Raw genomic sequence first — 49,710 nt, 5'->3', positions numbered from 1 at the left:
CTGGACCGTGGAAACGCCTCAACGTCACGAAATGGATTCTATGGTCTGCGCCGCGTCGCTTCGCTCCTTGCTCCGCCCGTGGATGACGAAGTTCGGGCGCTTCGGCTAATCTCTGAGGTCCGCGATCCGCTTCGTTGGGCAAAGTGTCGATCACGTTCGTGATTATCCGGAACGCCCATCAGGTCGTCATTCTATGGCGTCGCTCCGCCTGTGAATGACGAAGCCTACGCTTGCAAAATCCGCGTGACAAAGTTTGACGTTTACGTAAAAAGAAGGTGCGAGATCGACGGATGGTTTCGCTTCGGCCATGCACTAGGATTGGCTGGAACGCAGGAGGAACAGATATGTATCGCGCGCCGGTCGAGGACATCGCCTTCACGCTGAAGCAGGTGGCCGGGCTGAAGCCGGCGCTGGACGCCGGCACCTTCGGCGATCTCGGCGAGGATATTGTCGATGCGATCCTGGCCGAGGCCGGGCGCTTCGCCAGCGAGGAGGTCGCTCCCCTCTACAAGATCGGCGACGAGCAAGGTGCTGTGCTCAAGGACGCTGCCGTCACCACGCCGCCCGGCTGGAAGGAACTCTACCGGCGCTGGATCGACGGCGGCTGGAACGCGCTGTCCGGGCCGGAAGAATTCGGCGGCCAAGGCCTGCCGACCATGCTCGGCGTCGCCGCGCTCGAAATGTGGAATTCCGGCGCCATGGCCTTCGGCATCGGCCCAACGCTGACCATGGGCGCTGTCGAGGCGCTCGACAAACACGCCTCGGAGGAACTCAAGGCCAAATACCTCGCAAAACTCGTCTCCGGCGAGTGGATGGGCACGATGAACCTGACCGAGCCGCAGGCGGGCTCGGATCTCGCAGCCTTGCGCAGCCGTGCCGAGCCCGTCGGCGACGGCACCTACCGCATCTTCGGCCAGAAGATATTCATCACCTATGGCGAGCACGATTTCACCGACAACATCGTGCATCTGGTGCTGGCTAGGTTGCCCGACGTGCCGGCCGGAACGCGCGGCATATCGCTGTTTTTGGTGCCGAAGTTCTTCGTCAACGACGACGGCTCGCTCGGCGCCCGCAACGACGTCTTCTGTTCCGGTCTCGAGCACAAGCTCGGCATCCATGCCTCGCCGACCTGCACCATGATCTATGGCGACGGTTTCCAGGGCGCCAAGCCCGGCGCCATTGGCTGGCTGATCGGCGAGGAGAACAAGGGCCTGGCCTGCATGTTCACGATGATGAACAACGCCCGCCTTGCCGTCGGCATGCAGGGCGTGGCCGTCGCCGAGACAGCCACGCAGAAGGCGATCGCTTATGCCAATGAGCGCCGCCAGGGCAAGGCCTCGAACTATTCCGGCTCCGGCATGGCGCCGATCGTCCATCATCCCGATGTGCAGCGCAGTTTGCTCACCATGCGGGCGCTGACCCAGATCGCCCGCTCGGTCAGCTATTCCTGCGCGCATGCGCTCGATCGCGCGCGCGTCGGCGAGGGCGAGGCCGCCGCCAATTGGCGCGACCGCGCCAACCTGCTGACGCCGCTTGCCAAAGCCTTCTCGACCGATGTCGGCGTCGAGGTCGCCTCGCTTGGCGTCCAGGTGCATGGCGGCATGGGCTTCATTGAGGATACCGGTGCGGCGGCGCTTTATCGCGACGCCCGCATCGCGCCGATCTATGAAGGCACTAACGGCATCCAGGCGATCGACCTTGTGGCGCGCAAACTGCCGCTTGGCGGCGGTGAGCATGTGCATTCCTATATCGGCGAGTTGAAAGCGATGGCCGATGCGGTGCGCACCTCCAACATCGAAGGCTTCGGCCGCACCGCCGACAACCTCGACCGTGCGCTGTCCGATCTCGACGAAGCGACGCGCTTCTTGCAGAAGCAGCTTGCCGGCGGCAAGGCGGACGCCGCCATGGCCGGCGCCACGCCCTATCTGCGGCTCATCTCGTTTGCCGCCGGCGGCGCCTATCTGGCGCAGGGCGGGCTCGCCGACCGCGACCGCATCCCGCTTTGCCGCTTCTTTGCCGAAAACCTGCTTGGCGAGACGCACGCGCTGAAGGAGCGCGTCATCGACGGCGCCGAAAGCCTCGCTGCAGCCAGCGAGGCACTGATCTCCGCCTGAATAGCCCGACATTCTAAGGAACCGATAGTGACCGACCATATCCTCGTCGAGCGCCAGGGCGCCGTGCAGACCATCCGCATCAACCGCCCTGACAAGAAGAACGCGCTGACGCGCGCCATGTACGCGAAGATGTCGACCGCGCTTGCCGAAGGCGATGCCGATCCGGCGGTCCGCGTGCATGTCTTCCTCGGCGTTCCGGGCGCCTTCTCCGCCGGCAACGACCTCGCCGATTTCCTGGCCATCGCCACCGGCGGTGAGGGCGGCAACGAGGTCTGGGATTTCCTGATGGCGCTGGCCAGGTCCGAGAAGCCGATGGTGTCGGGCGTCGACGGTATTGCGGTGGGCATCGGCACCACGCTCAACCTGCATTGCGATCTGACCTTCGCTACGCCGCGCACGCTGTTCCGCACGCCCTTCGTCGATCTCGGCCTTGTGCCTGAGGCCGGCTCCAGCCTGATCGCGCCACAACTCCTCGGCCGGCAGGGCGCCTTCGCGCTGCTCGGCCTCGGCGAAGGCTTTTCGGCCGAGCGCGCCAAGGCGGCCGGTCTGATCTACGACGTCGTCGCGGAAGACGCGCTGGAAGGCGCGGTGCTGGCCGCCGCCGGCGACATCGCCGCCAAGCCGCCGCAGGCGCTGAAGATCGCGCGCGACCTGATGCGCGAGCCGCGCGAGGAATTGATCGCCCGCATCAAGGTCGAGAGCGAGCATTTCCGCGAGCGGCTGACATCCGAGGAGGCGCGCGCCGCGCTGACTGCCTTCATGACCCGCAAGAAGGGATAGGCGCGAAGCCCATCCGGAAAGGGGCGCCCTCTGTGGCGGACGCCCGCGGACTTGTCACGTTAGCTTTTTGGCCGCCTGTTCGTCCAGCGCCTTGCCGAAAGCCTCCGGTGTCCAGCCGGCCTCGAGCGCGCGGTGGAACAGCGCTTGCTGCGTTTCCGGCGCCAGCCCACCGATCGGCGGATCGCGATCGAGATTGGTCGGGAAGGAATAGCCCTCCGCCGTCGAGGCGATCGCGTTGGCGGCCGCTGCCTTCGAGATCGCGCCTTCTGCCAGCATCGTCTGGATCTCGGGATAGAGCGCGCGGCTCATCCTGGTGCGGTCCACGCTCTCCATCGCGCGGCCGTAACCCGAAGACACCTGCAGCAGATTGGCCATGCGCCGGATGTCGGCGGAGCGGTTGTTGCCGGCGGCATGGAACAGCGCCGGGTTGAAGAAAGCGGCATCGCCCTTTTCCAACGCAAGCTGCACGTGATGCTCGGCGAAATACGCCTTGAACTCCGGCAGGCCGGTGGCGAGATATCCGGGCAGATAGGCCTGCGAGTAGGGGAGGTAGAGCGTTGGGCCGCTCTCCAGCGGCATATCGCAATGGGCGACGGCCCCCTGCAGCGTCAGCACCGGCGAGATGGAGTGCACATGCACCGGATAGCGCTCGATCACTTCGGGGGTCTGGAAGCCCAGATGATAGTCGCGATGCGCCGATTGCGCGGCGCCTCCGAGATTAACGCAGTTGATCTGCGAGGTCATCTGATAGGCCGGCCCGAGCCAGGCTTCCGAGATCAATGCGATGATGTCGTTGCCGTAATAGGCGGCGAAGGCTTGCGGATCGCGCAGGCAGAATTTCTCCAGCGCATTCCAGATGCGATCATTGGCGCCCGGCTTGGCGAAATGGTCGCCGCCGCCGGTCCCGATGGCGTGCTGCTCGGCGATCATCTCGTTGAAAAGCCTGGTCGCCCTATCGATCGGCGCTGTGTCGGCGAACGCTTTCTTGAAAGCCACGACGCCAGGCCCGCTAGTCATCGCCTCGACCCACTCCGCCAGCAGCGCCTTGCGTGTCTCGGGCTCGGCCGCCGCCTTGCGGACAGCATCGCCGTCATAGACGAGCACGTTCTTTTCGACGCCGGCGGCGAAGGGGTAGTCGGCGAGGTTGGTCGCTTGCTCGACGATCGCCCGGAAGCCTTCGATGTCGCACTGGTCTTTGGTCAGCCAGACCCGTTCGGACCTGACCTTGGCTGGGTTGTCGGCCTTCATGACGCATCCTCCTGTTGCGATCCCGGTTGTCGTTGCCGTATACCGCAATCTGCGGCGCCGGTTGCCTCCAAAACACCTCAAAAACACCTCAGAAGATGTCTCGTCCCTTTCTCGTCAAGGATATCGCTCTCCAGGCCGGGCTCAGCCTGGCGACGGTCGACCGCGTCCTCAACGAGAGGCCGGGCGTGCGCGAGCACACCGTACGGCGGGTCAGGCAGGCTATCGGCGAGCTTGAAAAGCAGCGCGCCCAGATCGGCCTTTCTGGCCGCAAGCTTGTCCTGGACGTCGTCATGGAGGCGCCGTCGCGCTTCAGCGAGGCGGTGCGCCAGGGGCTGGAGCAGGCGATGCCGTCGCTGCAGCCGGTGATCTTTCGCGCCCGCTACCATGTCGCCGAGACGCGCGGCGTCGGCGACACGGTCGCCATCATCGAGACCTTGCGGCGGCGCGGCAGCAACGGCGTGTTCCTCAAGGCGCCCGACGTCGCGGAGGTCAGGAGCGCGACGGCCGGGCTCATCGCCGCCGGCATCCCCGTCGTAACGCTGGTAACGGATCTTCCCGACACGGGTCGGCAGGCCTATGTCGGCATGGACAACCGGGCGGCCGGCGAGACCGCAGCCTATCTTCTCGGCGAGTGGCTTGGCGGCGGACCGGCGCGCATCCTCGTCACCATCAGCAGCAACCGGTTTCGCGGCGAGGAGGAGCGCGAGATAGGCTTCCGGCAAGCGCTTCGCGAGCGCTATCCGGCGCTCGGCATCGTCGAGGTCAGCGAGGGCCATGGCCTCGACCGCAACACCGGCATGCTCGCGCTCGCGGCCTTGCGGGCTAACCCCGACATTGCCGGCGTCTATTCGATCGGCGGCGGCAACCGTGCGATCGTCGAAGCCTTCGCCTCGCTCGGCCGCACGTGCCGCGCCTTTGTCGGGCATGACCTCGACGCCGACAATCTTGCGCTCCTACGCGCCGGACGTGTCAGCGCCGTGCTGCATCACGATCTCGGCCACGACATGCGAAACGCCTGCCTGCATGTCATGCGCGCGCATGGTTTGCTGCCGAAATCGCCGGTCTCGGGCATGGCCAACATCCAGATCATCACGCCCTTCAATGTGCCGCAGGCGGCTGGCAACACATAGGGGCAATGCCACAGTGCTTCAGGGATAAAGCCTGACCTTGTCCCAACCGCCTTGCGCGTTGCGCGAAAAGACGACGCGGTCATGCAGGCGGAACGGGCGGTCGTGCCAGAATTCGATCGTTTGCGGCAGGATGCGGAAGCCCGACCAGTGCTTCGGCCGCGGGATCTCGCCGATCGCGTAGCGCGCCGTGTATTCGGCCACCGCCTTCTCCAGCGCGAAGCGGCCCTCCAGCGGCCGCGACTGTTTCGAGGCCCAGGCGCCGATGCGGCTGCCGCGCGGTCTGGTCGCATAATAGGCGTCGGCCTCGGCGTCGCTGACGATCTCCACCGGCCCGCGCACCCGCACCTGGCGGCGCAGCGATTTCCAGTGGAAGCACATCGCCGCCTTCATGCTGCCAAGAATCTCGCGGCCCTTGGCGCTCTCGAAATTCGTGTAGAAGACAAATCCCTTTTCGTCGAACCCCTTGAGCAGCACCATCCGCACATCCGGCATGCCGTCGGCATCGACGGTTGCCAGGGCGACGCCGTTGGCGTCGTTGATCTCGCTTTTGGTTGCGTCCTCCAGCCATGCGGCAAAGAGCCGGAACGGCTCCGCAGCCTCTGTGAAGTCACTGCTTGTTAACTCGGTTTCGTTCATAGTTTTCCAAATTTTTAATATTGCGGGAGGAGTTCGCCGATTGTCGCGTATCGCGCAAGCTTTTGACAGCGGGCAATGGAGCGTTATCGCTTCGGCCAATGCCAAGGCTGCGCTGTTGACGTTGGCGCTTCCTCTTGCCGCCTGCGGCGCCGGCGGCTTCAGCCTGGAAAAGGCGGAGGTCGATCGCTCGATCATCACCTCCAGCGCGCCGTCCTCGCCCGAGGCTCCTGCGGCGGCCGACAAGGACTCCGACCAGACCACCATCGGCAACGCCGTTTCCTCCGCCGACATCAAGGAACTGGGCGGCCAGTCCGTGCCATGGGCCAATGCCGACACCGGCTCGCGCGGCGCAATAACCGAATTGGTGGAACTGAAGGATGGCGGCCTGACCTGTCGCCGTTTCAGCGCCACGCGCGAGAGCTTCGACGGCGTTGCCCTCTACAAGGGCGAGCTGTGCCTGGCCGGCGCCGGCGGCTGGCGCATGCAGGAATTCAAGGCGCTCTGATTTCGGGCACTCTGATTTTCGGGCGCCAATTCCCCTTGCGCCACTGGAATTTCTTCCTATGCGAGCGCATATAGGGGGCGACCCGTGAATTCAATCTCTCTTGCAGGCAGGAAGCATGCGCGACCCCTATGAGGTGCTGGGCGTTGCCAAGAACGCATCGGCCAAGGACATAAAATCGGCTTACCGCAAGCTCGCCAAGAAGCATCATCCGGACCAGAATCCGAATGATCCCAAGGCGAAGGACCGTTTTGCGGCCGCCAACCAGGCTTACGAGATCGTCGGCGACGAGAAGACGCGCGCCGCCTACGATCGCGGCGAGATCGACGCCGACGGCAAGCCGAAATTCCAGGGTTTTGAAGGCGCGGCCGGCGGCGACCCGTTCGCCGGTTTCCGCCGTCAGCAGGGCCCGGGCGGCGCGCATTTCGAGTTCCGTAGCGGACGTCCGGGCGGCGATCCGTTCGACGGCAACAGCGACATCTTCAGCCAGATCTTCGGCGATGCCTTTTCCGGCGCCCGCGGCGCCGGCCGGGGCGATCGCCGCCAGCCGGTCCAGGCGGCCGACCTCAACGTCACCATGGACATCAGCATCGAGGAGGCAGCCAGCGCCGATAAGGTGACGGCGGTGTTTCCGGACGGCCGCAAGGTGGCGGTCAAGCTGCCGGCCTATGTCGAGGACGGCCAGACGATTCGTCTGAAGGGCCAGGGCGAGCAGGGTCCGGGCCAGCCGGGCGACGCGCTGGTCAAGATCCACATCCGCCGCCACGCCCGCTACCGCATCGAAGGGCGCGACCTGCATGTCGATCTGCCTGTCGATCTGGCCGACGCCGTGCTCGGCGCCAAGGTGGCGGTCGAGACGCCGACCGGCAAGCTCGCGGTCAACGTTCCGGCATGGTCGAGTTCCGACAAGGTGCTGCGCCTCAAGGGCAGAGGTCTGCCGGAAAAGGCCGGCGGCCATGGCGATCTTTATGCCCATGTGCGGCTGATGCTGCCGGAAGGCGGCGATGCCGAGCTTGAGGCCCTTATGCGCCGCCAAAAAGGCTGATCGGCGGAATTTTGTTCCTGGTGCAGTATCTTTTGGGCGCTTGAAGGGGCTTTGTGCCTGTGCGATAGGGCTCTCCACAAAGCAGATATTCTTGCGGAGAGCTTGCACATGGCAGGTGGACAGGGCCTGATGGCCGGTAAGCGGGGCCTGATCCTGGGCGTCGCCAACAATCGGTCGATCGCTTTCGGCATCGCCAAGGCGTGCGTCGATCATGGCGCCGAGATTGCGCTGACCTATCAGGGCGAGGCCTTCAAGAAGCGCGTCGAGCCGCTCGCGGCCGAGCTCAACGCGCATGTCGCGGGCCATTGCGACGTGACCGACCCGGAAAGCCTCGACGCCGTCTTTGCCGACATCGCCGGGCATTGGGGCAAGCTCGACTTCCTCGTCCATGCCATCGCCTTCTCCGACAAGGACGAGCTGACCGGCCGCTATGTCGAGACGACGCGCGACAATTTCCTGCGCACCATGGACATTTCGGTCTATTCCTTCACCACCATCGCCAAGCGCGCCGAGCCGCTGATGACCGATGGCGGTTCGCTGCTGACGCTGACCTATTACGGCGCCGAGAAGGTGATGCCGCACTACAACGTCATGGGCGTCGCCAAGGCGGCGCTCGAAGCGAGCGTGCGCTATCTCGCCGTCGACCTCGGCGCCAAGAAGATCCGCGTCAACGCGATCTCGGCCGGTCCGATCAAGACGCTGGCCGCCTCCGGCATCGGCGATTTCCGCTATATCCTGAAGTGGAACGAGTACAATTCGCCGCTCAAGCAGACGGTCACGCAGGAGGAGGTAGGCGATTCCGGCGTCTACTTCCTGTCGGATCTGTCGCGCGGCGTGACCGGTGAGGTCCATCATGTCGATTCCGGCTACCATGTCGTCGGCATGAAGGCGGTCGACGCGCCGGATATCTCGACCGTCAAGGACTGATCGCCTCCGCTTATCATCCGTCCAGGCCCTGGCCCGACCTACGGAAGACCTGATGTACCCGCTCGTCTACATCGCGCGCCACGGCCAGACCGAGTGGAATGCCGAGCACCGCCTGCAGGGCCAGGCCGACACCGACATCAACGACTTTGGCCGCGAGCAGGCGAGGCTCAACGGCCAGCGGCTGGCGGAGCTCGTCAGAAATCCTGCGGATTTCGACTTCGTCGCCAGCCCGATGCGGCGCACCCGCGAGACGATGGAGCTGATGCGCGAAGCGATGGGGCTCGATCCCTCCGCCTACCGCACCGATGCGCGCCTGGTGGAGATAAGCTTCGGCGACTGGCAAGGTTTTACCTTCGCCGAGCTCGAGGAACGCGCCCCCGGTTCAACCGACGGCCGTCGCCACGCCAAATGGGATTTCCAGCCGCCCGGCGAGGGCGCGGAAAGCTACGAGATGCTGCTCGAGCGGATCAAGCCGTGGCTCGACGCGCTGCGTCAGCCGACCGTCTGCGTCACCCACGGCGGCGTCATCCGCTGCTTCTTCCGCTTCGTCGCGGGCTTTTCCAAGCAGGAAGCCGCCGGCCTCGAGGTGCCGCAGGACCGACTGCTGCGACTGGAAGGCCGGAGCTTGGAGTGGCTTTAACAAATCGCGCCCTGGCAAATTCAGGTCAGGCCGAGTCGAGAAGGGTGGATTCCGAGAACCGGAGCGGAGCGTACTTTCAGTACGTGAGCACCGGAAGCGCAGGAAGCCGCCCTTCGCAGGCCGGCCTCACCTGAATTCAGTTCTGGTCGCTGTCCGGCAACTGCATGTCCGTCACGACATTCTCGCCATTGGTCACGTCATAGGCGATGACGATGTCCATGCCGGGCTTCAGCGAGTCGATATCGGTCTCGGCGTTGAGCTTGTAGGCTTTGCCGTCGTCAAGCGTCAGCGTCAGCGTGTCCTTGTCGACCTTCTTGATCAGGCCTTCGGTCTGGCCGGCGAACGCGGCGGCGGTGGAAATCAGCAACATGGCGCAGGCGGCGCCAATCAGGGTACGCATTGTCGTCCTCTTTGGTCATTGCGCCGGCTGGTCAGCGGCGGATCCTCAACGGCGGATGGGAAGAGAGCAGAAACCAACCGAATGTGTCAAAACTAAATCCGCCAGATCACAGTTTGATGCAGCCGTTTGACCACTGTGGAAAACGCCAATAGAAGGCAAGCCGGCAGCGCCGCGCGTGCTTTTGGATGCGCAGGGATGCTGCACCACTTCAGGTTGCCGGCTCCGCCGCCGGGCAGGGCGTTTTCCATGTCACACAACACATTCGGCCATCTCTTCCGCGTCACCACCTGGGGTGAAAGCCACGGCGCCGCGCTCGGCTGCGTTGTCGATGGCTGCCCGCCAGGCATTCGCTTCAGGCGCGAGGATATCCAGGCCGAGCTCGACCGCCGCCGCCCTGGACAGTCGCGCTTCGTCACCCAGCGCCGCGAGCCGGACGAGGTCAAGATCCTGTCCGGCTTCATCCTCGACGAGGACGGCGAGACGATGATCACCACCGGCACGCCGGTTTCGATGCTTATCGAGAATGTCGACCAGCGTTCCAAGGACTATGGCGAGATCGCCCGCCAGTACCGGCCGGGCCATGCCGACTATACCTACGACGTCAAATACGGGCTGCGCGACCACCGCGGCGGCGGCCGCTCCTCGGCGCGCGAGACGGCAGCCAGAGTGGCGGCGGGCGCCTTGGCGCGCAGGATAGTTCCCGGCATGATGGTGCGCGGCGCGCTAGTTTCGATGGGTGAGAAATCGATCGATCGCGCCAACTGGAACTGGAATTTCATTGGTGATCCCGAAAACCCCTTCTTCACGCCCGACCCTGCCTCGGTGCCTGTCTTCACCCGGTATCTCGACGGCATCCGCAAGGCCGGCTCCTCGGTCGGCGCGGTGATCGAGATCGTCGCCGACGGCGTGCCCCCGGGCCTCGGCGCGCCGATCTACGCCAAGCTCGACCAGGACATCGCGTCCGGCCTGATGTCGATCAACGCCGTCAAGGGCGTCGAGATCGGCAACGGCTTCGAGGCGGCCCGCATCACCGGCGAACAGAACGCCGACGAGATGCGCATGGGCAATGACGGCAAGCCGGTGTTTTTATCCAACAATGCTGGCGGCATCCTGGGCGGCATTTCGACCGGACAGGCGATCGTCGCCCGCTTCGCCGTCAAGCCGACCTCGTCGATCCTGACCCCGCGCCAGTCGATCGACAAGGACGGCAAGGATGTCGAGGTGATGACCAAGGGCCGCCACGACCCTTGCGTCGGCATCCGCGCCGTGCCGATCGGCGAGGCCATGGTTGCCTGCGCGGTCGCCGATCATTATCTGCGGCACAGAGGACAAACGGGGAAGGGAGGGGAGTAAGGCAGTAGGGTAGTAGGTTAACGCTGCCGCCCGCAGGTCGCCAAACTTTTTCCTTTCCCCTACTCCCTTACTGCCCTATTCCCCTACTCCCTTGCGAGCGAAGCGAGCGCGCCATGCCATACGACCAGAAGAAGATCGTCGAAGCGATCCGCGCCTTCGAGCGCGGCGAGATCGTCGTCGTCATGGACGATGACGGGCGCGAGAACGAGGGCGATCTGATCGTCGCCGCCGTCCACTGCACGCCGGAGAAGATGGCCTTCATCGTCCGCAACACCTCCGGCATTGTCTGCACGCCGATGCTGCGTGACGATGCCAGGCGGCTGAACCTCGCGCCGATGGTGGCGGACAACGACTCCGCCCACACCACCGCATTCACGGTCAGCGTCGATTTCAAGCACGGCACCACGACCGGCATTTCCGCCGACGACCGCACGCTCACCGTGCGCAACCTTGCCAACGGCAATGTCGGCCCGTCCGATTTCGTGCGTCCCGGCCACATCTTCCCGCTGATCGCGCGCGAAGGCGGTGTCTTGATGCGCTCCGGCCACACCGAGGCCGCGGTCGACCTCTGCAAGCTTGCCGGCCTGCCCCTGGTCGGTGTCATCTCCGAACTGGTCAACGACGACGGCACGGTCAAGCGCGGCCCTGAAGTGCAGGCCTTCGCGGAACAGCATGGCCTGAAGCAGGTCTCGGTCGCAGACCTCATCGCCTACCGCCAGCGCAAGGAAACGCTGGTCGAGCGCGTCGCCTGCTCCGACATCGACACGCCCGGCGGCAAGGCGCAGGTCTTCACCTACACGCTGCCCTGGGATTCCATGCACCATGTCGCGGTCGTCTTCGGCGATATCCGTGACGGCGAGGACGTGCCGGTGCGCCTGCATTCGGAAGATGTCGTCACCGACGTCTTCGGCACCAGCCATCGCCTCGACGGCATCATGAAGGCGATGGGCGAGCGCAGGCGCGGCGTCATCGTCTATCTGCGCGAAGGCTCGGTCGGCGTCGCCCACCAGGAGCGCAAGCGGCCCGCGAGTGGCGAGCGCGAGGACCATGAGGAAGCCCGCCGCCGCGAGAACGAATGGCGCGAGATCGGCCTCGGCGCCCAGATCCTCAAGGATCTCGGCATCTCCTCGATCAACCTGATCGCCTCGCGCGAGCGTCACTATGTCGGCCTCGAAGGCTTTGGCATCCATATCGCCAAGACCGAGATTCTTTAGGCTGCCGGGGCGCCGAAGGTCCTGGCGGCAGCCCGCCGGCGTTGCTGATTGACCGAAGCCTCCGCGACGGAGGCGATTGGCCGTCGCGTAGGTCTTGGCTAACTTCCAACGTCTGCGATGATGATCGGACGGCCGAATAATCGTCACTCCGCAGGCACCGCCGCTTCGCCCCTGTCCGCATCGCAATCGCCCGTCGCCAGCCGGCACTGCCCGGCAAGCACGGTGGCCAGCGCGATCGCCCCGGCCGCCACCGACACCCAGAACCCGTTCTGCGGACCGAAATTGTCGACCATCCAGCCGGCGGCGAAGGAGCCCAGCGCCATGCCGATGCCGATGCCGGTGGTCACCCAGGTGACGCCTTCGGTGAGCATTGCCGGCGGCACATGGCGCTCGATCAGGCCGAAGGCTGTGATGAAGGTCGGCGAGATCGCGACGCCGCTGACGAAGACCGCCAGCGCCAGCGTCGGCACCGTGTCGGCGAAAAGCAATGGCAGGGTGGTGAGCGCGATCACCGTGACCGCGACCGCGAGTTGCCGCTGCAGCGGCGCCTTCAGGCTGAGCGCGCCGACGATGATGCCGAGCACGAAGGATCCAAGCGCATAGACGCCGATGACGAGGCTTGCAGCCTCGGGCTGGCCGAGCGCCTTGGTGATGGCGACGGTGGTGACTTCCGTGGTGGCGAAGGTCGCGCCGACGAAGATCAGCGCGAAGGTGATGATCTGCACCGGCCGCAGGCGGATCGCCGAACCGGCCGCGCCATGTTCCGCCGGACGTACCGGTGGCTCGGACGAGCGCTGCAGCAGGAATGCCGCCGAACCGAGCGCGAGCAGCAACGTGCTGACCACCATGCCGGCTTCGGGAAACAGCGCCGCGCTCAAGCCCACTGACAGCGAGGCTCCGGCGACATAAACCAATTCGTCCGCAGCCGATTCGAACGCGAAGGCGGTGCTCAACTCGGGACGATCGCGAAAAATCTCGGTCCAGCGAGCCCTGACCAGCGCCGGGATGTTGGGCATGGCGGCGGCAAGCAGCGCCGACCCGAACAGGGTCCAGGCCGGCCAGTGCTGGTTGGCCGCCACGATCAATGTCGTGAAGGCAAGCACCGAGACCAGCGTGGTCGGCAGGGCAATCGCGCTTTGGCCAAGCTGATCCACCCATCGCGAGATCTGCGGTGACAAAACAGCATTCACAAGGGCGTAGGTCGCGGAGACCGCCCCGGCCAGCCAATATTCGCCATGCGTCTGCGAGAGCATCGCCACGATGCCGATCGGCGCCATGGCGATCGGCAGCCGCGCGATGAAGGCGGCCGCGGCAAAGCCTTTCGTGCCGGGAGCCCGAAAGATGTCCGCATAGGGGTTTCGCATGATCCTGCTCCTCGACAAGGTTGCATACTAAAACTACATGCGCTGCGTATGAATGTGAGATAGTTCATACGCTGCGTATGTCAATTGGCATACGAGGCGTATGTGAGTAGGGCCAGAGCCATGCACAGACCGCGCAAGGAGATGATCGCCGAAACGCGCGCCAAGCTGATCGCGGCCGCCCGCCACGCCTTCGGCACGGTCGGCTACGCCGAGGCTTCGATGGATGATTTCACCGCGTCGGCCGGCCTGACGCGCGGCGCGCTCTATCACCATTTCGGCGACAAGAAGGGGCTGCTGCAGGCGGTGATCGCCGAGATCGACGGCGAAATGGCCGTGCGGGTGAACGAGGTGGCTTCGATGGCGCCGACCCGCTGGCAGCATTTCGTCGATGAATGCACCAGCTATATCGAAATGGCGCTGGAGCCGGAAATCCAGCGCATCATGTTCCGCGACGGTCCGGCGGTGCTCGGCGACCCGGCGCAGTGGCCGAATGCCAGCGCTTGCATCGCCTCGATGACCGACCATCTGACGAAGCTGCAGGACGAGGGGGTGGTCGTTCCAGAGCTTGATCCCGAGACGACCTCACGGCTGATCAATGGCGCCAGCAGCCAGGCCGCGCAGCGCATCGCCAATTCGAAGGATCCCGAAGCGACGTCTAAGAAGGCGATCGCGGCATTCAAGCAACTGCTCGAAGGCTTGCGCAAGACGGTTGACGGCACGCTTGGGTAACCAAGCCACCGGGTTGTGCACCGCTTTCCGGCCGACGCAACCCCGCCGCGATTGACAATCAATGGGGCGAGCGCATCCTCCACCGCCAACTCTTACAGCGCCGCGCGTTCTTTGAACGCGCAAAGGACGCTGTAAAAACTTTGATTCAGCGCATGACCCTTCTCCGAAAATCCATTCCGATTTTCGGGATCATGCGCGGGGGTGTGGAGAGTCGGGGCATGTGGGACTTCAGCATCGCCAGGTCGGTGTCCATCATGATGCGGACATGGCCGTTCATCGTCTTTCGCATGATCGTCTATTTCGGCATCACGGTCGCCTACATCATGGCGACTGGGACGGGGGCCAGCGTCGGCTACGGCGTCGGCCACATCTCGACCGATCCCGACGGGCCGATGTCCTTCGCGTTGTGGGGCGGCGTGGTCGGCTTCGGCGTCGTGTCGATCGCCGTCTACTGGATCCGCGAATACATCCTCTACGTGCTGAAGGCGGGCCATATCGCCGTCATGGTGCATCTGATCGACGGCCACGATGTCCCTGACGGCCAGAACCAGATCGCCTATGCCAAGGAAGTGGTCACCCAGCGTTTCGCCGAGGCCAACATCCTTTTCGTCGTCGACCAACTGGTCAAGGGCGCCATCCGCGCCATCACCGGCCTGATCGGCGGGATAGCCGCCTTCCTGCCGATCCCGGGCCTGAGCGGCATCGTCAGCTTCATCAACACCGTCATCCGTATCTCGCTGACCTATGTCGACGAGATCATCCTCGGCTACAACATCCGCATCAATTCGAACTTGCCCTTCGAGACGGCCAGGCAAGGTGTCGTCCTCTACGCCCAGAACGGCAAGCACATGGTCAAGAACGCCGTCTGGCTGGCGGCGATCATGTGGGGCGTGTCCTTCGTCATCTTCCTGTTGATGCTGGCGCCCGCGGCCGCGATCCTCTGGGTCATGCCGGGTCAGCTTGCCGGCTGGGCTTTCGTGCTGGCCATCGTCTTTGCCTGGGCCTTCAAGGCGGCCTTCATCGAGCCCTTCGCCATTGCCTCGCTGATGCAGGTTTATTTCGAAGCCATCGAGGGCCAGGTGCCCAATCCCGAATGGGACCACCGGCTGGCCGAGGCCTCATCCAAGTTCAGGGAACTGCGCGACAAGGCGCTGGGCTCCTTCGGCGGCGGCTCGCGCTGGGAGACTCCGAGAGCCGCCTGATCATGGCTTTGATGGGCCGCCAAGCCTTGCGATCGCCGATTTGAGCGGCGCCTCGCCGGCGCCGCGGAAAGTCTCGCTCATCACAAGCTCCGGCAGCGGCAGGCGCTTGCCCCAGCCATGCGCCTCGAGATCGGGCTTCGGCGCGAAGGCAGAGACGCGGCCGACGCAGAGATAGGCGATCGGCGTCACATGTTCCGGGATCGACAAGAGCTGCTTCAGCGCTTCCGTCTCGATGATGCTGACCCAGCCGACGCCGACACCCTCGGCCCGCGCCGCCAGCCAGAAATTCTGCACCGCGCAGACGGTGCTGTAGAGGTCCATCTCCGGATTGTGCCAGCGCCCGAGCGGCGAATCCTTCGACCGCTGCCGGTCGCAGGTGATGCACAGATTGAGCGCGCTTTCGCAGATGCCCTCGAGCTTAAGCTTGCGGTATAGCGCCTGCCGTTCCGCCTCGATCGCCGGCAGCTCCTGCTCGCGCGCGGCGAGGAACAGGTCGCGCACCTGCCGACGCCTGCCTGGATCGCGGATGACGATGAAATTCCACGGCTGCATATAGCCGACCGAGGGCGCATGATGCGCGGCGGTGATGAGCCGCGCCAACACGCTGTCATCGAGATCGTCGGGGACAAAATGGCTGCGCACGTCACGCCTGGTGAACATCGCCCGATAGACCGCGTCGCGCGCCAATTGGTCAAAGTCGTCGCCGCCCGCGGCGATCGCTGCTGCCGTCATCGCTTTTCCCCTTGCGACAAGCAGTTTCCCGCCTGACCAAGCGGAAAACCATGTCTGCCGGGCCGGTCTTCTGGCTCGGGATCCTCCCGCATCCGGCGCCTTCCCGTCATCGACAGTGGCTTTGCCGGCGCGGTCCCCCTCACAGCGTTGGGCACGCCACGGAGTTCAACCGTGTTCCCGATTCTCCCGCGTCGCGGGCACCAGGCAGCGAAGAACCTTACCGCGAAGCTTGCGCCGCGCCAATGGCGCCAGCGACACGGACTGGCGCAATTTTCCCCAGCCATTCGGCTTTCAAACATGGTCATCCGCGCCGCCGGTGCCTAGATTAGGCGCCATGGCCACCCGTCTCTACACGCACCCGATCTTTCTGGAACACCTCACGCCGCCCGGCCATCCCGAGCGGCCTGACCGCCTGCGCGCCATCGAACGCGTGCTCGACGACGAGGCTTTTTCGGCGCTCGACCGCGTCAAGGCGCCCGAAGGCGACGAGAAAACGATCCTCTATGCGCATCCCGAGGATTTCGTCGAGCGCGTGCGCGCGGCGATCCCTGAGAGCGGCATCGTCTCGATCGACGCCGATACCAGCGCCAGCCCGAAAAGCTGGCAGGCCGTGGTGACGGCGATCGGCGGCGCCAACGCGGCGGTGGACGACGTCTTCGAGGGCCGCGCCGCCAACGTCTTCGTCGCCGCCCGTCCGCCGGGTCACCACGCCGAAAAGACCACCGCGATGGGCTTCTGCCTGTTCAACACGGCCGCGATCGCCGCCCGCTACGCGCAGAAGAAGCATCAGGCCGAGCGCGTCGCCATCGTCGACTGGGACGTCCACCACGGCAACGGCACACAGGACATTTTTTGGGACGACCCATCGGTTCTCTATTGCTCGACGCACCAGATGCCGCTTTATCCCGGTACCGGAGCGAAAAGCGAAACCGGCGCCGGCAACATCGTCAACGCGCCGCTCGCGCCGCAGACCGGCAGCGACCTGTTCCGCGACGCCTTCCTGTCGCGTGTGCTGCCGTCCATCGATGCGTTCGCGCCGGACCTGATCATCATTTCAGCCGGCTTCGACGCGCACCATCGTGATCCGCTGGCCGAGATCAACCTGACCGAGGACGATTTCGACTGGGCGACCGGGCAATTGATGGAGCTCGCCGGCCGCCACAGCGGCAATAGGCTCGTCAGCCTGCTGGAAGGCGGCTACGATCTGCAGGGACTGGCATTTTCAGTCGCCGCCCATGTCGGGCGGCTGATGAAGGGATAGAGCATGGCAGTGGAAGGCAATGAGGACGTCAAGGCGATGAGCTTCGAACAGGCGCTCGACGCGCTTGAGAAGATCGTCGATGATCTTGAGCGCGGCGACGTCCCGCTCGACCAGTCGATCAAGATCTACGAGCGCGGCGAGGCGCTGAAGGCGCATTGCGACCGGCTGCTGAAAGCGGCCGAGGACAAGGTCGAGAAGATCAGGCTGTCGCGCGACGGCAAACCGGTAGGAACGGAGCCGTTGGACGCAGAGTAATTTGGACGACGGTGAGGCAGACAAAGCAGGTAAGGAGTTCAAGCTATGTGCCGCAACATCAAGACCCTGGCCAATTTCGAGCCGCCGGCGACCAATGACGAAGTGCATGACGCAGCGCTGCAATTCGTGCGCAAACTGAGCGGCTCGACCAAGCCCTCCAAGCGCAACGAGCATGCCTTCCACCATGCGGTCGAGGCGATCACAGCTGTCGCGCGCGAATTGATCGATTCGCTCGAAACCAACCAGGAACCGCGCAATCGCGAGGAAGAAGCTGCCAAGGCGAAGGCCAGGTCGGCGCTGCGTTTCGCCTGAGGATCCGACATGAGCTTCTTTCCGGGAAACGATCCTGAACCGGGCGATGCCTTCGCCTGCGACCAGATCGAACTGATGGTCGTCCCCAACGCCAAGGACATTGGCGGCTTCGAGGTGCGCCGCGCCTTGCCGACGGCAAAACGCCGTCTGGTCGGGCCGTTCATCTTCTTCGACCGCATGGGCCCGGCGATCCTGCGCGCCGGCCATGCGCTCGACGTGCGCCCGCATCCGCATATCGGGCTTTCCACCGTCACCTACCTGTTCGACGGCAAGATCAGGCATCGCGACTCGCTCGGCACCGAAATGGTGATCGCGCCGGGCGACGTGAATTTGATGACCGCCGGGCGCGGTATCGTCCATTCCGAGCGCACGCCGGAGGAGTTGCGCGGCGCACCGATGTCGGTCTCCGGCCTGCAGACCTGGCTGGCGCTGCCCGACGGCAAGGAGGAAATTGCCCCGGTGTTCGCGAACACGTCGGTGGCCCGCTTGCCGCAGATCGATGCCGAGGGCGTCAGCGGCCGCGTCGTCATCGGCGAATTCTCAGGCCTGCGCTCGCCCGTGGCGACCGCTTCGGACACGCTTTACGCCGATCTCAGGCTGGCGGCGGGCGCGAGCGTGAAGATCCCGGCCGATGCCGAGGAGCGCGCCATCTACACGTTGGAAGGCGACGTCTCGATCGCCGGCGATATTTTCCCGGCCGAGCGGCTCCTCGTGTTCAAGCCGGGCGAGGAGATCATCGTTTCCTCCGAGCGCGGCGCGCATTTCATGCTGTTCGGCGGCGCTTCGCTGGGCTCCAAGCGCTATATCTGGTGGAATTTCGTCTCGTCCTCGAAGGAACGCATCGAGCAGGCCAAGCAGGAATGGAAGACAGGCCGCTTCGATATCGTTCCCGGCGATGAGGAAGAGTTCATCCCGTTGCCCGAAGGTTAGGATAGGCGTCGTCGGCGCGTCACTGACGCGCATTTACATTCGCCCGCCGGCGGCCTATTCCGCGCATGATTATGGCGCAATCTGCTGATAGCGCCGTGTTCGATCGATAAGGCAGGACGCGCCCGAGTGAAGCCAGACACGCCGCTGCTCGACAAGGTCCGCATTCCGGCGGATTTGCGGACGCTCGATGAGGGCGCGCTGCCGCAATTTGCCGCGGAACTGCGCGCCGAGCTCATCGACGCCGTCTCGCAGACCGGCGGCCACCTCGGCGCCGGCCTCGGCGTCGTCGAACTGACGGTTGCGCTGCACTATGTCTTCAACACCCCGGCAGACCGGCTGATCTGGGACGTCGGCCACCAGGCCTATCCGCACAAGATCCTGACCGGCCGCCGCGACCGCATCCGCACGCTGCGCCAGGAGGGCGGCCTCTCCGGTTTCACCCGGCGCGCCGAGAGCGAATACGACCCGTTCGGCGCCGCGCATTCCTCGACCTCGATTTCGGCCGGCCTCGGCATGGCCATGGCGCGCGACCTGTCGGGCGGCCGCAACAATGTGATTTCCGTCATCGGCGACGGCTCGATGTCGGCCGGCATGGCCTTCGAGGCGCTGAACAATGCCGGCGCGCTCGATGCCCGGCTGATCGTCATCCTCAACGACAACGACATGTCGATCGCGCCGCCGACCGGCGCCATGAGCGCCTATCTGGCCAGGCTCGCCTCCGGCAAGGCCTATCTCGGCCTGCGCGATTTCGGCAAGAAGCTGACATCCTATCTCGGCAAGCGCGCCGACCGCGCCATCACCCGGGCGGTCGAGCATGCGCGCGGCTACGTCACCGGCGGCACCCTGTTCGAGGAACTCGGCTTCTACCACATCGGCCCCATCGACGGGCACAATCTCGAACATCTGATCCCGGTGCTGAAGAACGTGCGCGACAACGGCAAAGGCCCGGTGCTGGTCCATGTCGTGACCCAGAAGGGCAAGGGCTACGCGCCGGCGGAGGCCGCGGCCGACAAATATCACGGCGTCAACAAGTTCGACGTCATCACCGGCGCGCAGGCCAAGGCGCCGGCCAACGCGCCCGCCTACACCAAGGTGTTCGCCGAAAGCCTGATCCAGGAAGCGCGTGAGGACGACCGTATCGTCGCCATCACCGCCGCCATGCCGAGCGGCACCGGCCTCGACCTGTTCGGCGAGGTGTTCCCGAAGCGGACCTTCGATGTCGGCATCGCCGAGCAGCATGCGGTGACCTTCGCCGCCGGGCTGGCCACCGAAGGCTACAAGCCCTTCGCCGCCATCTATTCCACCTTCCTGCAGCGTGCCTACGACCAGGTCGTCCACGACGTTGCGATCCAGAAATTGCCGGTGCGCTTTCCCATCGACCGCGCCGGTTTCGTCGGCGCCGACGGCGCCACCCATTGCGGCGCTTTCGACACCACCTTCCTCGCTACGCTGCCGGGCTTCGTCGTCATGGCCGCCGCCGACGAGGCGGAACTACGCCATATGGTGCGCACCGCGGCTGCCTATGATGACGGCCCGATCGCCTTCCGCTATCCGCGCGGCAACGGCGTCGGCGTCGACATGCCGGAGCGCGGCTCGCTGCTCGAAATCGGCAAGGGTCGTATTCTCAAGGAAGGGACCAAGGTCGCCCTGCTTTCCTTCGGCACGCGGCTGCAGGATTGCCTTCTGGCCGCCGAGGAACTCGGCGCGGCGGGCCTGTCCACCACCGTCGCCGACGCCCGCTTCGCTAAGCCGCTGGACAAAGATCTCATCCGCCGCCTCGCCCGCTCGCACGAAGTGCTGGTGACCGTGGAGGAGGGCGCGATTGGCGGTTTCGCCAGCCAGGTGCTGCATTTCCTCGCCCACGAAGGCCTGCTGGAAAGCGGCCTCAAGGTGCGCCCGCTGGTACTGCCGGACGCGTTCACCGACCACGCGAAACCCGAAAAGATGTATGCCGATGCCGGCCTGGATTCGGTGGGTATCGTGCGCACGGTCTTCGCGACGCTCGGCCGTGGCGTTCAGGCGCAGCGTGCCTGAATCAGGACTTCAAGACCCTGAATCGTTTTGCCGGCTTCCGGATGTAACCATCTGTTAACGCTCCCGTTTGGCGGTTCGCTTACCCTGTCTATTGGCCGATTTTCAACGGCGCCCTGCTAGAAGCTCGAGCCAGGCAGGGAGATAACAAAAGTGAAAACGCTTCTGTGCGGCATGGCGCTTTTGGCGGGCATGGCCGCGCCGGCGACAGCCGAAACGCGTTACGACCGCAACCTTGAAAAGGCGGTGCTGGATATCGTCGCCGGCAAGATGGGCAACATCCGCGGCGCCTTCTCCTACAGGCAGGTTCCTCAACTCGTCATGGTGCCGGAAGCGACGACGCCGGCTGTGCCGGCGCCGGTCGAGCCGTCGCGCAGGGAAGCTTCCGGCAATGATGGCCTGACGCCGGCCGTCGAGCGCCGGGTTTCGCGAACCGTATTTTAGAACCACATATCGCGCACGCAGCGGCCGTCGCGAGGCAGGTCGTCATAGGTATCGAGGCCGTCGAAATGGTCGATCGGCAGGTCGGCGACGTCCTCGGGCGGCGCCAGCCTGACATTGACGGCGATGCGCGTGCGGCCGCTCTTGCCGGAACGCAGGCCGCGCCAGGCGACGACGCAGGCGCAGGTCGGACAGAACAGGATCTCCAGCGAAGGTTCGGCCACCCCGGCGCGCGTATAGGATTTCACCGGCCCGGCGACGCGAATGCGCTCGTCGACATAGTCATAGGCCCAGAGCGTGCCGTAGCGGCGGCAGAGCGTGCAGTTGCAGGCGGTGATTCCGCCGGGATCTCCTTCCAGCGTCCAATGGACCGCGCCGCAATGACAGGTACCCTTCAGCATCGCCACCTCCACCGACTGACGAACGGCCCGTTCCTGTCCACATTCTGCAGCCTGTCGCCCGATATTCAAACCCATTGCGTTCGCGCCCGGCTTTCGCCAATGAAGGCCGATGAGTTCCCCTTTGCCAGCCAGCCAGCGCCAGCGGCTCGACGAATTGCTCGTCGGGCGCGGCCTGTTCGCCAGCCGCTCGCGTGCCCGCGACGCGATCGAGCGCGGCACGGTAACGGTTGACGGCATCGTTGCCCGCAAGCCCGGCCAGGCTGTCGCGCCGGACTGCCTGGTCGCCATCGACGATCCGGCGCAGGCCTATGTGTCGCGCGCGGCATTGAAGCTGATCGCCGGCCTCGATCGTTTCGGCCTCGATCCTTCCGGAAGCGAGGCGCTCGACATCGGCGCCTCGACCGGCGGCTTCACCCAGGTGCTGCTCGAGCGCGGCGCGGCGCATGTCACGGCGATCGATGTCGGCCACGGCCAGATGCATCCCGACATTGCCGGTAACCCGCGTGTGACGGTGATCGAGGGGCTGAACGCCCGCGACCTGACGGCGGCCGATCTCGGCGGCCGCGCTCCCGCTTTCCTGGTCTGCGACGTCAGCTTCATCTCGCTGAAGCTGGCGCTGCCGCCGGCGCTGCAATTGGCGGGCGAGGGCGCCAGGGCAATTCTTCTGGTCAAGCCGCAATTCGAGGCCGGGCGCGAGGCCATCGGCAAGGGCGGCCTGCTCAGGCAGCCAGAAGACGCTGAGCGCATTGCTGTCAGCTTGGCTGATTGGCTTGCCGGCATTCCCGGCTGGCGGGTGCTCGGGCTGCACCCGTCGCCGATCGAAGGCGGCGACGGCAACCGCGAGTTCCTGCTCGCCGCCATAAAGGATGCGGGGTCGCGATGAGCACACGCTTCACCATCGCCAGACTGGGCTCGCAAGGCGACGGCATCGCCAACGCCGAGGGCGGGGAGGTCTTCATCCCCTTCACGCTGCCGGGCGAGACGGTCACGGCCGCGCGCCAGAGGGATCGCGCTACGTTGATGTCGGTGTTGGAAGCCTCGCCGCTCAGGATCTATCCGGCCTGCCGTCATTTCACCGAATGCGGCGGCTGCGCGCTGCAGCATTACGAGGCTGAAGCCTACCGGCAATGGAAGCGCGAGAAGGTCGTGCAGGCGCTGAAGGCCAAGGGCATAGCTTGCGAGATCGCTGCGCTGGTGCCGTGCGCGCCGCACACCCGCCGCCGCGTCACCTTCAGTGCCAGGCGCACCGATGCCGGCATGCTGCTCGGCTTCGTGCGCGCCCTGTCCTCCGAGATCATCCCGATCGAGGAATGCCCGATCTCGCTGCCGGCGATTGTTTCGGCGCTCGATAAATTGTGTGCTCTGGCCGGATTGGTCTGCGCCACGCCGAAGGCGTTCCATATGACGGTGACCGTCACGGCTTCGGGCCTCGACATTGCCGTCCATGATGCCGGCAAGCTCGGCGACCACCAGCGCCGCATCGCGTCGAATTTCGTCATGGCCGAGGGGCTGGCGCGGCTTTCCGTCGACGGCGAGATCGTCGTCGAACCGAAGAAGCCGGTGGTGCAGTTCGGATCCGTCGCCGTCGCCGTGCCGCCCGGCGCCTTCCTGCAGGCGACGGAAGCCGCCGAGCAGGCGATGGCGGACCTTGTCGGCCAGCACCTGTCGCGCGCCAGGAAAGTCGCGGACCTGTTTGCCGGCTGCGGCAGCTTCGCGCTGCGGCTTGGCGTGAAGTCGGAGGTCCATGCCGTCGAAGGCGATGCCGCAGCGCTCGCCGCACTCGACCGCGCCTTTCGTTTCGCCGGTGGCCTGAAGCGGGTGACCAGCGAACGCCGCGACCTTTTCCGCAGACCGCTGACCTTCAAGGAGCTGAACGCTTTCGACGGAGTGGTCTTCGATCCGCCGCGCGCCGGCGCCGAGGACCAGTCGAAGCAGATCGCCCGTTCCGACGTGCCGCTGGTCGCCGCAGTCTCCTGCAATCCGGCGACGCTGGCGCGGGATTTGCGGATTCTTCTCGATGGCGGCTACACGCTGAAGACTGTCACCCCAATCGACCAGTTTCTGTGGTCGTCGCATGTCGAGGCCGTGGCGCTTTTGGAGAAGCCGAAGCGGCGACGGTAGCCTTGCCGGTTGCAGCTCACTTCACTCAAATGGCGACTTGCCTTACGAGCTCGGCAAACGTTTCGCCGTGCCGCCGCGCTGGTTGATCGAAACCCAGCTGTTCGGGTTCTGCTGCGACTGCCGTTTCAGGAAATAATAGCCGGTGGCGTTCCAGGGGCGGATCTCGTCGACCAGATTGTCCAGGACGAGATCGCCCTTGTCGGTCTTCACCGTCAGGATGGTGTGGCCCTCATCGTGAAGGTCACGCACCACCGTCATCAGCAGCGCCTGCCGGGGAAATCCCGCTTCCTGGAGAAGCTTGCGCTTGTAGAGCGCGTAGATCTTGCAATCGCCCTTGCCGTCCACCGGATAGTCCCAGTGGTCCATCATCGTGCCCCAGTGGTCGTAATTGCTGACGGGCTTGATGGAGCGGTTCGCCTTCTGGTTGATCTGCTTGAGGATGCTCATGTTCTGCGCGGTCAGCTTGACGCTCGTGGCAGGCAAAGCGCGCACCTTGCACTCTTTCGGCCGGCGATGGCAGAAATCGAGCCAGCCGTAGGGGACGCTGGTGCTGCCGCCGACGGTGGCGTAGCTCGCAGCAGGTCGTGTCGTCGTTAGCTTGAACAGCGACGACTGCGCCGCTGCAGGGCCTATTTGCAGCGAAGTCGCACCTATCAACGAAACAAAACCAAGGAGGAGGGAAGAGGTCAGGACACCAGGGGAACGCTGCATTGCCGACACCACCGCAACGAGAAGACTGGCGAGAAGCTAATGCGCAAACGCCCGCCCCGCCAATTAAACAATTAATAATGTCCTAACACGATTGTGTCTGGCGTAAGGCAGAGGCTGCCCCTCTTCACGAGCTGGCATCAATCCGAGCGTGGCACTGCCGCGCTTCGGCGAGTACGCTCGCGCCCATATCTTCAAGTGTTTTTGGCCCGCCAGCATGCTGTAGGATTCCAAACACGTCTTGCGGCCGTATCGGTGAAGGCCGGCGTCGATTTCAAATCAACGCCCTCTGGCGCGTTCTCGGATTTGGACATGATGGCTACACGCTCGAGTGAAATGTCTTTGGCAGACGATTCTACCGGAACGGCGCCAACCCCTCAAATCCTCGTCCCGCCGACCGTCATCTGGTTCATCCGCAGATGCGGCTGGCCGACGCCGACCGGCACGCCCTGTCCGGCCTTGCCGCACATGCCGATGCCGCTGTCGAGCTTCATGTCGTTGCCGATCATGCTGACGCGGTGCATGGCGTCCGGCCCGTTGCCGATCAGCATCGCGCCCTTGATCGGCTGCGTCACCTTGCCGTTCTCGATCATGTAGGCCTCGGTGCAGCCGAACACGAACTTGCCCGACGTGATATCGACCTGGCCGCCGCCGAAGGAGACGGCGTAAATGCCGTTCTTGACCGAGGCGATGATCTCCTCCGGCTCCATGTCGCCCGCGGTCATGTAGGTGTTGGTCATGCGCGGCATCGGCTGGTGCGCATAGCCCTCGCGGCGGCCGTTGCCGGTCGCCTTCATGCCCATCAGCCGCGCGTTCTGGCGGTCCTGCATATAGCCGACCAGTTTGCCGTCCTGGATCAAGACGTTGCGCGCCGAAGGCGTTCCTTCGTCGTCGACGGTGAGCGAGCCGCGCCGCTCGGGGATGGTGCCGTCGTCGACCACGGTGACACCCCTGGCCGCCACTTGGCTACCCATCAGGCCGGCGAAGGCCGATGTCTTCTTGCGGTTGAAGTCGCCTTCGAGCCCGTGGCCGACGGCCTCGTGCAGCATCACCCCCGGCCAGCCGCTGGACAGCACGATGTCGAAGGTGCCCGCCGGCGCCGGGACCGCTTCCAGATTGACCAGTGCCTGCCGCAGCGCCTCGTTTGCCGCATGCTTCCAGCTCTCCTCGCCGACGAACTCGCCGAAACTCTTGCGGCCGCCCATGCCGTAGGAGCCGCTCTCCTGCCGGTCGCCATCGCCGACCACGACGGAAACGTTGATCCGGACCAGCGGGCGGATGTCGCGCACGATCTGTCCGTCGCCGCGCACGATCTCGACATGCTGCCACGAGGCGGCGAGCGAGGCCGTCACCTGGCGCACGCGCGCATCCTTCGCACGCAGCCAGCCGTCGATCTCCTGCAACAGCTTGGCCTTGGCCTCGAAGGAAGGCGAGGGGATCGGGTTCTCGTCGCCATAGAGGTGGCGGTTGGTGCGGGCGGGCGCTCCGGCCAATGTGCCGGAATAGCCGCCCTTGACCGCCGAGACGGCGTCGGCCGCGCGCAGCAGCGAGGCTTCGGAGAGATCGCTGGAATGCGCATAGCCGCTGGCCTCGCCGGCCACGGCGCGCAGGCCAAACCCCTGGTCGGTGTTGAAATTGGCCGTCTTCAGCCGGCCATTGTCGAACATCAGCGCTTCGCTCTCGCTGTATTCGAGGAACAGCTCGCCGTCGTCGGCGCCCTTGATGGTCTCGGCGACGATCTCCTTGACGCGATCGTCGGAAATGTCGAATTGGCCGATCAGGCTGTTCATGGCAAATCCATTCTTGGAAACAAATCGTTCCTCGGCATGTAGGCGCGAAGCCGCCGTCGCACAATCGTCAACAAGGCCAAGTCGGCGATTGCCCCGCCATCACTTGCCGTTGACGAAGTCCTTGATGTTGGCGGCCATCGCGTTCCAGTTGGAAAACTGCTCCTCGAGATTGGCCCTGGTGATGCCGCCGGCGAAGCTGACATCCATCCTGAAATTCGAACCGTCGCCGGCATAGGCCTTTACCCAGCGGTATTTCGCGTTCCAGACATTGGCCTGGTCGGCGGTCAGCGGGTCGGTGTAGCCGGTCGAGAATTGCAGCGACTTGCAGTTCTCGTGATCCTCGCAGCCATAGAAATAGATCACGTATTTGACGCCCTCGACCCGCCCGGAAAGCATCGGATCGCCATTGCCGTCCTTGTCCATCCTGGCCGAGCCGAAACCCTTGGCGATATCGAGGATCGCCGCCGGTTCCGGCTTCTGGAGGATTTCATCATCCTCTGCCCGCGCGGCCGAAACCGCAGCGACCAGCGCCAGACCGGTGACGAAAGCGGATAAATTCGCGCGCATTGAGCCTCCTGGCCGCCAAACGCGCATTCGCCACCGGACCTCAGCGTCAGGAGCGGCGCATGGGCAAGAAGATCAAGGTAGGGCGGCGAAACCTTCCGCAAAGCCCTTGAGGTCGACGGGAATGCCGATGCCTTCCTCGGGCGTCTGGAAGACGATGAAGGTGGCCGAGGTGCCGCTCTTCAGCGTGTCGAGCAGCGGCTTTTCGAGGATCACCTCGGCATAGCAGCCATCCTGGAAGCAGCGCACGAAATAGGCGCGACCGATATCCTTGCCATCGACATTGAGACCGAGGCCGTTGGGAAGCAGCACGCCGAGCGGCGCCAGCACGCGCAGGATCTCGGCCTTGTTGTCGGCGGTGCGCAGCACCACGACCGAAAGCCCCATTTCAGGGCGGTCCTCGGCGACGACGTTCTGCATCATCACGCATTGCTCGGAGGTAGCGCCTGCAGGCGTATCGCAGATGATCGACCACGCGCCATGCGTCGACTTCACCGTGCCGCTCGGCGGCGTGGCGTTGTTCGGCGAGGCAGCGGCGCCAACGGCTACGCCGACACCGAGCAAGGCGACGGCAAGGACGACCTTCGCCAGGGTTCTCGAAAGCCAGGAAGTCATAACGGCTCCATTGCGAATCACGGCACTTTAAGCCGCGCCGGGGCCAAGTAAAGGACGAGACCGCCGCCGGTCCGCCCCGATACCGGCAATTCCATGCTTTTCCAAAGCAAATTCGCCCGAATTGCGACCGTGGCGCATATAGCGCGGCGAGCGCCGAACACGGCCTTCGGCTTGCGCGCAAAAATGCCGCACGGTTTCCTCCGCTCCTTCCTTGCGGAGGGAAATAGAGTATGGTTTGAACCACCCTAGGGACAGACCGGGATTCCCAATCTCGGCATCGTCGATTATTGGTGCGATCGGATCGCGGGAAGTGGGAGACGAGAGGGCGATGAGGAAATTCCTGGCAAGCGCTGAATTCTTGGCAGGTGCGGCAGCTTCGGCCGTGCTCTTCTCCAGCGCGGCGGCCCGTGCCGACCAGCCGCGGCCATGGGAGATGACCTTCCAGGCTCCGGCCACCGACATGATGCGGCAGATCGAGCGGTTCGGGAACTACACCATGTGGTTCATCGTCCCGATCACCATCCTCGTTCTGCTGCTGCTGCTGGTTTGCATCGTCAAGTTCCGCGCCAGCGTCAATCCGGTGCCGTCCAAGACCAGCCACAACACGCTGATCGAAGTGATCTGGACGGTCGGGCCGGTGATCGTGCTTCTGCTTATCGCCATTCCCTCCTTCCAGCTGCTCACCGCGCAATACACCCCGCCGGAAGAAGCCAAGCTCACCGTCAAGGCGACCGGCAACCAGTGGAACTGGGATTATGAATACCAGGTCGACAAGACCTTCTCCTTCAACTCGGCGGTTCTCCAGGATGCCGACCGCGCCAAGGCCGGCAAGGAAGATCGCGGCCTCTATCCGCGCCTGCTCGCGGTCGACAACGAGCTGGTCGTACCGGTCAACACCTTGACCCGTGTGCTGATCACCGCCACCGACGTTATCCACTCCTTCGCCGTGCCGTCCTTCGGCATCAAGATGGACGCCGTGCCCGGCCGCACCAACGAGACCTGGTTCAAGGCGGAGAAGGAAGGCCTCTACTACGGCCAGTGCTCGCAGCTCTGCGGCAAGGACCATGCCTTCATGCCGATCGCCGTCCGCGTCGTGTCCGACGCGCAGTTCAAGACCTGGCTTGATACGGCCAAGACCGACGTGCCGGCTGCCAACAAGGCGCTGATGGCCGAGATCGATGGTACCAACAAGGTAGCGGCCGCCGGCAACTGATGCCGCGGGTTAGCAAGATTTAGGGAACGGAGCGGAACATGGCAGAGGCTGCAGCTCACGATCACGGCGACCACAGGCCGCATGGCTGGGTCCGCTGGGTCTACTCGACCAACCACAAGGACATCGGCACGCTCTACCTGATCTTCGCGATCATTGCCGGCATCATCGGCGGCGCGCTCTCGGTCGCCATCCGCATGGAGCTGCAGGAGCCGGGCATCCAGATCTTCAGCGGCCTGGCGCAGATGGTCTATGGCATGCAGGGCGACGCCGCCATCGACGGCGGCAAGAGCATGTACAACGCCTTCGGCGCCGCGCACGGCCTGATCATGATCTTCTTCATGGTCATGCCGGCGCTGATCGGCGGCTTCGCCAACTGGATGGTGCCGATCATGATCGGCGCGCCGGACATGGCCTTCCCGCGCATGAACAACATTTCCTTCTGGCTGCTGCCGCCGGCCTTCATCCTCTTGCTCTCCTCGATGTTCGTGCCGAGCGCGCCGGGCGCCTTCGGTGTCGGCGGCGGCTGGACGATCTATCCGCCGCTCTCGACCTCCGGCCAGCCCGGCCCTGCGATGGACCTCGCGATCCTGTCGATCCACATTGCCGGCGCGTCGTCGATCCTCGGCGCCATCAACTTCATCACCACCATTTTCAACATGCGCGCTCCCGGCATGACGCTGCACAAGATGCCGCTGTTCGCCTGGGCGGTGCTGATCACCGCCTTCCTGCTGCTGCTCTCGCTGCCGGTCCTGGCGGGTGCCATCACCATGCTGCTCACCGACCGTAATTTCGGCACCTCCTTCTTCGTGCCGGACAATGGCGGTGACCCGATCCTCTTCCAGCACCTGTTCTGGTTCTTCGGCCATCCCGAGGTGTACATCCTGATCCTGCCGGGCTTCGGCATCGTCAGCCATATCGTCTCGACCTTCTCGAAGAAGCCGGTGTTCGGTTATCTCGGCATGGCCTACGCCATGGTCGCGATCGGCGCCGTCGGCTTCATCGTCTGGGCGCACCACATGTATACGACCGGACTGTCGCTCGACACGCAGCGTTACTTCGTGTTCGCCACCATGGTCATCGCGGTGCCGACCGGCGTGAAGATCTTCTCCTGGATCGCCACCATGTGGGGCGGCTCGATCTCCTTCAAGCCGCCGATGCTGTGGGCGCTGGGTTTCATCTTCCTTTTCACCATCGGTGGCGTCACCGGCGTTCAACTGGCCAATGCCGGCCTCGACCGCTCGCTGCACGACACCTATTTCGTGATCGCCCACTTCCACTACGTGCTGTCGCTGGGCGCCGTGTTCGCGATCTTCGCCGGCTGGTACTACTGGTTCCCGAAGATGACCGGCTACATGTACTCGCCGGTGATCGCCAACACCCACTTCTGGGTGACCTTCGTCGGCGTCAACCTGATCTTCTTCCCGCAGCACTTCCTCGGCCTCGCCGGCATGCCGCGCCGTACCGTCGACTATCCGGATGCCTTCGCCGGCTGGAACATGGTCTCGTCCTACGGCTCCTACATCTCGGCCGTCGGTGTTGCGATCTTCCTCTACGGCGTGTTCGAGGCCTTCCAGAAGAAGCGCGTCGCCGGCGCCAATCCGTGGGGCGAGGGTGCCACCACGCTCGAATGGCAGCTGCCTTCGCCGCCGCCGTTCCACCAGTGGGAACAGCTGCCGAAGATCAAGTAAGCAGCGTCCCGACGCATACGAGGCCGCCGGCTTGTCCGGCGGTCTTGGCCAACGGAATGATGGACTTTAAGTACGCATGGCCCTTGCCGAAGACAGATTGATGGAGGAAGCGGGTTTTCGCATGTCGGAAGCGACCGCAGCCGATTTCTTCGCCCTGTTGAAGCCGCGCGTGATGTCGCTGGTCGTCTTCACGGCCTTTGTCGGCTTGGTCGCGGCGCCCGTCGCCATCAACCCGCTGCTGGCGATGATCGCCATCCTGGCCATTGCTATCGGCGCCGGCGCCTCCGGCGCGCTCAATATGTGGTACGACGCCGACATCGACGCGGTGATGACCAGAACCGCCGGGCGCCCGGTGCCGGCCGGCCGCGTCACGCCGGGAGAGGCGTTGAGCTTCGGTCTGGTCCTGTCGGTGCTGTCGGTGATGACGCTGGGCGTGCTGGTCAACTGGCTGTCGGCCGCGCTTCTCGCCTTCACCATCTTCTTCTATGCCGTCGTCTACACCATGTGGCTGAAGCGCTGGACGCCGCAGAACATCGTCATCGGCGGTGCCGCCGGCGCCATCCCGCCGGTGATCGGCTGGGCCGCGGTGACCGGCTCGGTCAGCCTCGAAAGCGTGATCCTGTTCCTGATCATCTTCCTGTGGACGCCGCCGCATTTCTGGGCGCTGGCGCTGTTCAAGTCCGACGACTATGCCCGCGCGGGCATCCCGATGATGCCGAATGTCGCTGGCCAAGCCTCCACCCGTCGGCAGATCTTTGCCTATGCGCTGATCCTGGCGCCGGTCGGCGTGCTGCCCTGGGCGCTCGGCTACACCACGGCCGGCTATGGGGTCGTCTCGGCGGTCCTCGGCGCGGGCTTCGTCTGGTATGCCTGGAAAGTGCTTGCCATGGCCGACGACGACCGCGCGATGAAGCCGGCCAAGGCCCTGTTCGGCTACTCGCTGCTCTATCTCTTCGCGATCTTTGCCGCCTATCTCGTCGACTGCGTGGTCGGGCGCGCCCTTATGATGGGGGGAGTATGATCGTGGCCGACAAGAAACTCGAACTGGTCACGCTGACCGAACGCCAGCAGAAGGCGCGCCGCAACCGCTCCATCGCCATCGGTGTCGCGCTGGCGGCATTGGTCGTCATCTTCTATGCCGCCACCATCGTGCGCTTCGGCCACACCGGGGCCAGCATCACCGGCTCCGGCCTGTTGGGAGGCGGCTGATGGGCGGCGAGACCGGCAGCAAGCCCCGCAAGGTGAACAACGGCATCGTCGCCGCCATCTGCCTCGCCTTCTTCACCGGCATGGTCGGCATGGCCTACGCGGCGGTGCCGCTCTACAAGATGTTCTGCCAGGTGACCGGCTATGGCGGCACCACGCAGCGCGCCGAAAAGCAATATGCCGGCCGCGTGCTCGACCGCGACATAACAATCCGCTTCGACGCCAACACCAACGGCATTCCGTGGCGGTTCGAGCCTGTCGCCCGCTCGGTGACGATCAAGATCGGCGCGACGGCGCAGGCGCATTACAGCGCCACCAACAAATTCGACCGCACCATCACCGGCCGCGCCTCGTTCAACGTGCAGCCGGAAATGGCCGGTGCCTATTTCAACAAGGTGGAGTGCTTCTGCTTCACCGACACGACGCTGAAGCCCGGCGAGACGCTGGACATGCCGGTCGTGTTCTATGTCGATCCAGACATCGTCAACGTGCCGGAACTCAAGGACTTGAAGACGATCACCCTGTCCTACACGATGTTCCCGGTCGAAAAGAAACAGCCGGTCGCCTCGTCGGCGCCGGCCGCTGGCAGCAGCAACAAAGTTCCAGATTCCGACGCAAGCCTCGGGGGTTGATATGGCAGACGCGCACGCAAAACCACAACACGACTACCATCTCGTCAACCCGAGCCCGTGGCCTTTCCTGGGATCCATCGGCGCGCTGGTCACCGCCATCGGCGGCGTCTGCCTGATGCAGTATCTGAAGGCCGGCAACTTCCCGGTCTTCGGCCACAACATCGCCAATCCATGGCTGTTCTTCATCGGCCTGATCATCGTGCTCTACACGATGTTCGCCTGGTGGTCGGACACCATCAAGGAAGCGCATGAGGGTCATCACACGCGCGTCGTGTCGCTGCACCTGCGCTACGGCATGATCATGTTCATCGCCTCGGAGGTGATGTTCTTCGTCGCCTGGTTCTGGGCCTTTTTCGACGCCAGCCTGTTCCCGGGCGAAGCCTCGCAATATGCCCGCGCCGCCTTCACCGGCGGCGTCTGGCCGCCGAAGGGGTTGGAGGTTCTCGATCCCTTCCACCTGCCGCTCTACAACACCATCATCCTGCTTCTGTCGGGCACGACGGTGACCTGGGCGCACCACGCGCTGCTGCATGGCGACCGCAAGGGTCTGATCAACGGCCTGGTGCTGACCGTCGGCCTCGGCATGCTGTTCACCATGGTGCAGGCCTACGAGTACATGCACGCCCCCTTCGCGTTCAAGGATTCGATCTACGGCGCCACCTTCTTCATGGCGACCGGCTTCCACGGCTTCCATGTCATCATCGGCACCATCTTCCTGCTCGTCTGCCTGGTGCGTGCGATGCGCGGCGACTTCACGCCGAAGCAGCATTTCGGCTTCGAGGCGGCCGCCTGGTACTGGCACTTCGTCGACGTGGTCTGGCTGTTCCTGTTCAGCGCGATCTATGTCTGGGCCTCGAACGGCGCGCTGATCGAAGGCCACTGATAAAAAGCAATCCGGGAAAGCGCGTGGCGATTTTTCCGGAATTTGCTTTCAGGAGTTTTGAAGGCGGCCGCGGCGACGTGGCCGCCTTCTTCTTTTCGGCGCAATGGCCGGCCATCGGTAGGTCATGTGGGCGAAAATTTCCTTGGCCATCTGCGCGTATCTGATCACCACAGGCTCACTGCTCGACAGGGGTATGTGGCCCGGACAGACGGTCGATCTGGTGCGTGTCGAGAAATCGCAACGGCAGTTGCAACTGATCGGCGGCGGCCAAATCCTGCGCCGCTACAGCATCGCGCTCGGCGGCGATCCGGTCGGCCACAAGCACCGCAAGGGTGACGGGCGAACGCCGGAGGGGCGCTATGTGCTCCAGGCGGCCTCATCATGATCCACGGCCAACCGAACGGTTTCGGCTGGCTGGGCAGGGTGCTTCAAATGGTCGACTGGACCGACGGCTGTATTGCGGTTACGAACCCCGAGATGGATGAAATCTGGACAAGGGTGGCCGACGGCACACCGATCGAGATCATGAAATGAGCGAAGATCTCTAAAATGAGTGAAGACAAGGCGATCTGGCCACCCATAGATCCGATCTCGGCCGGCCTGCATGGCCGCTGCCCGCGCTGCGGCGAAGGCAAGCTGTTCTCCAGTTTCCTCATCGTCGGCAAGCGCTGCTACAATTGCGGGCTCGACTATTCCTTCGCCGATGCGGGCGACGGACCGGCGGTGTTCGTCATCCTGATCATCGGCTTCGTCGTCGTCGGCCTCGCATTGTGGATGGAGGTGACGTTCAGTCCGCCGCTCTGGCTGCACTTCATGTTGTGGATACCGCTGGCGCTGGTGCTGTGCCTGACGGCGCTGCGCCTGATCAAGGGCGTGCTGATCACCTTGCAGTATTCGAAGAGAGCCTCCGAGGGCAGGCTGGATTCCAACGAATGAGCGAGACGACCAGTTTGGTTGCCGGCCGTTCACGGCCCCGCACGGCGTTGCTGCTTGGCCTCGGCCTTGTTCTGTTCGCCGTCCTGATCGGGCTCGGCACCTGGCAGGTTCAGCGCCTGCATTGGAAGGAAGGCCTGCTCGCAACCATCGATATGCGCACGCATTCCGCACCGCTGGCTCTAGCGGACGTCGAGAAGGAATTCGCCGCTTCCCATGATGTCGATTACACGCCGGTGACGGTGACCGGCACTTTCCTGCACCGGGGCGAGCGGCACTTCTTTTCCACCTGGCAAGGCGACAGCGGCTTCAACGTCTACACGCCCCTGCAGCTCGAGGATGGCCGCTTCGTGCTCGTCAACCGCGGCTTCGTTCCCTACGATCTCAAGGATCCTTCCAAGCGCCGACAGGGCGAAATTGCCGGCAAAGTGACCCTGACCGGGCTTGCCCGCAATCCGCTGCCTGGAAAACCGTCGATGATGCTTCCCGACAATGACGTCGCCAAGAACATCTTCTACTGGAAGGACCGCGACGTCATGGCGGCGACCGCCGGCCTGCCGGCGGGGTTCGTGCTGGTGCCGTTCTTCATCGATGCCGACAAGACGCCGAACCCTGGCGGCCTGCCGGTCGGAGGCGTCACCATCATCGACCTGCCGAACAACCACCTGCAATATGCGGTCACCTGGTATGGCTTGGCCGCCGCCCTTGCGGCGGTGCTTATCCTCAGGCTTCGCCGCCCAGCGAATGAAGCGTGAAGCCTGCTGCTCTTGACAGGGCAGGGGTGTGCACCTCATTTCGCCTTGAGCAATTCCAGGAAAAGTGTGAGCGGCTTTCCGTCCGGAATTGCGTCAAAACAAAGAGATCGATTCCGACCAACCGGCCCGTTTTAATGACTGAGAAAAAGCCACCGCTGACGATCAGGCTCTGCCAGCCACGCGGCTTTTGCGCCGGCGTCGACCGTGCCATCCAGATCGTCGTGCTGGCGCTGAAGAAATACGGCGCGCCGGTCTATGTCCGCCACGAGATCGTGCACAACCGTTACGTCGTCGAAGGGCTGCAGAGCCTGGGCGCGGTCTTCATCGAGGAACTGTCCGAGATTCCGCCGGAGCATCGCCAGTCGCCGGTGGTCTTTTCCGCGCATGGCGTGCCGAAGTCGGTGCCGGCGGATGCCGAGGCGCGCAACCTTTTCTACCTCGATGCCACGTGCCCGCTCGTCTCCAAGGTGCACAAGCAGGCGATGCGCCACCAGCGGCTCGGTCGCCATGTGCTTTTGATCGGCCACGCCGGGCACCCCGAAGTGATCGGCACGATGGGCCAGTTGCCGCAAGGCGCCGTGACGCTGATCGAGACCGAGGCCGATGCGGCGCGCTTCGTGCCGGTCGACGCTTCGGCCCTTGGCTTCGTCACCCAGACAACCTTGTCGGTCGAGGACACCGCCGGCATCATCCGGGCGCTCCAGGAGCGGTTTCCCGAATTGCACGCGGCCGCGGCCGAATCGATCTGCTACGCCACCACCAACCGCCAGGAAGCGGTGAAGGAGACGGCGGCGGGCGTCGATCTTTTCCTTATCGTCGGTGCTCCCAATTCGTCCAACTCGCGTCGCCTTGTCGAAGTGGCGGAGCGCGCGGGTGCCACGATGTCGCTTCTCGTGCAGCGCGCCGCTGAAATTCCGTGGGATGAGATCGCGGGGATCGGTACGCTCGGCCTGTCGGCCGGCGCATCGGCGCCGGAGATCATCGTCGATGAGATCATCGACGCGTTCCGCCAGCGTTTCGACGTCACCATCGATCTGGCCATCACGGCCACGGAAACGGAGGATTTTCCGGTGATGCGGGTTTTGCGCGATGTCGAACTGACGGCGGCCGACATGGCCTTCGTCAATGGAGCGGCGTGAAACCGGATGGCCGTCTACACCGACGTCAATGAGAACGAACTCAGCGCGTTCCTCAAAGCCTATCCGGTGGGCGAATTGCTCTCCTACAAGGGCATCGCCGAAGGCACCGAGAATTCCAATTTCCTGGTTCACGCCTCGACCGGCTCCTACATCCTGACGCTCTACGAGAAGCGCGTCGACAAGGCCGACCTGCCGTTCTTTCTCGGCCTGATGGGCCATCTCGCCAGGAAGGGCATTTCCTGCCCGCTGCCGGTCACCGCCGATAACGGCACCGTGATCGGCACGCTCGCCGGCCGGCCCGCCGTCATCATCACCTTCCTCGAAGGCCTGTCGTTGCGGCGGCCGACGGCCGCGCATTGCGCGGAAGTCGGCAAGGCGCTCGCCAGCCTCCATCTTGCCGGCCAGGATTTTCAGATGAGACGGCCGAACGCGCTGGCGATCGACGGCTGGCGCAAGCTCTGGACGGCCTCGCGCGACCGCGCCGACGAGGTCGAGCCGGGCCTGGCGGCCGAGGTCGATGCCGACTTTGGCGATTTCGAGCGCAACTGGCCGACCGGCCTGCCGCGGGGCATCATTCATGCCGATCTGTTCCCGGACAATGTCTTCTTTCTCGGCGAGAAGCTGTCCGGGCTGATCGACTTCTATTTCGCCTGCGACGACCTCTACGCCTATGATGTCGCCACCTGCCTCAACGCCTGGTGCTTCGAGAAGGATTTTTCCTTCAACCTGACCAAGGGGACGGCGCTGCTCGCCGGCTACCAGTCGGTGCGGCCGCTTCAGGGTGACGAGAAGGCGGCGCTGCCGATGCTGGCGCGCGGCTCGGCGCTGCGCTTCATGCTGACCCGCCTCTATGACTGGCTGACCATTCCGGATGGCGGGCTGGTGATGAAGCGCGATCCGACCGAATATATCCGCCGCATGCGCTTTCACCGCGCGATCCGATCTCCTTCCGAATACGGGCTGACATGAGCAAGCACGTTGAAATCTTCACCGACGGCGCCTGCTCCGGCAACCCGGGGCCGGGCGGCTGGGGCGCGATCCTGCGCTTCAATGGCGTTACCAGGGAATTGTCGGGCGGCGAAGCCGAGACCACCAACAACCGCATGGAGCTGCTTGCCGCCATCACCGCGCTCGATGCGCTGAAGGAGCCTTGCACGGTCGATCTCTACACCGACAGCAAATACGTCATGGACGGTATTTCCAAATGGATCCATGGCTGGAAGAAAAACGGCTGGAGGACCGCCGACAAGAAGCCGGTGAAGAACGGCGAGCTATGGCAGGCGCTGGACGCAGCCAACCGCCGCCACAAGGTGACCTGGAACTGGGTCAGGGGCCATGCCGGCCATTCCGAAAACGAACGCGCCGACGAACTCGCGCGCGAAGGCATGGCGCCGTTCAAGAAAGGCTCGGCAGTGTCTGCAACGCCGAAGCCGGCAGCGGCGCCGAAGCCGACCACACCGGCAAGGCCGTCGGCAACCCCAAGGGCACGTCGCTCCACACAGAGCTATTGATTTCGGCAGGCTGGCTTGCACTCTGACCGGAGAAGCATGTCGTGCCGATAGCCTATTACATCACACACCCGCAGGTGCGCATCGACGCCGACGTTCCGGTGCCTGGATGGAGATTGTCCGACGTCGGCCGGGCGAGGGCGGTCGCCATGCTCGACCAGCCCTGGGTTGGCTCGATCGGCCGCATCGTGTCGTCCGCCGAACGCAAGGCGATCGAAACCGCGGAAATCCTGGCGGGACGTCTTCATCTTGCGGTCGAGGTGCGCGAGCGGACGCACGAGAACGACCGGTCGGCAACCGGCTTCCTGCCGCCGCCGGAATTCGAAGCGGTCGCCCGATCAGTTCTTCGCCAGGCCGCACGAGAGCATCCGAGGCTGGGAACGGGCTATCGATGCGCAGGGCCGGATCGTCAGCGAGGTCGAAGCGGCGCTTACGACCGGTGAAGCCGACATCGCCTTCGTCGGCCATGGCGGCGTCGGAACGCTGTTGCTCCTCCATCTCAGTGGACGGGAAATCAGCCGCGAGGCGGATCAGCCGGCAGGCGGCGGCAATTACTTCGCCTGGGATATCGGCTCACGCCGCTTGATCCATGGTTGGCTGCCGATCGACTGGCCAGCAGCGCGGAGCCTCTGATTGTCGGCTGAACTCAGAGAAGCAGCAGCACCATTGATTGCATCTCCGAAAAGGGAGTATTATTTACTACCATAGAGCAAGGATAGCACCCCATGCCAAACGTGGAAAAGTTAAGCGTAGCCGTCACGACGCAACAGGCGGCCGTCATGCGCGAAGCTGTGGAAGCTGGCGAATACGCGACAGCCAGCGAAATCGTGCGCGAAGCGATGCGGGACTGGTTGGCCAAGCGCGAACTTCGGAAAGAGGATGTGCGGCGGCTTCAGCGCTTGTGGGACGAAGGGAAGGCAAGCGGAAAACCGGAGACTTTGGACTTCGATACCTTGCGAAGGGAAGCGCGGCAGAAGCTGAAGGACGCTTCACCAAATGGTCGTTAGGATAGTCTGGTCGCCAACGGCAAAAGCCGACCTGATCGATATCTATACCACTATAGGCGCCGAGAACTTAAAGGCAGCGGACCACTACTACGAATGGATCGAGGATCGAGTTGCACAACTCGTGGATCAGCCACGCATGGGCGTCAGACGCCCCGACATTCGCCCTTCGGCGCGAATGCTTGTCGCGGCTCCGTTTTTGCTCCTTTACGAAACGGTCCCAGATACGGACAGCGGTCCGGTCGATTTGGTGGAGATCGTACGCGTTGTCGACGGTCGCAGGGATTTGAACCGTCTCTTCTGACCAATCACCGTATCAGCAGCGCCGTCGAGAACATGCCGAGCGCGAACACCGTGTGCGCCACGAGGTTGAGCGCGCGCACCTTCGTCGGATTGGGGAGCTTGGATGCCGCCCAGCCGGCGCCCATGCCGGGCGCCAGCAGGAACCAGCCGGCCCCGACGGTGACGATGCCGAGGATGAAGGCCGGCAGGAAGGTCGGCGTCGCCAGCCAGCCCGCGCCCGCCAACGCCACGAGGATTGCGCCGTAAAGGATGCCGACCAGGTAGTGAAAAACCCAGCCCAGCGCCTTTTCATGCGCATAGGGCGCGGCCTTGCCGATATCGTCATGGAAGACCTTTTCGGGCAGATGCCGAACCCAGCGCCCGACCATACCCCAATTGGGCAAAGGCTGGCCGATCGCCTTGTTGAGGACGATCGCCCAGATATCCATGAACACGGTGGCGCCGATGCCGATCGCCACAGCGCGCCAGATTGTGTCGAGCATCAGAGCATGATCCCGAACCGGAGGTCAGCGCACGCAAAAAGTGGGAACCGGTTTTCGGACAAGATCATGCTCCAACAAAGAGTGAGATCAGGATGGCGGATCAACGAAACGTCATCCTGATCTAGAGCTGCTCGAGGATTTTTGCCGCGCCGCTCTCGTCGACGCCCGGCTTGGTTTCGACGTTGATCGCGACGACCTTGCCGTCGTCGACGATCATCGAAAAGCGCTTCGAGCGCAGACCCATGCCGGCTGCGGAAAGATCGTTGTCGAGCCCTACCGACTTGGCGAAATCGCCGCTGCCGTCGGCGAGGTAGAGGATCTTGCCTTCGCCGCCGGAGAAGCGCGCCCAGGCGCCCATGACATGCACGTCGTTGACCGAAACGACGGCTATAGTGTCGACGCCGCGCGCAAGAATGGCGTCATGGTTTTCCAGATAGCCCGGCAAATGGTTGTTGCTGCAGGTCGGCGTGAAAGCGCCGGGAACACCGAACAGCACGACCTTCTTGCCGGCGAAGATCTCCTTGCCCTTTATATCCTTCGCGCCATCAGCGGTCATCGTCTTGAAGGTCACGTCGGGCAGTTTTTCGCCAACCGAAATGGTCATGGGGAGAGCCTCGCTTGGGGGAGATGGGAAAGGACTGACGCCTTCGATATCGGACTGCGCGGCGGCCAGCAACCTCTCACAGCAAGTCCAGGAAAAGTGTCTAGCGGTTTTCCGTCCGGAATTGCGGCTCAAAGAGCAATTCCAGGAAAAGTGTGTAGCGGTTTTCCGTCCGGAGTTGCTGCTTAAAGAGGCGCTGGATCAAGGGAAAGGCAGCAGCCCGTCCACCGAACCCTCGGCACTGGTCAGCGTGTAATAGAGCCCACCATCGGTCGGCGTCGCCGACGGCCGGTCGAGGATCGGCACGGTGAAGACGAGCTTGCCGTCCTTCTCGCTGCGCACCGGCGCGCCGAACATGTAGTCCCGCTCGCCGGCGATGAAGAAGTCGACGGATTCCGGATTGCCTGGCGACTGCGCCTGGACGACAAGGGTTTCGTGGTCGCCGGGCAGCACGCTGACGCCGAAATCGGACCGGGCCGGAGAGGGCAACGTCGCGAGCGCGGTTTTCACCAATGCGGCGTCGGTGGCGTTGTCGGGATCGGCCCCAGGATCGACGCTGAGCCGGGTCTGCACCGGAATGCAGATCGTCTCGCAGATGCCCAGGAAGACATGGGCGTCGATGGTCGCCGGCTGGTCGGGCGAAGACAGCGTGAAGGTCACCGGCAGCGACACCGGACGGTCGTACCCGGCCCATTTGCCGTAGCCGTCGTCATGCCGCTGCGGCGGCGGGAACGACAATTGGGCGTCTGAGATGTTGGTGCTGCCGGATATGTCGAGCTGCGGCGGCACGCCGGCGTCGCCCGGATCGCGCCAATAAGTCTTCCAGCCGGGCTTCAGCGCGATGTCGAGCACCCCGTGGATCTTGCCGGCCTCGTCGGGCTTGCCGGTGGTCACCAGCCGAACCTTGCCGCCTTCACTGTTGTACCAGATTGAGGAGGAGGCCTCTGCCGGGAGGCTTGCAGCCCACCCGAAAACGACGCCGAGAACCAGTATTTTTATGTATCGCATGGCGGTGATTTGACCGTCCGTTCTTGGCCGCGCAATGACTTCATCGCTCTCCCGGTATCATATTTGCGTTACATCGGGGACTGGCACCATCTTTTCGGCGCAGCCGAAACGCGTTACGCTCAGCCCATGGACTTGCTGCGCCACAAGAAGTCGACCGCCGGACGCGGTTTTCTCGACGACCAGTTCCTGATTGCCATGCCTGGCATGAAGGACGACCGTTTCGCGCGCTCTGTCATCTACATCTGCGCCCACAGCGACGAGGGCGCGATGGGCCTGATCATCAACCAGACGCAGCAGATGCTGTTTCCGGACCTGCTTGTGCAGCTCGGCATCATGAACGAGCAGGAAGCGATCCGCCTGCCGGCGCATACGCGCGATTTCGTCGTGCGCAACGGCGGGCCCGTCGACCGCAGCCGCGGCTTCGTGCTGCATTCGGGCGACTATCGCGTGGAATCCTCGCTCAATGTCTCCGACGACGTCTGCCTGACGGCAACCGTCGACATCCTGCGCGCCATCTCGACCGGCCGTGGCCCGCGCCATGCGCTGATGGCGCTCGGCTATTCCGGCTGGGGGGCCGGCCAGCTCGAAACGGAGATCGCCGAGAACGGCTGGCTCACCTGTCCGGCGACGCCCGAGCTTCTCTTCGACACCGACATCGAGCGCAAATACGGCCGTATCCTTGCCTCGATCGGTATCGACCTTGCCCATCTCAGCGCCGCCGCGGGACACGCCTGAAGCCCAACGCTCGCGGTTGGCAGGAACGCTCGCGACTTTGTCATCCTCGGGTCAAGCCCGAGGATGACGAAGCGATGGGCCTCTAATGCATGTCGCGTAAAAGTGTGTAGCGGTTTTGCGATAACGACATGCATGACAACAAAGGGCTTAAAGCGCGTCGCCTGAATCCGCTTCAGCGCGACGCGCTTTAAGCCTGCGTCAGCGGATACTGCTCTTTCAGCGTCTTCAGCACCTGGTCGCCGGGCATCGGCGCACCGAACATGAAGCTCTGGACATATTCGCAGCCCATCTGGCGCAGCTCCAGCGCGTCGCTTTCGTCCGAAATGCCTTCCGCCACGACCGAAAGCCCAAGCTCATGCGCCATGTTGACCATGGATTTGAGCAGCACCGCGCGCTTCGGCGTGGCGTCGTCGACGAAGCTCTTGTCGATCTTGATCGTGTCGAAGGGGAAGCGCGTCAGATAGGAGAGCGAGGAATAGCCGGTGCCGAAATCGTCGAGCGACAGCCCGATGCCGAGTTGCTTCAGCTTGCTCAGCACATGCGCGGTCTGCTCGGGATTGTCCATCACCAGCGATTCGGTGAGTTCCAGCCGGAAGCAGCGCGGCTTCAGATTGGCACGCGCGATGACGGAGCGGACGTCGCTGACGAGGTCGCGGCGGATGAGCTGGCGGCTCGACAAATTGACCGAGACCGAGAGCGGCGCGTCGCCGATCTGCTTCTGCCAGGAGGCTAGGTCTTCGGCCGCCTGCTGCATGGCGAACAGGCCAAGCTGCACGATCAGTCCGCAATTCTCGGCCACCGGAATGAAGTCCCCCGGCGGGATCATGCCGCGGCGCGGGTGGTCCCACCGAAGCAGCGCCTCGAAGCCGGCGACGCTGCCGTCCTCCAGCCGCACGATCGGCTGGTAGGCAAGCGTGAACTCGCGCCGCTCGATGGCGCGGCGAAGGTCGGATTCGAATTGCAGCCGGTCGGTGCCGACGGTGCGGAAGGCGGGCCGGAACGGTTCGATCCTGTCGCCGCCGAAGCGCTTGGCCTGGTGCATGGCAAGCTCGGCGTCCTTGACCATGTCCTCGGCCGAGGTCTGCGCCGTCGTCCAGGTGATCAGGCCGATCGAGGCGGTCAGCACGATCTCGCGCTTGGCGAAGGTGATCGGGTTGTTGATTGCGTGCTTGATGGCGTCGGCGATTGCCGCGATGCGGGCAGGGTCCTGCTCCGAAAGCAGCATCAGCGCGAACTGGTCGCCGGCAAAGCGCGACAGCGAATCCTTCGGCTTCAAGAGCCGGTGCAGCCGGCGCGCAACGGTGAGCAGAATGGTGTCGCCGGCCGAAATTCCGAGACCGTCATTGACCTGCTTGAAGCGGTCGATGTCGATGATGAAGACCGTGGGGCGCACCTTCTCCTCGGTGCGGGCGATCGAGATGATCGCCTCCAGCCGGTTCATGAACAGTTCGCGGTTCGGCAGGCCGGTCAGGTTGTCGTGCACGGCATCGTGCAGCAGCCTTTCCTCGGATTTCTTCTGTTCGGTGACGTCGACCATGGTGCCGACGCAGCGGATCACCTCGCCGTCGGAGCCGATAACCGGCCGGGCGCGCAGCGAGAACCAGTGGTAGTGGCCGTCGGCGCCGCGCAGGCGGAAGTTCTGCGCCACCTTGCCGCGGCGATGCTCCAGCACCACGTCGAGCGTGGTGCGGAACGTGTCGCGGTCGTCGGCATGCAGCACCGGCAGCCAGTTGCGCGCCGCACCCCCAAGGCTGTTGGGCGCAAGGCCGAGTTGCAGGCTGATGTCCGGCTTGGTCACCACCCGGTCGCGCAGCACATCCCAGTCCCAGACGATGTCGCCCGAGCCGGCGACGGCGAGCGCCTGCCGCTCGATGTCGGAGAACAGGCCCTGGTGCAGCGCGCCGCCGGCAAAGGCGTGCTGCATGACGGTGAAGCCGATCAAGAGGATGATCAGGATCAGCCCGCCGCCCAGCGCCGGCTGGGCGATGTCGTTGTCCAGCATGCCGGTGATCGCCATCCACGACCCGCATAGCCATAGCAGCACCATCACCCAGCTCGGCACCAGCATGATCGCGCGGTCATAGCCGCGAATGCCGAGGAAGATGATGAGGCCGAGACCGGTGAGCGCGGTGGCGGCGAACGAGATGCGGGCAATGCCGGCGGCGACCGCCGGATCGACGATGGCCACGCCCGCGATCAACAGCAGTCCGAAGATCCAGACCAGCGCGCCATAGCTGAAATGGCCGTGCCAGCGGTTGAGGTTGAGATAGGCGAACAGGAACACCACGAAGGTTGCGGCCAGCGCCACCTCCGTGCCGGCCCGCCATATCTGCTCGTTGCCGGGCGATATCTCGATGATCTTGTTGAGGAAGCCGAAGTCGACGCAGATATAGGCCAGCACCGCCCAGGCGAGCGCCGCGGTCGCCGGGAACATCGAGGTTCCCTTGACCACGAACAGGATCGTCAGGAACAGCGCAAGAAGCCCCGAAATGCCGATGACGATGCCGCGGAACAGCGTGTAGGAATTGACCGAGTCCTTGTAGGAATCCGGCTCCCAGAGATAGACCTGCGGCAGTTTCGGCGAGGCGAGTTCGGCGATGAAGGTCACCACCGTTCCGGGGTTCAGCGTCACCCGGAACACGTCGGCGTCCGGGCTTGTCTGGCGGTCGAGCGCGAAACCCTCGCTGGGCGTGATCGCGGCGATGCGGGTCGAGCCGAGGTCGGGCCAGAAGATGCCGGAATTCACCAGGCGGAAATGCGGCGCGACGATCAGTCGGTCGAGCTGCTGGTCGGTGGTGTTGGCGAGCGCGAACACGGCCCAGTCGCCGCTCGAGCGCGCGTCATTGGCCTCCACCTCGATGCGCCGCACGATGCCGTCGGGGCCGGGCGCCGTCGAGACCTGGAAATTCTCACCCTGGTTCCGGTAGATCTCGACGGCGCCGGACAGGTCCAGCGCCTTGTCGTCGCGCGCGATCTTGATCGGCTCGACGGCGAAAGCCGGCATGGCCGAAAAAAGCGTGACGACGACCGTCATGATGAGGGCGAACAGCGACGCTAATCGCGGAAAATTCGTCACAGTCAGCCCTTCGTTCCATCGCCCGGCGGATCGTCCGCGATCCGGGCGTAGAGGTAGTGATCCTGCCAGATGCCGTTGATCCTGAGATAGGATCGCAGAAGTCCTTCGCGCCGGAATCCGGCTTTTTCAAGCACGCGGATCGACCGGGCGTTTTCGGGAATACAGGCAGCTTCGATCCGGTGCAACCGCAGCGTATCGAAGGCGAAGCGCGAGACGAGCTTGACCGCATCGGTCATCAGGCCGCGGCCGCCGAATCGTTCGCCGATCCAGTAGCCGATATGGCCGCTCTGGGCGACGCCATGGCGGATGTTGCCGAGCGTGATGCCGCCGGCAAGCTTGCCGCTCGATTTCTCGAAGATGAAGAAGGCGATCGCCGTGCCTTGCGCGTAATCCTCGCGGTAGCGGCTGATGCGCAGGCGCCACGCGGTGCGGTCGAGCTCGTCCGGCTGCCAGCGCGGCTCCCAAGGTTCGAGGAAAGCGCGGCTTTCGCCGCGCACCGCCGCCCATTCGCGGTAGTCGTTGGTCAAGGGCACGCGCAGCGTGACCTTGTCGCCCTTCAGTGCCGGCAGGTCACGGCGAAAGAAAGGGAGCGCGAACACGGCGCTTGTTCTAAGCGGATATTCGTGGGATGCCCCACGAATATCTGCTTAGATTCCCTGGTTTTTCGCAGGCTCTGATCGCAAAATGGGACACTTTTGCGGAACCTGCTTAGGGGTCAGACGGCGAGCCGGCGGGCCGTCGTCTGCGGGCCCGCAAGCGATTCGAGGATCGCCTCGTAGGGCGCAAGCGTGCCCACGGGGCCGACCGCGGTGAGCGTCGGTTTAGTCGAGAACAGCCGCGAGGAGAGGTCGGTCAGCCGCTCGACGGTCAGCGCCGAAAGCCGCTCCATCAATTCCTCCTTGGCGATCGGCCGTCCGAACAACAGCAATTGCCTTGCGATCTGCGAGGCCCGGCTGGCCGGGCTTTCGGCCGACATGATGAGGCCGGCGCGGTATTGCGCCCGGGCCCGGTCGAGTTCTTCCTGCAGGATGCTTTCGCCGGCCTTCTGCAACTCGCCAATGATCACCGGCACCAGCTTGGCGATGTCGCTCTGGCCGGTCGCGGCATGCACGCCGAAGATGCCGGTGTCGGAAAAACCCCAGTGGAAGGCATAGACCGAGTAGCAGAGGCCGCGCTTTTCGCGCACTTCCTGGAACAGCCTCGACGACATGCCGCCGCCCAGGATCATCGAGAGCACCTGCGAGGCGTAGAAATCGCGTACATGATAGGCGCGGCCCTCGAAGCCGAGCACGATCTGCGCATCCATCAGGTCGCGATCCTCGCGGAAGTCGCCGCCGACATATTGCGCGTATTGCGGGATGTTGCCCACTGCCTTGGCGCGGAAACCGCCGAGCTGCTTCTCGACCTCGCGCACGAAATTGTCGTGCTTGACGTCGCCGGCGGCCACGATGACCATCCGCTCGGCGTCATATTGCCGCTCGATGAAGTCGTGCAGTTGCTTGGAAGTGAAGGATTTGACCGTCTCCGGCGTGCCCAGGATCGAGCGGCCGATGGTCTGGTGGCGGAAGGCCGTTTCGGTGAAGCGGTCGAAGACGATGTCGTCGGGCGTGTCGTGCGCGGCGCCGATCTCCTGCAGGATCACATGCTGCTCGCGCTCCAGCTCTTCCGGATCGAATTCGGACTCCTGCAGGATGTCGGCCAGGATATCGACCGCCAGCGGCACGTCGCCGGACAACACTCTTGCATAGTAGGACGTCGTCTCGACGCTGGTGGCGGCGTTGATCTCGCCGCCGACATTCTCGATTTCCGAGGCGATCTCGAAGGCGCTGCGGCGCTTTGTGCCCTTGAACGCCATGTGCTCGAGCAGATGGGCCATGCCATGCTCTTCGTCGCGCTCGTTGCGGGCGCCTGACTTGACCCAGGCTCCGAGGGCAACCGATTCGATGCTTGGAAGGGTTTCGGTGGCGACTGTCAGGCCGTTCGACAGACGGCTTACCTCAACACCCATATGGCAAGTACTCCCTAACGCGCCGCCCGCGAGTGGCGGTTCACATAATCTTCCACCATTTTCAAGTCGGATGGAAGTATCGTGTATTTTTCGTCGGCTGTCATCAAGCCGCCTAGCCATGCGGGCAGGGCAGGGGTGACGCCGCTCGCTGCCTCGACCGCTGCCGGGAATTTCGCCGGATGCGCGGTGCCGAGCACCACCATGGGCACCGGATCGGAGGCGTGGGCGGCCGCGACATGAACGGCGGCGGCCGTGTGCGGATCGAGCAGGTAGTTGCTCGCTTCCAGCGTCGCGCGGATGGTGGTGGCGACCTCATCGACGCTGGCGCGGCCGGCGTCGAATTCGGCGCGGATGCGCTTGAGTTGGCCTTCCTCGATGGTGAAGGCGCCCGACTGCTTCAGGCCGTTCATGTAGCGCCTGACCGTCTCGGCGTTGCGACCGGCCGCCTCGAACAGCAGCCGCTCGAAATTCGAAGACACCTGGATGTCCATCGACGGCGAGGTCGTGGCGAACACGCCCTTGGTGCGGTATTCGCCGCTCGCCAATGTACGCGCCAGGATGTCGTTGTCGTTGGTGGCGATGATCAGCCGCTCGATCGGCAAGCCCATGCGCTTGGCGGCGTAACCGGCGAAAATATCGCCGAAATTGCCGGTCGGCACGGTGAAGGAAACCGGCCGGTCCGGCGCGCCAAGCGACAGGGCCGACGAGAAATAATAGACGATCTGGGCCATGATGCGGGCCCAGTTGATCGAATTGACGCCCGACAGCGACACCCGGTCGCGAAAGGCGTGGTCGTTGAACATGTCCTTCATCAGGCCCTGGCAATCGTCGAAATTGCCTTCGACCGACAGCGCATGGACGTTTGCCGCGCTCGACGTCGTCATCTGCCGCTGCTGCACCGGCGAGACCTTGCCGTGCGGGAAAAGGATGAAGATGTCGGTGCGGTCGCGGCCGGCAAAGGCGTCGATCGCGGCGCCACCGGTGTCGCCGGAGGTCGCGCCGACGATGGTGGCGCGCTGGCCGCGTTCGGCAAGCGCATGGTCCATCAGTCGCGCCAGCAACTGCATCGCCACGTCCTTGAAGGCCAGCGTCGGGCCGTGGAACAGCTCGAGGATGAAGGTGTTTTTCCCGGTCTGCACCAGCGGGCAGACGGCCTTATGCCGGAAGGTCGCATAAGCCTCCCGCACCAGCCGCTCGAAGATGGGCGTCGCGATCTCGCCGCCGAGGAACGGCGTCAGCACGCGAATGGCAAGGTCGGGATAGGCAAGCCCGCGCATGGCGCGGATGTCGGCGGCCGAAAATTGCGGCCACTCGCGCGGCACGTAAAGCCCGCCGTCGCGCGCCAGGCCGGCCAGCACTGCGTCGGAAAATCCAAGCGCGGGCGCATCCCCGCGGGTACTCACATATTGCATCTTCAAAGGCCCATTGTTGCCGGTCGCGTCATCCACGGCAATTGGTTAATTTTCCGAGCCGGCTCAGTCGCATTTTTGCCGCGCGGTTGCTATACGTCACCGGCTTTGTGAGAGGGAAGTGCAGTTTCATGGCGTTTTATTCGGTCAACCGTCGTTTTGTCGCGGGTCTGGCGCTCACCGGCTTTATGCTTGCCGCCGCCGGCTGCCAATCGAGCGACAATGGCATCCTGGACCTCGGTTTCGGCAAGAAAACGGATCCGACCGCGCCGCCACCGCCGCCGGATCCCAAGATCCTCGCCAGCCAGCTGCGCGCCTATTGCCCGAAAGTGACGCTGCGCGACGGCACCGCCTATTTCAACACCTATGCCAAGGGCACCGCGGCGAAGCCGAAGAAAAAGAAGGTTGATCCCGCGGCGCAGGCCGAGGCCGAGGCAGCCGCCGCGGCCGCCCAGACCGGACCAAACGGCCAGCCGATCGACCCCGATCACGATCCGTCGAAGGTCATCTACCAGGCCTCGATCACCGACGTGACACGCGATTGCACCCATGCCAACGGCCAGATGTCGATGAAGATCGCCGTCGCCGGCAAGGTCGTGCCGGGGCCAGTCTTCACACCCGGCACCGTCACCATGCCGATCCGCATCGCGGTTCAGCGGGGCGACGAGGTGCTTTATTCCCAGCTGCATCAGTACCAGGTGCAGGTCACCGACCCGTCGGCCGCTACCCAGTTCGTCTTCGTCGACAGCAATGTCGTGGTGCCGGAGCCTTCCGCGCGCGACTATCAGGCCTATGCCGGCTATGACGAGAACACGCCGGCTACGGCCGCCGAAAAGTCCAAGGGCAAGAGGAAGAAGCGCGCTCCGGCCACGAACTAGCCTAGGCGTCCTCGGACCACTCCGACAGCGCGGCGATGGTGCCGTTCAGTTCCGCCCAGCGCCGGATGACCGTCTCGGCGCCGGCCTCGGTCAGCGCGTCGGCATGGCCCGGATAGCTGTGTCCCGCGCCGGTGAAGCCGATGACGCGCATGCCGGCCGCCCTGGCGCCGGCGATGCCATGCACGGAATCCTCGATGACGAAAGTGTTCTTCGGGTTGGCGCCGAGTTGCTCGGCGGCGTAGAGGAATACGTCAGGCGCCGGCTTGGTCTTCTTGCTGGGAATGTCCAGCCCCGAAAAGATGCGGCCGGCGAAGAACGGCAGCAGCCGCACCTTCTCCAGCATGAATTCGACCCGTTCGGTGCGCGAATTGGAGCAGACGGCGCGCGGCGCGGTGACTGCGGCTACCGCCTCGCGGGCACCCTCGATGATGCGCACGTCTGCGCGCAGCTTGCGGTCGACCAGTTCCTCGGCGCGGTCGATCAGCGAGGCCTGGAACGGAATCTGCGACTTCTCCTCGACCCGCAGCATGATGTCCTTGAAGGTGAGACCGGCATAGGTCTCGGCAAGCTCCTCGGCCGAAATCTCGAATCCGGCCGACGTCAGAAGCTCGGCCTCGACCCGCGCGGCGATGATTTCGGAATCGACGAGCACCCCGTCGCAATCGAAAATGACAAGATCTGGCTGGGGCATGGCAATCCGGGAAACGTTGGGGAAAAAGCCTATTGGCCTAAGACCTGTTGATATTCAGGATTCCACATCGGGCTTGATCATGATTCAAGCTTCGGATGGAACGATTCGTGCTG

General features: G+C 64.2%; 52 protein-coding genes, 2 pseudogenes and 1 riboswitch. Of the genes and pseudogenes, 36 read left to right on the top strand and 18 right to left on the bottom strand.

The features are described 5' to 3' along the window. Nucleotides 1–344 precede the first annotated feature (344 nt). Both FJ424_RS29425 and FJ424_RS29420 read left to right on the top strand, forming a co-directional pair. Nucleotides 345–2,114, top strand: coding sequence for an acyl-CoA dehydrogenase family protein (locus FJ424_RS29425; RefSeq protein ID WP_140659128.1), 1,770 nt, complete (start codon nucleotides 345–347; stop codon nucleotides 2,112–2,114). A gap of 27 nt (nucleotides 2,115–2,141) precedes the next feature. Beyond that, a complete protein-coding gene (locus tag FJ424_RS29420; RefSeq protein ID WP_140659129.1) occupies nucleotides 2,142–2,894 on the top strand; it encodes a crotonase/enoyl-CoA hydratase family protein in 753 nt (250 codons plus the stop codon). Nucleotides 2,895–2,948: 54 nt separating this feature from the next. Here the strand turns inward: FJ424_RS29420 and FJ424_RS29415 are convergent, their stop codons facing one another. Then, nucleotides 2,949–4,142 (bottom strand): phytanoyl-CoA dioxygenase family protein, encoded by a 1,194-nt coding sequence (locus FJ424_RS29415; protein WP_140659130.1) that lies wholly within the window; start codon nucleotides 4,140–4,142, stop codon nucleotides 2,949–2,951. A gap of 95 nt (nucleotides 4,143–4,237) precedes the next feature. On the opposite strand from FJ424_RS29415, the gene FJ424_RS29410 reads away from it, so the two are divergent. Beyond that, nucleotides 4,238–5,272 (top strand): LacI family DNA-binding transcriptional regulator, encoded by a 1,035-nt coding sequence (locus FJ424_RS29410; RefSeq protein ID WP_140659131.1) that lies wholly within the window; start codon nucleotides 4,238–4,240, stop codon nucleotides 5,270–5,272. Between the two features lie 18 nt (nucleotides 5,273–5,290). On the opposite strand, the gene pdxH is transcribed toward FJ424_RS29410, so the two are convergent. Beyond that, complete coding sequence (gene pdxH / locus FJ424_RS29405; RefSeq protein WP_140647254.1) at nucleotides 5,291–5,908, bottom strand: pyridoxamine 5'-phosphate oxidase; 618 nt, start codon at nucleotides 5,906–5,908, stop codon at nucleotides 5,291–5,293. A 40-nt stretch (nucleotides 5,909–5,948) separates the two neighbouring features. Here pdxH and FJ424_RS29400 point away from each other — a divergent pair, with 40 nt between their 5' ends. The 4 genes from FJ424_RS29400 to FJ424_RS29385 all read left to right on the top strand — a co-directional run bounded on the left by FJ424_RS29400 (nucleotide 5,949) and on the right by FJ424_RS29385 (nucleotide 9,022). Continuing rightward, a complete protein-coding gene (locus tag FJ424_RS29400; protein WP_140659132.1) occupies nucleotides 5,949–6,413 on the top strand; it encodes an RT0821/Lpp0805 family surface protein in 465 nt (154 codons plus the stop codon). Nucleotides 6,414–6,528: 115 nt separating this feature from the next. Then, complete coding sequence (locus FJ424_RS29395) at nucleotides 6,529–7,455, top strand: J domain-containing protein (protein WP_140659133.1); 927 nt, start codon at nucleotides 6,529–6,531, stop codon at nucleotides 7,453–7,455. Between the two features lie 108 nt (nucleotides 7,456–7,563). Beyond that, nucleotides 7,564–8,382, top strand: a complete 819-nt coding sequence (gene fabI, locus FJ424_RS29390) for an enoyl-ACP reductase FabI (protein ID WP_140647257.1) — start codon at nucleotides 7,564–7,566, stop codon at nucleotides 8,380–8,382. A gap of 52 nt (nucleotides 8,383–8,434) precedes the next feature. Then, nucleotides 8,435–9,022, top strand: a complete 588-nt coding sequence (locus FJ424_RS29385) for a histidine phosphatase family protein (RefSeq protein ID WP_140659134.1) — start codon at nucleotides 8,435–8,437, stop codon at nucleotides 9,020–9,022. A gap of 136 nt (nucleotides 9,023–9,158) precedes the next feature. On the opposite strand, the gene FJ424_RS29380 is transcribed toward FJ424_RS29385, so the two are convergent. Continuing rightward, a complete protein-coding gene (locus tag FJ424_RS29380) occupies nucleotides 9,159–9,422 on the bottom strand; it encodes a DUF1344 domain-containing protein (protein WP_041002438.1) in 264 nt (87 codons plus the stop codon). A 246-nt stretch (nucleotides 9,423–9,668) separates the two neighbouring features. On the opposite strand from FJ424_RS29380, the gene aroC reads away from it, so the two are divergent. Together aroC and ribB are read left to right on the top strand one after the other, a co-directional pair. Continuing rightward, nucleotides 9,669–10,775, top strand: coding sequence for a chorismate synthase (gene aroC, locus FJ424_RS29375; protein WP_140659135.1), 1,107 nt, complete (start codon nucleotides 9,669–9,671; stop codon nucleotides 10,773–10,775). Between the two features lie 113 nt (nucleotides 10,776–10,888). Further along, entirely contained in the window at nucleotides 10,889–11,989 is a 1,101-nt protein-coding gene (gene ribB / locus FJ424_RS29370; RefSeq protein WP_140659136.1) for a 3,4-dihydroxy-2-butanone-4-phosphate synthase, read from the top strand. A gap of 143 nt (nucleotides 11,990–12,132) precedes the next feature. Here ribB and FJ424_RS29365 read toward each other — a convergent pair whose 3' ends face one another. Then, nucleotides 12,133–13,353, bottom strand: coding sequence for an MFS transporter (locus FJ424_RS29365; RefSeq protein ID WP_140659137.1), 1,221 nt, complete (start codon nucleotides 13,351–13,353; stop codon nucleotides 12,133–12,135). Nucleotides 13,354–13,473: 120 nt separating this feature from the next. Here FJ424_RS29365 and FJ424_RS29360 point away from each other — a divergent pair, with 120 nt between their 5' ends. Next, entirely contained in the window at nucleotides 13,474–14,082 is a 609-nt protein-coding gene (locus FJ424_RS29360) for a TetR/AcrR family transcriptional regulator (RefSeq protein ID WP_140659138.1), read from the top strand. A 218-nt stretch (nucleotides 14,083–14,300) separates the two neighbouring features. Beyond that, nucleotides 14,301–15,284 carry a hypothetical protein gene (locus FJ424_RS29355; protein WP_140659139.1) on the top strand — a complete coding sequence of 328 codons (984 nt, stop codon included), beginning with the start codon at nucleotides 14,301–14,303 and terminating at the stop codon, nucleotides 15,282–15,284. Here the strand turns inward: FJ424_RS29355 and bluB are convergent, their stop codons facing one another. Continuing rightward, nucleotides 15,285–16,016, bottom strand: coding sequence for a 5,6-dimethylbenzimidazole synthase (bluB, locus tag FJ424_RS29350; protein ID WP_140659140.1), 732 nt, complete (start codon nucleotides 16,014–16,016; stop codon nucleotides 15,285–15,287). A 42-nt stretch (nucleotides 16,017–16,058) separates the two neighbouring features. After that, nucleotides 16,059–16,236, bottom strand: a riboswitch (cobalamin riboswitch). A gap of 114 nt (nucleotides 16,237–16,350) precedes the next feature. On the opposite strand from bluB, the gene FJ424_RS29345 reads away from it, so the two are divergent. From FJ424_RS29345 to FJ424_RS29320, 6 genes are all read left to right on the top strand, one after another. Beyond that, nucleotides 16,351–17,277, top strand: coding sequence for a histone deacetylase family protein (locus tag FJ424_RS29345; protein ID WP_140659141.1), 927 nt, complete (start codon nucleotides 16,351–16,353; stop codon nucleotides 17,275–17,277). A gap of 3 nt (nucleotides 17,278–17,280) precedes the next feature. After that, nucleotides 17,281–17,532 (top strand): exodeoxyribonuclease VII small subunit, encoded by a 252-nt coding sequence (locus tag FJ424_RS29340; RefSeq protein ID WP_027164646.1) that lies wholly within the window; start codon nucleotides 17,281–17,283, stop codon nucleotides 17,530–17,532. Nucleotides 17,533–17,577: 45 nt separating this feature from the next. Continuing rightward, nucleotides 17,578–17,844, top strand: coding sequence for a DUF2277 domain-containing protein (locus FJ424_RS29335; protein ID WP_140647268.1), 267 nt, complete (start codon nucleotides 17,578–17,580; stop codon nucleotides 17,842–17,844). A gap of 9 nt (nucleotides 17,845–17,853) precedes the next feature. Then, nucleotides 17,854–18,774: a pirin family protein gene (locus FJ424_RS29330; RefSeq protein ID WP_140659142.1), complete on the top strand. Its 921-nt coding sequence runs from the start codon at nucleotides 17,854–17,856 to the stop codon at nucleotides 18,772–18,774. A gap of 126 nt (nucleotides 18,775–18,900) precedes the next feature. Next, on the top strand, nucleotides 18,901–20,808 hold the full coding sequence (gene dxs / locus FJ424_RS29325; protein ID WP_140659143.1) for a 1-deoxy-D-xylulose-5-phosphate synthase: 1,908 nt from the start codon (nucleotides 18,901–18,903) through the stop codon (nucleotides 20,806–20,808). Nucleotides 20,809–20,958: 150 nt separating this feature from the next. Then, on the top strand, nucleotides 20,959–21,249 hold the full coding sequence (locus FJ424_RS29320) for a hypothetical protein (protein ID WP_140659144.1): 291 nt from the start codon (nucleotides 20,959–20,961) through the stop codon (nucleotides 21,247–21,249). On the opposite strand, the gene FJ424_RS29315 is transcribed toward FJ424_RS29320, so the two are convergent. Beyond that, a complete protein-coding gene (locus FJ424_RS29315) occupies nucleotides 21,246–21,647 on the bottom strand; it encodes a GFA family protein (RefSeq protein ID WP_140659145.1) in 402 nt (133 codons plus the stop codon). The genes FJ424_RS29320 and FJ424_RS29315 overlap by 4 nt on opposite strands. A gap of 109 nt (nucleotides 21,648–21,756) precedes the next feature. On the opposite strand from FJ424_RS29315, the gene FJ424_RS29310 reads away from it, so the two are divergent. Both FJ424_RS29310 and FJ424_RS29305 read left to right on the top strand, forming a co-directional pair. Continuing rightward, nucleotides 21,757–22,530 (top strand): TlyA family RNA methyltransferase, encoded by a 774-nt coding sequence (locus FJ424_RS29310; RefSeq protein ID WP_140659146.1) that lies wholly within the window; start codon nucleotides 21,757–21,759, stop codon nucleotides 22,528–22,530. Beyond that, nucleotides 22,527–23,768, top strand: a complete 1,242-nt coding sequence (locus tag FJ424_RS29305) for a class I SAM-dependent RNA methyltransferase (protein WP_140659147.1) — start codon at nucleotides 22,527–22,529, stop codon at nucleotides 23,766–23,768. Before FJ424_RS29310 ends, FJ424_RS29305 begins: the two co-directional genes overlap by 4 nt. A 42-nt stretch (nucleotides 23,769–23,810) precedes the next feature. On the opposite strand, the gene FJ424_RS29300 is transcribed toward FJ424_RS29305, so the two are convergent. The 4 genes from FJ424_RS29300 to FJ424_RS29285 form a co-directional block, all read right to left on the bottom strand. Beyond that, nucleotides 23,811–24,479 carry a transglutaminase-like cysteine peptidase gene (locus FJ424_RS29300; protein ID WP_181182197.1) on the bottom strand — a complete coding sequence of 223 codons (669 nt, stop codon included), beginning with the start codon at nucleotides 24,477–24,479 and terminating at the stop codon, nucleotides 23,811–23,813. Between the two features lie 374 nt (nucleotides 24,480–24,853). Next, nucleotides 24,854–26,266 carry a metalloprotease TldD gene (tldD, locus tag FJ424_RS29295; RefSeq protein WP_140659149.1) on the bottom strand — a complete coding sequence of 471 codons (1,413 nt, stop codon included), beginning with the start codon at nucleotides 26,264–26,266 and terminating at the stop codon, nucleotides 24,854–24,856. 99 nt (nucleotides 26,267–26,365) lie between these two features. After that, nucleotides 26,366–26,833, bottom strand: coding sequence for a YbjN domain-containing protein (locus tag FJ424_RS29290; RefSeq protein ID WP_181182198.1), 468 nt, complete (start codon nucleotides 26,831–26,833; stop codon nucleotides 26,366–26,368). Nucleotides 26,834–26,905: 72 nt separating this feature from the next. Next, the gene (locus FJ424_RS29285; protein WP_140647278.1) at nucleotides 26,906–27,445 is read right to left on the bottom strand and encodes an invasion associated locus B family protein; all 540 of its coding nucleotides are present in this window, start codon (nucleotides 27,443–27,445) and stop codon (nucleotides 26,906–26,908) included. Nucleotides 27,446–27,773: 328 nt separating this feature from the next. On the opposite strand from FJ424_RS29285, the gene coxB reads away from it, so the two are divergent. The 15 genes and pseudogenes from coxB to FJ424_RS29210 all read left to right on the top strand — a co-directional run bounded on the left by coxB (nucleotide 27,774) and on the right by FJ424_RS29210 (nucleotide 38,710). Continuing rightward, nucleotides 27,774–28,658: a cytochrome c oxidase subunit II gene (gene coxB, locus FJ424_RS29280; RefSeq protein WP_140659151.1), complete on the top strand. Its 885-nt coding sequence runs from the start codon at nucleotides 27,774–27,776 to the stop codon at nucleotides 28,656–28,658. A gap of 38 nt (nucleotides 28,659–28,696) precedes the next feature. Then, nucleotides 28,697–30,346: a cytochrome c oxidase subunit I gene (ctaD, locus tag FJ424_RS29275; RefSeq protein WP_140647280.1), complete on the top strand. Its 1,650-nt coding sequence runs from the start codon at nucleotides 28,697–28,699 to the stop codon at nucleotides 30,344–30,346. Between the two features lie 76 nt (nucleotides 30,347–30,422). Further along, the gene (locus FJ424_RS29270; RefSeq protein ID WP_140659152.1) at nucleotides 30,423–31,367 is read left to right on the top strand and encodes a heme o synthase; all 945 of its coding nucleotides are present in this window, start codon (nucleotides 30,423–30,425) and stop codon (nucleotides 31,365–31,367) included. After that, the gene (locus tag FJ424_RS29265; RefSeq protein WP_140647282.1) at nucleotides 31,364–31,555 is read left to right on the top strand and encodes a hypothetical protein; all 192 of its coding nucleotides are present in this window, start codon (nucleotides 31,364–31,366) and stop codon (nucleotides 31,553–31,555) included. The genes FJ424_RS29270 and FJ424_RS29265 overlap by 4 nt, the downstream gene beginning before the upstream one ends. Further along, complete coding sequence (locus FJ424_RS29260; protein WP_140659153.1) at nucleotides 31,555–32,184, top strand: cytochrome c oxidase assembly protein; 630 nt, start codon at nucleotides 31,555–31,557, stop codon at nucleotides 32,182–32,184. The genes FJ424_RS29265 and FJ424_RS29260 overlap by 1 nt, the downstream gene beginning before the upstream one ends. A gap of 1 nt (nucleotide 32,185) precedes the next feature. Then, nucleotides 32,186–33,067, top strand: coding sequence for a cytochrome c oxidase subunit 3 (locus FJ424_RS29255; RefSeq protein ID WP_140647284.1), 882 nt, complete (start codon nucleotides 32,186–32,188; stop codon nucleotides 33,065–33,067). Between the two features lie 124 nt (nucleotides 33,068–33,191). Further along, nucleotides 33,192–33,601 (top strand): annotated as a pseudogene (locus tag FJ424_RS29250) (L,D-transpeptidase family protein). Nucleotides 33,602–33,616: 15 nt separating this feature from the next. After that, nucleotides 33,617–34,003 (top strand): DUF983 domain-containing protein, encoded by a 387-nt coding sequence (locus FJ424_RS29245; protein WP_140659154.1) that lies wholly within the window; start codon nucleotides 33,617–33,619, stop codon nucleotides 34,001–34,003. Further along, nucleotides 34,000–34,755: an SURF1 family protein gene (locus FJ424_RS29240; RefSeq protein WP_181182199.1), complete on the top strand. Its 756-nt coding sequence runs from the start codon at nucleotides 34,000–34,002 to the stop codon at nucleotides 34,753–34,755. The genes FJ424_RS29245 and FJ424_RS29240 overlap by 4 nt, the downstream gene beginning before the upstream one ends. 134 nt (nucleotides 34,756–34,889) lie before the next feature. Next, complete coding sequence (gene ispH, locus FJ424_RS29235) at nucleotides 34,890–35,894, top strand: 4-hydroxy-3-methylbut-2-enyl diphosphate reductase (RefSeq protein WP_140659155.1); 1,005 nt, start codon at nucleotides 34,890–34,892, stop codon at nucleotides 35,892–35,894. 6 nt (nucleotides 35,895–35,900) lie between these two features. Continuing rightward, nucleotides 35,901–36,863: a homoserine kinase gene (locus FJ424_RS29230; protein WP_140659156.1), complete on the top strand. Its 963-nt coding sequence runs from the start codon at nucleotides 35,901–35,903 to the stop codon at nucleotides 36,861–36,863. Continuing rightward, a complete protein-coding gene (rnhA, locus tag FJ424_RS29225) occupies nucleotides 36,860–37,405 on the top strand; it encodes a ribonuclease HI (protein ID WP_140659157.1) in 546 nt (181 codons plus the stop codon). Before FJ424_RS29230 ends, rnhA begins: the two co-directional genes overlap by 4 nt. 41 nt (nucleotides 37,406–37,446) lie before the next feature. Further along, nucleotides 37,447–38,035: pseudogene (locus FJ424_RS29220) on the top strand (histidine phosphatase family protein). Between the two features lie 92 nt (nucleotides 38,036–38,127). Further along, nucleotides 38,128–38,409, top strand: a complete 282-nt coding sequence (locus tag FJ424_RS29215) for a type II toxin-antitoxin system ParD family antitoxin (protein ID WP_140647291.1) — start codon at nucleotides 38,128–38,130, stop codon at nucleotides 38,407–38,409. Next, a complete protein-coding gene (locus FJ424_RS29210; RefSeq protein WP_140647292.1) occupies nucleotides 38,399–38,710 on the top strand; it encodes a type II toxin-antitoxin system RelE/ParE family toxin in 312 nt (103 codons plus the stop codon). The genes FJ424_RS29215 and FJ424_RS29210 overlap by 11 nt, the downstream gene beginning before the upstream one ends. Nucleotides 38,711–38,714: 4 nt before the next feature. Here the strand turns inward: FJ424_RS29210 and FJ424_RS29205 are convergent, their stop codons facing one another. The 3 genes from FJ424_RS29205 to FJ424_RS29190 form a co-directional block, all read right to left on the bottom strand. Then, the gene (locus FJ424_RS29205) at nucleotides 38,715–39,191 is read right to left on the bottom strand and encodes a DUF2938 domain-containing protein (protein ID WP_140659158.1); all 477 of its coding nucleotides are present in this window, start codon (nucleotides 39,189–39,191) and stop codon (nucleotides 38,715–38,717) included. 121 nt (nucleotides 39,192–39,312) lie between these two features. Further along, nucleotides 39,313–39,795, bottom strand: a complete 483-nt coding sequence (locus FJ424_RS29195; protein WP_140659159.1) for a peroxiredoxin — start codon at nucleotides 39,793–39,795, stop codon at nucleotides 39,313–39,315. Nucleotides 39,796–39,993: 198 nt separating this feature from the next. Beyond that, complete coding sequence (locus FJ424_RS29190) at nucleotides 39,994–40,800, bottom strand: protein-disulfide reductase DsbD domain-containing protein (protein WP_140659160.1); 807 nt, start codon at nucleotides 40,798–40,800, stop codon at nucleotides 39,994–39,996. Between the two features lie 126 nt (nucleotides 40,801–40,926). Here FJ424_RS29190 and FJ424_RS29185 point away from each other — a divergent pair, with 126 nt between their 5' ends. Then, nucleotides 40,927–41,535, top strand: coding sequence for a YqgE/AlgH family protein (locus FJ424_RS29185; protein WP_140647296.1), 609 nt, complete (start codon nucleotides 40,927–40,929; stop codon nucleotides 41,533–41,535). 187 nt (nucleotides 41,536–41,722) lie between these two features. Here the strand turns inward: FJ424_RS29185 and FJ424_RS29180 are convergent, their stop codons facing one another. The 4 genes from FJ424_RS29180 to thrC all read right to left on the bottom strand — a co-directional run bounded on the left by FJ424_RS29180 (nucleotide 41,723) and on the right by thrC (nucleotide 48,031). Next, nucleotides 41,723–44,569, bottom strand: coding sequence for an EAL domain-containing protein (locus FJ424_RS29180; protein ID WP_140659164.1), 2,847 nt, complete (start codon nucleotides 44,567–44,569; stop codon nucleotides 41,723–41,725). A gap of 44 nt (nucleotides 44,570–44,613) precedes the next feature. Then, on the bottom strand, nucleotides 44,614–45,210 hold the full coding sequence (locus tag FJ424_RS29175; RefSeq protein ID WP_140647297.1) for a GNAT family protein: 597 nt from the start codon (nucleotides 45,208–45,210) through the stop codon (nucleotides 44,614–44,616). 116 nt (nucleotides 45,211–45,326) lie between these two features. After that, nucleotides 45,327–46,619, bottom strand: a complete 1,293-nt coding sequence (locus FJ424_RS29170) for a pitrilysin family protein (RefSeq protein WP_140647298.1) — start codon at nucleotides 46,617–46,619, stop codon at nucleotides 45,327–45,329. A 14-nt stretch (nucleotides 46,620–46,633) separates the two neighbouring features. Next, nucleotides 46,634–48,031 carry a threonine synthase gene (thrC, locus tag FJ424_RS29165; protein WP_140659165.1) on the bottom strand — a complete coding sequence of 466 codons (1,398 nt, stop codon included), beginning with the start codon at nucleotides 48,029–48,031 and terminating at the stop codon, nucleotides 46,634–46,636. Nucleotides 48,032–48,159: 128 nt separating this feature from the next. On the opposite strand from thrC, the gene FJ424_RS29160 reads away from it, so the two are divergent. Beyond that, on the top strand, nucleotides 48,160–48,906 hold the full coding sequence (locus tag FJ424_RS29160; protein ID WP_140659161.1) for a hypothetical protein: 747 nt from the start codon (nucleotides 48,160–48,162) through the stop codon (nucleotides 48,904–48,906). A 1-nt stretch (nucleotide 48,907) separates the two neighbouring features. On the opposite strand, the gene FJ424_RS29155 is transcribed toward FJ424_RS29160, so the two are convergent. Further along, entirely contained in the window at nucleotides 48,908–49,597 is a 690-nt protein-coding gene (locus tag FJ424_RS29155) for an HAD family phosphatase (RefSeq protein WP_140659162.1), read from the bottom strand. Nucleotides 49,598–49,710: the final 113 nt, after the last annotated feature.

The organism is Mesorhizobium sp. B3-1-8, from assembly GCF_006439495.1.
Lineage (GTDB): Bacteria > Pseudomonadota > Alphaproteobacteria > Rhizobiales > Rhizobiaceae > Mesorhizobium.
The sequence above is the reverse complement of the archived record's forward strand: the minus strand, read 5'-3'. Positions and strand labels throughout refer to the sequence as shown.

What these genes read in the sequence shown, in the direction of transcription:
- FJ424_RS29230 (WP_140659156.1), top strand. Translation starts at nt 35,901, where the DNA reads ATGGCCGTCTACACCGACGTCAATGAGAACGAACTCAGCGCGTTCCTC.
- FJ424_RS29265 (WP_140647282.1), top strand. Translation starts at nt 31,364, where the DNA reads ATGATCGTGGCCGACAAGAAACTCGAACTGGTCACGCTGACCGAACGC.
- FJ424_RS29360 (WP_140659138.1), top strand. Translation starts at nt 13,474, where the DNA reads ATGCACAGACCGCGCAAGGAGATGATCGCCGAAACGCGCGCCAAGCTG.
- rnhA (WP_140659157.1), top strand. Translation starts at nt 36,860, where the DNA reads ATGAGCAAGCACGTTGAAATCTTCACCGACGGCGCCTGCTCCGGCAAC.
- FJ424_RS29310 (WP_140659146.1), top strand. Translation starts at nt 21,757, where the DNA reads ATGAGTTCCCCTTTGCCAGCCAGCCAGCGCCAGCGGCTCGACGAATTG.
- FJ424_RS29215 (WP_140647291.1), top strand. Translation starts at nt 38,128, where the DNA reads ATGCCAAACGTGGAAAAGTTAAGCGTAGCCGTCACGACGCAACAGGCG.
- coxB (WP_140659151.1), top strand. Translation starts at nt 27,774, where the DNA reads ATGAGGAAATTCCTGGCAAGCGCTGAATTCTTGGCAGGTGCGGCAGCT.
- FJ424_RS29345 (WP_140659141.1), top strand. Translation starts at nt 16,351, where the DNA reads ATGGCCACCCGTCTCTACACGCACCCGATCTTTCTGGAACACCTCACG.
- FJ424_RS29255 (WP_140647284.1), top strand. Translation starts at nt 32,186, where the DNA reads ATGGCAGACGCGCACGCAAAACCACAACACGACTACCATCTCGTCAAC.
- FJ424_RS29285 (WP_140647278.1), bottom strand. Translation starts at nt 27,445, where the DNA reads ATGACTTCCTGGCTTTCGAGAACCCTGGCGAAGGTCGTCCTTGCCGTC.
- FJ424_RS29340 (WP_027164646.1), top strand. Translation starts at nt 17,281, where the DNA reads ATGGCAGTGGAAGGCAATGAGGACGTCAAGGCGATGAGCTTCGAACAG.
- fabI (WP_140647257.1), top strand. Translation starts at nt 7,564, where the DNA reads ATGGCAGGTGGACAGGGCCTGATGGCCGGTAAGCGGGGCCTGATCCTG.
- FJ424_RS29240 (WP_181182199.1), top strand. Translation starts at nt 34,000, where the DNA reads ATGAGCGAGACGACCAGTTTGGTTGCCGGCCGTTCACGGCCCCGCACG.
- thrC (WP_140659165.1), bottom strand. Translation starts at nt 48,031, where the DNA reads ATGCAATATGTGAGTACCCGCGGGGATGCGCCCGCGCTTGGATTTTCC.
- FJ424_RS29190 (WP_140659160.1), bottom strand. Translation starts at nt 40,800, where the DNA reads ATGCGATACATAAAAATACTGGTTCTCGGCGTCGTTTTCGGGTGGGCT.
- FJ424_RS29160 (WP_140659161.1), top strand. Translation starts at nt 48,160, where the DNA reads ATGGCGTTTTATTCGGTCAACCGTCGTTTTGTCGCGGGTCTGGCGCTC.
- FJ424_RS29380 (WP_041002438.1), bottom strand. Translation starts at nt 9,422, where the DNA reads ATGCGTACCCTGATTGGCGCCGCCTGCGCCATGTTGCTGATTTCCACC.
- FJ424_RS29205 (WP_140659158.1), bottom strand. Translation starts at nt 39,191, where the DNA reads ATGCTCGACACAATCTGGCGCGCTGTGGCGATCGGCATCGGCGCCACC.
- ctaD (WP_140647280.1), top strand. Translation starts at nt 28,697, where the DNA reads ATGGCAGAGGCTGCAGCTCACGATCACGGCGACCACAGGCCGCATGGC.
- FJ424_RS29300 (WP_181182197.1), bottom strand. Translation starts at nt 24,479, where the DNA reads ATGCAGCGTTCCCCTGGTGTCCTGACCTCTTCCCTCCTCCTTGGTTTT.
- FJ424_RS29195 (WP_140659159.1), bottom strand. Translation starts at nt 39,795, where the DNA reads ATGACCATTTCGGTTGGCGAAAAACTGCCCGACGTGACCTTCAAGACG.
- FJ424_RS29210 (WP_140647292.1), top strand. Translation starts at nt 38,399, where the DNA reads ATGGTCGTTAGGATAGTCTGGTCGCCAACGGCAAAAGCCGACCTGATC.
- ribB (WP_140659136.1), top strand. Translation starts at nt 10,889, where the DNA reads ATGCCATACGACCAGAAGAAGATCGTCGAAGCGATCCGCGCCTTCGAG.
- bluB (WP_140659140.1), bottom strand. Translation starts at nt 16,016, where the DNA reads ATGACGGCAGCAGCGATCGCCGCGGGCGGCGACGACTTTGACCAATTG.
- tldD (WP_140659149.1), bottom strand. Translation starts at nt 26,266, where the DNA reads ATGAACAGCCTGATCGGCCAATTCGACATTTCCGACGATCGCGTCAAG.
- FJ424_RS29170 (WP_140647298.1), bottom strand. Translation starts at nt 46,619, where the DNA reads ATGGGTGTTGAGGTAAGCCGTCTGTCGAACGGCCTGACAGTCGCCACC.
- pdxH (WP_140647254.1), bottom strand. Translation starts at nt 5,908, where the DNA reads ATGAACGAAACCGAGTTAACAAGCAGTGACTTCACAGAGGCTGCGGAG.
- FJ424_RS29330 (WP_140659142.1), top strand. Translation starts at nt 17,854, where the DNA reads ATGAGCTTCTTTCCGGGAAACGATCCTGAACCGGGCGATGCCTTCGCC.
- FJ424_RS29155 (WP_140659162.1), bottom strand. Translation starts at nt 49,597, where the DNA reads ATGCCCCAGCCAGATCTTGTCATTTTCGATTGCGACGGGGTGCTCGTC.
- FJ424_RS29185 (WP_140647296.1), top strand. Translation starts at nt 40,927, where the DNA reads ATGGACTTGCTGCGCCACAAGAAGTCGACCGCCGGACGCGGTTTTCTC.
- FJ424_RS29355 (WP_140659139.1), top strand. Translation starts at nt 14,301, where the DNA reads ATGTGGGACTTCAGCATCGCCAGGTCGGTGTCCATCATGATGCGGACA.
- FJ424_RS29410 (WP_140659131.1), top strand. Translation starts at nt 4,238, where the DNA reads ATGTCTCGTCCCTTTCTCGTCAAGGATATCGCTCTCCAGGCCGGGCTC.
- ispH (WP_140659155.1), top strand. Translation starts at nt 34,890, where the DNA reads ATGACTGAGAAAAAGCCACCGCTGACGATCAGGCTCTGCCAGCCACGC.
- FJ424_RS29305 (WP_140659147.1), top strand. Translation starts at nt 22,527, where the DNA reads ATGAGCACACGCTTCACCATCGCCAGACTGGGCTCGCAAGGCGACGGC.
- FJ424_RS29415 (WP_140659130.1), bottom strand. Translation starts at nt 4,142, where the DNA reads ATGAAGGCCGACAACCCAGCCAAGGTCAGGTCCGAACGGGTCTGGCTG.
- FJ424_RS29180 (WP_140659164.1), bottom strand. Translation starts at nt 44,569, where the DNA reads ATGACGGTCGTCGTCACGCTTTTTTCGGCCATGCCGGCTTTCGCCGTC.
- FJ424_RS29290 (WP_181182198.1), bottom strand. Translation starts at nt 26,833, where the DNA reads ATGCGCGCGAATTTATCCGCTTTCGTCACCGGTCTGGCGCTGGTCGCT.
- FJ424_RS29245 (WP_140659154.1), top strand. Translation starts at nt 33,617, where the DNA reads ATGAGTGAAGACAAGGCGATCTGGCCACCCATAGATCCGATCTCGGCC.
- FJ424_RS29395 (WP_140659133.1), top strand. Translation starts at nt 6,529, where the DNA reads ATGCGCGACCCCTATGAGGTGCTGGGCGTTGCCAAGAACGCATCGGCC.
- FJ424_RS29260 (WP_140659153.1), top strand. Translation starts at nt 31,555, where the DNA reads ATGGGCGGCGAGACCGGCAGCAAGCCCCGCAAGGTGAACAACGGCATC.
- FJ424_RS29270 (WP_140659152.1), top strand. Translation starts at nt 30,423, where the DNA reads ATGGCCCTTGCCGAAGACAGATTGATGGAGGAAGCGGGTTTTCGCATG.
- FJ424_RS29425 (WP_140659128.1), top strand. Translation starts at nt 345, where the DNA reads ATGTATCGCGCGCCGGTCGAGGACATCGCCTTCACGCTGAAGCAGGTG.
- FJ424_RS29335 (WP_140647268.1), top strand. Translation starts at nt 17,578, where the DNA reads ATGTGCCGCAACATCAAGACCCTGGCCAATTTCGAGCCGCCGGCGACC.
- FJ424_RS29385 (WP_140659134.1), top strand. Translation starts at nt 8,435, where the DNA reads ATGTACCCGCTCGTCTACATCGCGCGCCACGGCCAGACCGAGTGGAAT.
- FJ424_RS29315 (WP_140659145.1), bottom strand. Translation starts at nt 21,647, where the DNA reads ATGCTGAAGGGTACCTGTCATTGCGGCGCGGTCCATTGGACGCTGGAA.
- aroC (WP_140659135.1), top strand. Translation starts at nt 9,669, where the DNA reads ATGTCACACAACACATTCGGCCATCTCTTCCGCGTCACCACCTGGGGT.
- FJ424_RS29365 (WP_140659137.1), bottom strand. Translation starts at nt 13,353, where the DNA reads ATGCGAAACCCCTATGCGGACATCTTTCGGGCTCCCGGCACGAAAGGC.